Genomic DNA, 57,671 nt, shown 5'->3' with positions numbered 1-57,671 from the left:
GTCAGGCGCCGGTCGCCAACGCCGCGCCGGTATGGTCGCCGCCGCAATCGCGGACGCCCCCCAGCATCGGCGGCGACGATTTCTTCTCGGCCAAAGTCGAGGAAGAGCCGCAGCTGCCGCGCCCGGCAGGGCTGCCCGATCCGTTCGAACAGCCTGTGCGCGGGGCTTACGATCGCGCCGCGAACCAGCGCAGCTCGCCCGCCTTCGACGACCCGTTCAGCCTCGATCCGGTGGCGACGCCGGCCTCGAGCGAAGAGCCTGACGCCGCCCAAGCGGACCCCTTCGGCTTCGGCGAGATGCCATCGCGCAACGATATGCCCGAGCCCGCGCCGAAACCGTCCGGCTTCGACGATTTCAGCTTCGGACCAGCCGCGACGCCCGCTTCCGGCAGCAGCGCCGACGCAACCGGTCGCGACGGGCGGCCCGCCGAGAAGCCGAAGGCCGCCCGTCCATGGGAGATACCGGCGCAGGCGGCCGACCCCTCAGCGCCACCACCTCGCCCTGTTCCGGTGCCCAAGCCATCACGTCCGGCGCAACCGGCGTCCAGCGAGATAGCGTTGCGCGCCGCGTTCCTGCGCGGCATGGGCGTCGAGGAGGCCGATTTTCCCGGGCGCGATGCGATTGCCGAAATGGAAAAGTTCGGGCGGGAATACCGGCTGATGCTCGATGGCCTGATGCAGCTCCTGCGCAAGCGCGCCGAAGAGAAGGGAAGCGCGCGTGTCGCCCAGACCATGGTCGGGGCCTCCGAGGTCAACCCGCTCAAATTCCTGCCGACGGTCGAGGATGTCATCGTCACCATCATCGCGGAACGCAGCCCCGGCTTTCTCTCCGGCGAGGCGGCGATCGGCGACGCGGTCAAGGACCTCGCGCAGCATCACGTGCGCGCCTGGCGCGGCGTGCAGGCGGCGCTGCGGCGCATGATCGACCGTTTCGATCCGGCCGCGATCGAAGAAGAGCTCAAGTCCAATTCCGCGATCGGCAATCTGCTCGCCGGCGGGCGCAATGCCAAGCTGTGGGAACTTTACCAGAAACGCCATCGCGACATCGCCCAGAGCGCGGAATCGAGCTTCCTGGGCGAGATCGGCGCAGACTTCAGGGATGCATATGAAGAGGAGTAGGGACATGATCGACAGACGTGAATTCATCGTCGCCATCGGCGCGACGGGGCTGCTTGCGGCTTGCCAGAGCGGCCCGCCGAAACCATCGGTCATCTCGGTCAACGTGACCGGCGGCGCCGGCATGAATCCGGGACCGGGCGGCGGCGACCGGCCGGTGACGGTACTGGTGATGCGGCTTGCCAGCACAGGCAAGTTCAACTCGGCCGACTATTTCGCGCTGCAGGGCGATGCGGGCTCGGCGCTCGGGGCCGACCTCATCGGCTCGGACGCGATCTCGGTTGCTCCGGGCAAGACGGCGGCAAAAACCATCACGGTCGAACCGAACGCCACCGCGCTCGGCTTCGTGGCGCTGATCCGCGAGCCTGGCGGACGCAACTGGCGCACGACCAAGTCGGTGTCGCCGGGCTCGAAATTCACCATCAACGTCAGCCTCGGCAAGGGCGGCATCTCCGCTTAGCAACGTGGCAACCAGGCGGCAGGGCAGTGCAGAGAGTAATGGCATGAGCGACGCAAACAGGGTGCTGTGGTCGGAGGGCCTGTTTCTCAGGACCCAGCATTTCCAGCAGCAGGACCGGTTCTTCGAGGGGATGGTGCGCGGCGCCTTGCAGGCCGGCCAGCTCCATACGTTCGGCTTCCAGCAGCTGACGCTCGACCAGTCGCTGCTCGATGCCGGCCAGGTCTCGATCGTGTCCGCCCGGGGCATCTTCCCGGACGGCACGCCCTTCTCCATCCCGGAACTGATGGACGCGCCGAAGCCGCTGCCGGTCACGGCCGACACCGGCGCCGGGCCGGTGCTGGTGGCGTTGCCGCTCGAGCCGCCCGGCGGCGTCGGATTCGATCCGGCGCATGCCGCATCGACGGGCGCGCGCTACCACGGCAAGATCGTCCCGGTGCGCGATGCCGTGCAGGGCGGCGCCGATCCCGAGGAGATCGAAATCGCCCGACCGCAAGCGGTGCTGCTGGCGCCCGGCAAATCGGTCGGCGGCTACACCGCGCTGCCGGTCGCCGACATCAAGGGCGTGCGCACCGATGGCGGCGTCTCGCTCGACCAGGCCTTCCTGCCGCCGACGCTGATCACCGGCGCCGCCCACTGGTATCGGCAATTGCTGCAGGAGGTCGTCACCGGCCTCGACCAGATCGCCGAGGCGCATGGCAAGATGGTGATGGGCGGGGCCGGGCGCAGCGTCGAGGACCTTTTGATGCTGCACTTGGCCAACGCCGCGCGGCCACGCCTTGCCCATATGCTGGCCCAGGATGTCTTCCATCCGGCCGAGCTTTATCTCGAACTTGCCGGCCTCGCCGGCGAGATGGCCACCTACGGCTCGAGCTCGCGGCGGCTCGGCGAACTGCCGGCCTACGATCACATGGCGCCCGGCCCCGCCTATATGGCGCTGGCCGACGCCTTGCGTTCGCTCATCCTCAGCCTGCGCTACATCGAGCCGAAATCGCGCGCGCTGCCGGTCATGCGGCACGCGACCAATGTCTGGAAGGTGCGCATCGACAACCCGAAGCTTTTGGTCGCCAGCCGCATCGTCATCCGCGTCGGCTCCGAGCTTTCGGAAGACGCGCTGCGCAAGATCTTCGTCAACCAGGCGACGGTCGGATCCGCCGACCAGTTCGAAGGCCTATGGAAGTCTCGCCTGCCTGGCATTCCGCTGAAACCGCTTCATTCGCAGCCGCGCGAGATCCCTTATGACGGCGACCGGCTGTGCCTGGAGCTCGACCAGAAGAGCGAGCATTGGGCCTCGCTGCTCGACGCCCCCGGCTTCGTCATCGGCGTTTCCGGTGTGCTGCCGAGCGAGCCGCAGGTCGACTGCTATTCGGTGAACAGGTGAGGCCATGAGCCGGGATGATCCTTTCGGACTGTCGGAGGATCGGGAGCGCACCCGCATCCGGCTGACCGGCGCGGCGCCCCGGCCGATGGCGCCGCTGGCGCCGGGAGCGCCGGTCAAACGGGCGCGCTCGCATCCCAATACGCTCATCAACATCTTCGCGCCGCTGCTCGAATTCGCGCCCGAGCTCGAAAGCGCGCTGGCGCCTGAGAATCCGGAAGTCATGCGCACGCGCCTGCTCGACGAGTTGGTGCGGGCCCGCGATGCAGCGGTTGCGGCCGGTTCATCGCTGGAGCGCGCCGACCAGGCCGCATGGGCGGTAGCGGCGCTGCTCGACGATCTCGCGCTCAACACGCCATGGGGCGGCGCCAGCGCCTGGCCGCGCCAGCCGCTTGTGGTCATGCTGCGCGGCGACGTCGATGCCGGCACCCAGTTCTTCACGCGGCTCGACGAGCTGGAGCGGCATCCCAACCGCGACCGGGAAATGCTGGAGCTGCAATATTGCTGCCTCGCGCTCGGCTTCCGCGGCAAGTATCGCGTGCCCGGCCGCGCCGGCGACCGTTCGCTCAACGCCGTGCGCGTGGCGGCGGCGCGCTTCCTGCGCAACGCGGACGCGGAAGACGCGCCGCTGTCGCCGAACTGGAAAGGCGTGATCGCCTCCGACGAGCCGCAGCGCTTCATCGTTCCGATCTGGGTGATGGCGCTTGCGGCGATCGTCGTCGCCGCGGCTGCCTATATCGGCCTGTCGATGGGCCTGAGCAGCCAGGCGGTCGAACTCTCGGCGCTGGTGCGCACGCTGCCGCCGGCCTCGCGCGGCGACGTCACCCGCGCCGCGCCACAGCAAGATGCGCCCGAACCGCCCCAGCCCGTCGATTTCGCGCTGCTGCCCGAATTCAAGGCCGAAGCGCCGGACAACCTCAAGGGGGCGCTGAGCGGCACGGAGAGCGTCTCGCTGGCCAAGCTGATCGTCCAGTCCTCCAATCCGGAGCTGTTCCAGTCTTCGCGGCCGACGCTGACGGAAGGGTACGAGCCGCTGATCGCAGCGATCGCCAAGGTGATCCTGGACAACAAGGAGCTGATCGGGAAAATCACCGTCGTCGGCCATACCGACAATGTGCGCCTGCAAAAGTCCAACCCGTTTGCCAGCAACCAGCGGCTGTCGGAAGCGCGCGCCGAAACCATAGCCAAGCTTCTGGTGCAGGCCGGCGTGCCGCAAGAAAGCATCTCTTCCGAGGGCCGCGCCGAAACCGATCCGGTGGCCGACAACTCGACGCGCGAAGGCCGTGCGCTCAACCGGCGCGTCGAGGTTTTGGTCGAGAAGAGGCTCTGAGATGTTCATCCTGCGCTTCCTCTGGGCCGTCATCACCTCGCGATTCCTATGGACGCTGATCGGCATCGCGCTGCTTTCGCTGTTGATCTGGGTGTTCGGCCCGATCGTGCAGGTCGGCCCTTACGCGCCGTTCGAATCCGACAATGTGCGCATTGCCATTATCGCCGGGCTGATCATCCTGTGGCTGATCTGGCTGATCGTCGCGCAACGCCGCGCAATCCGCGCCAACCGCATGTTCGTCGCCGAGATCGCGGCGCCGGTGGCCGAAAAGCAGCTCACGCCCGGCGAGGAGAGCGTCGCGGCCGTCGGCGCCAAGTTCGGCGAGGTGATGGCCGAGCTCAAGCGGCGCAAGCTCGGCGGCAGAAAATTCCTGCGCGAGATGCCCTGGTATGTGATCGTCGGGCCGCCGGCGACGGGCAAGACCACTGCCTTGCGCCAGTCCGGCCTCAATTTCCCGATCGACCTCACCGACGATCTGCAGGGCGTCGGCGGGACGCGCAATTGCGACTGGTTCTTCTCGGAGAACGCGGTGCTGATCGACACGGCGGGCCGCTACGTCCAGCAGGAAAGCCAGCCGGACGTCGACGCGACGGAATGGCTGGGCTTCCTCGATCTCCTGAAGAAGCATCGGGGCCGGCGTGCGCTCAACGGCGTCATCGTCGCGCTGTCGATCGACGCGCTGTCGGAGGGCGACGAGGCGATCAAGGCGCATGGCAGAAAAATCCGCCGCCGGCTGGCGGAACTCAACGACCGGCTGGAGATCCGCCTGCCCGTCTACCTGATGCTGACCAAGGCCGACCTGATCAAGGGCTTCGAAGCCTTTTTCGGCGGCTTGTCGACAACGGCGCGCGAGCAGGTGTGGGGAACCACTTTTCCGCTCGACGCACGTGTCAACGCCGGCACGATCCAGACGGAACTCGCCAGGCTGGCCTCCGAGCTGGAGCGGCGGCTGGTGCCGCGGCTCGAGGACGAGGACAAGCTCGGCCAGCGCGCCGAGATCTTCCGTTTCCCGGCGCAACTCGCGAGCCTCTCCGAGCCGATCCAGGTGCTGGTCGAGGCGATGTTCGGCGAAAGCCGCTACGAGGAGGCCGCCTGGCTGCGCGGCCTCTATCTGACCTCGGCGACCCAGGAAGGCGCGCCGATCGACCGGCTGACCGCCGCCCTTTCCTCATCCTTCGGACTGCCGCCGCGCCGCGCCATGCCGGCGGCGCGCGTCGAGAAACGCAGCTTCTTCCTCAGGAATCTGCTCACCGAAGTGATTTTCAAGGAAGCCGGCCTCGGCACGTTCGATCCGCTGGCGCAGCGCCGCCGCGCCTGGATCTGGCGCGGAGCCGCCGCCGCCTGCGCGCTCGCCGCCTTGCTCGCCGGCGGACTGTTCACCTGGTCCTATCTCGACAACCGCAATGCGATCACCGAGCAGGCCGGCCAGTTCGAGGCGCTGCAGCAGCCCCTGACCGACGTCGACGCGATGCCGGCCGCGGTCGAGCAGCCGACCATGGACGGCGCGCTGGCGGCAATGGACGCAGTGGCGACGGCCCGCACCGCACCGCCGGACGCGATCCACAACCTGCTCGGCCCGACGGCTTCGGCCGAGCTGGTGCGCGCGCAGACCGATACCTACGACCATGCGCTGCGCAACGTGCTGGAGCCGCATATGGTCGCGCTGCTGGAGGCCACGATGTGGCGGCAGATCCGCGACCCGGACTTCATGCTCGGCGCGCTGAAGACCTACCGGATGATGACAGGGCTGTCGCAGATGGACACCGACTTCGTCCAGAACTGGTGGGTGAACAGCCTGCCGCAATTCGCGCCGGCCGCACCCTTCCCGACCGCGGACGCCGAAGAACACCAGCTTGCCGCCATCCGCCGGATGGCGGTCGACGACAGCTACATCGCGCCGGACAAGGAACTGGTCGCCGAGGCGCTGAAGACGGTGTGCACGATCTCGCTGCCGGAGCGCGCCTACAAGCAGCTTCTGGCCGATCCTGAGGTGGCAGCCGTCAAGGAATGGGTGCCGGCCAATTTCGCCGGGCCGAATGGCGCCAAGGTGTTCGCGCGCCGTTCCGACAAGACACTGCGCGTCGGCGTTCCCGGTCCCTACACCTATGCCGGCTTCCACGACGCGATCCTCGACCGGGTCGAGGATGTCGCGGGACAGGCGGCGCTCGACCGCGCCGTGTTTGCCGGCGGCTGCTCGGAGAATTCGGAGACGTCTGTCTCGGCGCTGTCGGAAGACATCCTGAAGCTCTATTACGATGACTATATCGCGCAGTGGGACTCGTTCCTGCGCGACATGCGGCTGGCGCCGCTGACCGACCTCAACGTCGCGAGCGAGAACCTCAAGGATCTTTCCAGCGCCGACTCCGCGCTGAAGCGCCTGCTGACCGCGGTGGTGCAGGAGACCGACCTGACCCGTTCGGACGATGCGGGGGCCGACGACAAGAGCGGCGGCGCCGCCAAGACCGGCTCGAAGCTCTTGAGCAAGCTCGGAAAACTGGGCAAGGTGGTGAAGACCGGCGCGAAATTGCTGCCCCGCGCGGGCTCGGCCGACCAGGTCGACATGACCGGCAGCCTGGTGGCCGAGCATTTCAAGCCGCTCAAGGGCACGATCGCCCAGGTCGACGGCCAACCGCCGGCGCTCGACGCCGCCGTCGTGGCGCTGACGGCGCTGTCCAACGTGCTGCAGACCGTGACCGCCAATCCCGACCCGCAGGACGCCATCAAGAAGCAGGGCGGCCTCGCCGAACTGACAGGCGCGGTTGCGAGACAAGCGCAGGTCCTTCCCTCGCCGATCAACGACTGGCTGGGGGGGATTGCCGGCGACACCAGCGGCCTGTCGCAGAAGGCCGTCACCAACGAGCTCAACGCCATCTGGCGGGCGGACATCCTGCCCTTCTGCCAGGCCGCGCTCAACAACCGCTATCCGTTCAGTCCGGAGAGCGCGGTCGACGTCAATGTGCGCGACTTCCAGCGCCTGTTCGGGCCGACCGGGCTGATCGACGCCTTCACCAACGACCACCTGATCAACTACGTCGACACCGCCAGCGAGCCATGGAAATGGCGCGCCGATTTCGGCCTGGACCCGGCGGCGCTGGCGGCCTTCGAACAGGCGCGCCACATCCGCGACGATCTCTTCCCCGGCGGCACCGGCCCTGTGATGAATTTTACGCTGGAGCCGAAGGACCTGTCGCCCAACGTGGCGCGGGTAACGCTCAACCTCGATGGCCAGAACCTTGTCTACTACAACAACGCGACGAGGCCGCAGCCGATGACATGGCCCGGCAAGGACGGCACCGGCGTGATCTCGCTGGCCTTCCAGCCGGTCGACGGCTCGCCTGAGATAATGCTCAACGAGACCGGCAGCTGGGCGTGGCTGAGAATGCTGCGCGGCGGCCGCTTCAACGCGACCAAGCTCACCGACGTCTACAGCCTGCGGCTCGGCACCAAGGGAATGTGGGCCGATTTCGAGCTCAAGGCGGCCAGCGTCGAAAACCCCTACACGCTCGAAATGTTCAAGAAGTTCACATGTCCGCCACAGATCTGATCCTGCCCGGCTTCTACGCCAAGATGCCCGCCGCCGGCGATTTCGTCACGCGGCGGCTGCCGGGCGATTTCGTGCGCGTGTGGGACCGCTGGCTGGCGCAGCACATCGTGCCGCTGTTCGGGCTCGAGGCCTGGCCGACCAGCACAGCCTTGCGCTTCCTCAGTGGCCCTGGTGCCTTCGGCGGCTCGGCGGGCATCGTGCTGCAAAGCGCAGACCGGGTCGGCCGGCAATTTCCATTGAGCGTCGTCGCAAGGCTCCCGGAGGCGCCCCTTAAGCTGGCCTATGCGGACGCATGGTTCGAAAGCATCGAGACCCCCGCCCTGGCCGCGCAGCAGGGCGAGCTGGCGCCCGACGAGCTCGACGCGGCGCTGGCCGCCCTGGCGGTTCCAATTGTCGGCGGCGAAGGCGATGTCATCGAGGGCCTCGTGGCGTGGACGGCGCACTCGGATATTTTCGACGTCGATCCGCAGGCGCCGCAATCGACGCTGGAGCAGATCTTCGCCGCGAGTTGGGAGACCAGCTGATGTTCGTCAGCCAGAACACCACGCCGTTTCTTGCGGAGACTTTTCCCTATCAGGACAAGCACTGCGCGAAGTTCTGCATCGCGGTCGTGCGCGCGACATACGACGTCGACGAACATGGCAACTGCACGCCGAGCCGGCAGCAGTCACCTTTCGTCTACGCCGATACCCACTACGGCAATCCGGAGCTCACCTCCATCCGTGTCGAAACCGACTTCGCTCCCGTCAAGCCCAAATGCGAGGTCCTGCTCGATGCAGTGGCGATGGCACCGCGTGGGCGGCAGGCCGAATCGGTCGAAGTGCGCCTGGTTGGTCCGGGATTGGACAAGCGCGCGGTGGTTACAGGCCAACGGCGCTGGTTCAGAGGAGGGCTGGGCATCCAGGCCTCGCGGCCGACGCCGTTTGTTTCGATGCCCTTGGCATGGCACCTCGCCTTCGGCGGCACCGACCGAACTGATCCTGATCTGGCGAAGCACCGCGGCGACGCCGTCAACCCGATCGGCAGCGGCTACCTTGTCGGCCAGAGTGACATTGATGGGACCCCGCTACCGTGTGTCGAGCACCCGCAATCGCGAATGCGCATCTGGAACGACCGGCCGCGCCCGATCGGCTTCGGCCCGGTACCACGCTTTGCCAAGGAACGCGCGCGGTACGCCGGCACCTACGATAAACACTGGATGGAGAACGTGCTGCCCTTCCTGCCGCAGGATTTCGACGACCGCTACTTTCAGGCGGCGCCGGAGGACCAGTGGCTCGACAAGCTTAGCCCGGGAATGATGTTCGGCTGCGTGAACATGAACGACTCGGGCCGGTTCAAGGTCAGTGTGCCGATGCTCGGGGTGCCCGTTAGATTCATGTATGACGATCACACAGAGCACAAGGTCGTGAACCCCGATACGCTCAATCTGATCCCGCATGAAGGCAAGATCGTGCTGGTCGGGCGCGCGGCAGTGAAGCTGCCGCGCAAATTCGTGCGGCTGCAGCAGGTCCAGGTGGGGCCGCCGCGCAAAGAGCTTGCGGCCAAGCCGCACTATGCCGGCCTTGGCGAGGCGATCGCTGCGCTCTCTAAGCTGCGAGGCCGACGCCGATGACTGTCGTCAGCTGCGTCAGCCTCGTTTCGCCGGTCGGCTACAGCGCCGCCGCGACCTGCGCGGCGCTGCGGGCCGGCATCGCGGCGTTCGAAGAACTCGACTATCGCGACCGCATGGCGATACCGATCCGCGGTGCGCGCGTCGACGCCATCGCGCCATCCAGGCGCGGGCTTGAGCGGCTGCGCATGCTTGCGCGTCTGGTGCTAGAACACATCGAACCCGACATCGGAGCGGCGCTGCCCTGGGCGCAGATGCCGCTGATCCTTTGCACCCGCGAGAAGGAAACGCCCGGCGCGCGGCTGAACGGCATGTTCGCGGACCTGCGTTTTCCCGATGGCTCGGCGGTGAACGAGCGGCGCACGGCGCATATCGCTGCCGGCCAGCCTGCCGCCTTCGCGGCGCTGATGCAGGCGCGCAAGATGCTCGACGAAGGCGCTCCGGCATGCCTTGTCCTCGCGATCGACAGCCTCATCGACGCCCGCACGCTGGCTTGGCTCGACCGCCATATGCGGCTGAAGACGAGCGTGACGACGGACGGGCTGATCCCCGGCGAGGCCGCATGCCTGGCGGTCGTCAGCCACCGTCCGCTGACGCCGCGCCATGTCGCGATTCGCGGTCTGGGGCTTGGCGAGGAGACGGCAACGGCGATCAGCGAGGAGCCTTTCCGTGCCAACGGACTGGCGGGAGCCTTGAAGACAGCGCTCGCCTCGGCGCGCACCGAAATGCACGAAGTGGCCTTCCGCCTCAGTGACGTGGCGGGTGAATCCTATGCCTTCGAGGAACTCGTCATCGCGCAGATGCGCAACATGCGCCAGTCGCGGCCGGAACAACCGGTGTGGCACGCCGCCGACTGCATCGGCGACACCGGGGCGGCCGCGGGACTGATCCAGCTTGCATGGGCGGAGCAGGCTTTCAGCCGTAACTACGCGCCTGGCGCGTTGGCAGCGCTGCATGGCAGCTCAATGGCCTTCGGCGGGCGCGCCGCCGCGATCGTCTCAGCTTGAGGAGGGCGAGATGACCAAGAACGTCTTCGCCGGAATGTGGGAGATCGCCGCCGAGAACGGCATGAACAAGTCTATTGCCCGGTTTCCCGACGTGTGCATGTCGCCACCTTCGCCGCCGGCTGGCCCGATTCCGATCCCTTACCCGGATACCTCGTTTTCCAACAATTTGAAGTCTGGCTCCAGCACCGTGAAGATCGGCGGCGAAGGCGCCGCCCTGGCGCAAAAATCCTACTACCAGGAATCCGTGCTCGGCGACGAGGCTGCTACTCGTACCTTTGGCGCCAACGTCGTCACGCATCAGATCACCGGCAAAACGTACTTCCAAGCCTGGTGCATGGACGTCAAGTTCGAAGACAAGAATGTCTGCCGGCATTTCGATATCACGACCAGCAATCATGCTTCGGCGGCGACCACGACCGCACCGCTTGTGTCGTTGGAAATGCAGAACCTCGCCGATTCGCAATATGCCATTGACGTCGGTGTTTGCCCTTGCTGCGGCGATGCGTTGCATGAGTGGCAGCGCGATCCGGACAGCACTGAAACGCCCAAGAAGCCTTACAAGGCAGTCACATCGACGGAATTCTGGCAATCACGCGTCGATCGGCTGCCGGCAGGCGCAAACAAGACCAACATGGAGGCGAAATTCAAGGATTTCGTGATGGCGAAAAGCGCGGCACGCGCGAACAGTCGCGCCGGAGGGGCTGGCTGCAACAACGTCCATCCCAGTGAGACGAGTGGTTGCGCCATCCATTTCGAGATACCGCCAGGTAAACGACATCCAGACCCGGACAATCCTGGCGATGTTCTGACGACATCAGGGCTGTGCGCAAAGGATTTTGGGCATGCCAAGAAGATGCGCATCGATGCAGTTTGGTCAGCGAAAACCGGAACTCCGGCAGTGGCCGGCACGTCGCGAAATCATATTACACCGAAACAGGCTGGCGGATGCAACGACCCGAACAATGTGGTCCCGGCAAACATGATGGGTGGCCCCGAATGCCAAGAGATCGAGGATCTGCAGAGCGATCTTGAGGTCGGAACCAACAGTCTGGTCTGAGAGCGAGGATTGGCGTTTGACACAAGAGAGTTTCGCTTCCGATCAGCCGTTCCGGCCGTTGGCTCTCGGATTCTTCATTGAAAAAAACAACGAGCTGACTGACGCCAAGCCGATCGTGCAGGGTTCCGACTGGCAGCGGATTTATGCCATAAATCTGCTCTGCCGACAGGGTGATTTCTCCAAGACGCACCACGTCGCTCCAATTCTCATGCGCAATACTGAAAGCTTGATCTGGTCGGCGGGCGTCAACATCATCGCGTCTGCTGGCAGATGGGAAGATGTGCAGAAAGCGCTGAGTGTCTTTCAGGAACGCATCGATACACCGTGGGTTCGGTACAATATATCGCTATTGCTCGGGCTGTCCTGCGACCTGCGTGCGGTCGACCCGCTGCTAAAGATATACGGACGCTGCACAGACCCCGAGGAGGATGGGGATCAGACGCTGCGTGAGCTTTCCTATTTGCTGGAAGCCGCAAACAAGGAGATCTTCGGCGGCGGCGGCGCCGAAATCGAGCATCAGCGTATCGTGAATCTTGCTGTGCCTCTGCGAGATGCGCTCTCTCGTTCGGTTCAAGGGACCAAAATATTCGAAAGCGAGACGTTCGATGTCGTAAGACTCGCAACGCGGATGTTGGCGCAGGCGGAAGATGGAAATTTGCAGAGCGAACGGTTTTATCGTGTCAGACTTATATTTGAAGCGAATACGGGCGTGAATTGTTCTTCGTTCTTTGATGAATTAGGGCGCCCAGACCGTCTAGCCGTCATAGCCACTCTTGAGGAATTTTTCGACGGTAATCCACGAGGAAAGTATCAGCCCGGTCAGCGCTACTTCTTTGGCCATCCGCTTCTACCCTAGGATCATGCCACGCGGTTTTGGGCCCGCCAGGATTCCACCCGATCCGGAACAGCGATGCCCACCAACTCATCGTCGAAAAACTCTGCAAACGCCGGTCCCAAATCCGTCGGATCGACGGTGAACATCTTCGTCTCGGCGCGCGCTTCCGGAAACAGCTCCAGAAATGCCGCGCAAGCCGCGACGGCGACATTGGGTTCTTTCATTCGCTCGATCAGCCACGGCAGGATCGCACGATCACCCAGCATACCTATACCCCGCACGGCAAGCGGTGCGGTGGCGGCCGATTTCATCAACCCGCCCATCCAGGTACGCACGTCCTTGTCAGGACCAGCCTTGATGGCGCCGCGCAAGGCAGTCAGCGCGTCGGGTCCGCCGGCGACAGCCGCCTTGCGCAACTCGGCTCGCGCCAGATCGCCGGAGCCCAGTTCCGTCAGCGCCCATCCAGCCCAAAGCCGCACGATTCCGTGCCCGGACTCCAGTGCCGACGCCATCTCCCGCGCGAGATCGGCTCGCTTCAGCCGGCCGGCCAGACGTAAGGCGAATGCACGCGTCGTCGCATCGGGATCGTTGACTAAGCGATCGAGCAATTTACTGGGGTCGACGCCGTGCTCAAGGCAGGCGCCCACCGCGAGATAGCGCTTGAATGCGTCCGGCGCGACCAGCCAATCGCGAACGAGGTGCGCTATTTTCGCCGGCTTGTGCCAGCCCATGGCGCCGATCAGACCGCGGCGCTCGTCCACGTCTTTTGCCGCCGCCACGCCCTCCTCCATGCGGGAAGGGTCGCCCTGCTCGATCGCCATCCAGCCAATGACGAAGAACTCGCCTTTGTCCGGAAAGTCCTTGAGCTGTCGTTCGGCTGCCGGCCATGCGGCCGCGCCGGCGATCCGCAGACCATCCAGATTGATCTCGATGCGTTCACCGATCTCGCCGATCACCGTCTCGTCCGGCGGATCCTTCTGGCCCCAGCTGTCCCGCTGTGCCCATAGAAACGCGGCCTGCTCGACGTGCTGGCGCACAGCCTCCACCGCGACGCGTCGCGCCGAGACGAAGAGCTGTTCGCCTGCCGACACCATCAGTTGAGATTGATCGAGCCGCCGCGAATGCGCTGCGCGCCGCTGGCGTGACTGGTGATGTGAGCGCCACGAATGGTGATGCGGCCGTCCGCCTCCATCAGGATAGTCGCCTTGCCGCATCTCAGTTCCAGGCGTTCCTCGGCGGTGATCCGCACATGCTGCCCGTCACGGATAACTTGCGGAGCCGTCTTGGCGCGGTTGGGTTCGATGATCCGGCCGACGATCAAAGGCCTGCGAGGGTCACCCTCCTGGAACAGCAAGGCCACCTCACAGCCGATCATATCGGAAGACAATTCGCACAGGCTGCGAGCGGACAACGCCGTCTTCTCCGGATTGCCGGGAAAAACAACCAGCGGGGACTCCTCTCCGAACCCCAGGAACGCGCCGATCACCACGCCGTCGATTTTGGCCCTGACCTTGCTCATCGCCACCCTCAATTCTCGTTGATCGTCGAGCCTTTGATGATCACGTCGCTCAAGGCCTTGATGTTGATCTTGCCCGAGCCCTTGACGGTAATATCCTTGCCCTCGATGATGATCGTCCCATCCTTTTTCATCACGATCTGCGCGCTGCCCGTTTTCAGGGTGATGCTCTCCTTGGCGTCGAGCGTGAAATTCTTGCCGACCTCGATAACGCCGCTCTCGCCGACGTCGATCTTGCTGCCCTTGGCTATTTTGAGCATATGCCCGCCACCAATGTCGGTGGCATCATTGGATGCGATGTTGGTGGAGCGAGAGGCGCCGACATCGGTCGCCTGTGACGCGGCGATCGCAATGGTCTGTCCGGCTCCGATGCTGATATCTTGCCCCGCGCCGATGGTCCACGAGTCGCCGGCGCCAATGCTATGGCTTTGGCTGATCCCCACACTCACCGACCGCGTCGCCCCAATCGTATTCGTCTGCGAGGCGCCGACCGTTCGCGCTTCCGCAGCCCCGACCGTGTCGACGCGCGCGATACCCACCGTGACCGTCTGATTGAGGCCCACCGTCTGCGAATGGTTGGCGTCGATGTTCTCCGTCGAGTTGGCGACGACATGGATGGTCTCGTTCGCCTGGACGGTCAGCGAGCGATTCTTGCCCACCGTCTCGGTGTCGTTCGAGCCGATGTTGGTGGTTTGGTCGACGCCGATCTTGACGGTCTTGTTGTTGCCGACGTCCTCGTCGAGGTTGTGGCCGACGGAATGCTTGGCGTCGTGGTCGATGCGATCGGACTGGTCGTGCTGGACCGTCTTGTTGCGGTCGTGCTTGATCAGCAGATGATGGTCCTTCTGCGCCTGGAAGTTGACCAGCTCGGAGCCCGCCTTGTCCTCGAACATCAGCTCGTTGTAACCGCCGCCGCCTTTCGAGGAATTCGACTTCCAGCCCGATTGAGTGGCGTTGCCCGGCAGGCCATAGGGCGGCATCTGCGACGCGTTGTAGACGCGGCCGGTGATGATCGGCAGATCCGGATCGCCTTCGATGAAATCGACGATGACCTCCTGGCCGATGCGAGGGATCTGGATGAAGCCCCAACCGCTGCCGGCCCAGGTTTGCGAGACGCGCACGAAGCATGAGGAGTTCTGGTCCTTCTTGCCGAGCCGGTCCCAGTGGAACTGCACCTTCACGCGCGCATATTTGTCGGTGAAGATTTCCTCGCCCGAAGGCCCAACGACGGTCGCCGTTTGCGGCCCGCGCATGATCGGCCGCGGCGTGATGCGCGGCGGACGGTAGGGCAATTTGGTCGGCGCCACGCCGAGCACCACCTTGAAATTCTCGTTGTGAGCCTCGTTCTGGGTCCGGTAGCCCGGGTCGAACAGCCGGTATTCGGCGCTGACCACCAGATAGTCCTGGTTCTGGTCGTCGCGCGGAAAACTCTCCAGCGTGAACTTGCAGCCGGAAAAAAGGCCGCGCACGGTACCCACCGCCGTGCTGTGCTGATGCACTGCCTGAAGTTCCTCGCGGCGGATTCCGGCGATCTTGTCGCCCCGCCCGACATCGAGATGCGCGCCGGGCTGACGATAGTTTTCGCCCGAGGCCTCCTTGTGAGCGAAGGGCTGGGCGGATTTCGCCATCAGATCGGCGCCGGGCTTCTCGAAATCATAGTCCGTATGGGCGTAGGCGCCCGGCCGCACCGCGCTGCCAGGAATCCATTCCGTGATGTATTCGACGTCGCGCCGCGAGGCGTGGCCCTCGAAATTGTAGAGCACCTTCTCGTAACCAGGCGCCGGCTTCAGCTTGCTCATCGCATCGCAGAGGATAAGCGTGTGCTTGCCCTCGTCATGCTCGAAGAAATAGAAGATGCCTTCGTGCTCGAGCAGCCGCTGCACGAAATCGAGATCGCTCTCGTCGTACTGAACGCAATATTCGCGCGCGGGATAGGAGCCCTGCAGCCGCTTCTCGAATTTGGCGATGCCGTATTTCGAGAATATCTTCTCGACGATCTCCACCGCCGTCATGTTCTGGAAGATACGGCAGTCGGTGGTGTTGCCGAGGAACCAGGGCCAAGGCCTGACGGTTGCCTCATAGAAGGCCAGCCGGTCCTCGATGCGGGTCAGCTTGAAATCCGACACGAGGCCGCTGAACCAGCGCTTCGGATCGGATTCGCCCTCGACCGAAACGACGCCGCCCAGCATCTTCAGCGGATCGACGTCACGATTCTTCGAGACGAAGCCGACCGTATAGGCGAAACAACGGCTGATCTCGTCGCGGCCGACGAGATGGGTGAAGGTCAGATCGGCGCCAGCCGGCGTCTGTACAACCGTGGCACGTTCGTTCGGCATGGGTCGTGCCCCTCCTCGACGCGGCCGCCAGTGTGATGGTTTGAACCCCCCGCTCTATTAACTGCATCACGTTCGGGAGCGTTCGAATTCACCGCACCGTAGGGCTGCAAGCCTAGCACATGTTTGGGGGAGGCCAAATAACAGCGATGGCTAAAGCTTGGCCATGCGCCGGTGTGAAACGTTCCTCTCCCGCTCGGCTTGCAAGCTGCTAGAATGCCGGAGCAATTCCGGGAAGGCTCCTGGCGGCTTTCCGCCTGGAATTGCGCGAAAGATAAGCATTTGTTGACCAAGTTCGGCGACGCTTCCGGATGTTCATCTGTCTCCAGATCAGCAATGTCGACAGGTTGCCGGCCGGCACCGCCGCCAGCTACGCCACCCGCGACCGCAGCTTCGAGATCGGCCGCGAGAATTGCGACTGGACGCTGTCCGATCCGGATAAGTTCATCTCGGGCCGGCATTGCGAGGTCCGCTACCAGGCGGGTTCGTTCTGGCTCTACGACCTGTCGCGCAACGGCACTTTCGTCAACGGTTCCAGCCAGCGCATGAGCGGGCCGCACCGGCTGGCCCAGGGCGACCGGCTGCTGATCGGCCGTTATGTCGTCGGTGTTTCGATCGAAGACGAACGGGCCGCGACCGGACATCCTCAGACAAGGACCGGATCGACGCAACGTGAGCTGCCATCCTCGACCGGCCGCCCCCTGGATCTCGGCCATGAGCCTTTCTTCAATCCGGCGGAGCAGCGCCCGGCCGGGGCGGCGCCCGTCTCGACATCCTCGGCGCTGCAGCCCGGCCCGGCGGTTCAGGCCAACCGACCCGCGGAGGCGGACGCGATATTGCGGGAGATCGCCAAGGCGGCGGGCATCGCGCCGGAGTTGCTGCAGGCGCGTGATCCGCATGACATCGCGGCCGAGATCGGCGCGGTGCTGAGGACCACGGTCGAGCAACTGTCCCTGCTGCTCAAGGCGCGCGCGGCGGCAAAGGTACTCGCCAAGAGCTCGAACCGGACGATGATAGGCGCCGAAGACAACAACCCGTTGAAGTTCGTGCCGGGCACCGACGACATATTGGAGATCATGTTCGCCAAGCGCAGGGCCGGCTATCTCGACGCCAGGCATAGTGTCGAAGACGCGTTCCGCGACCTGAAGGCGCACGAAATCGCGACCTACGCCGCCATGCAGGCCGCGCTGTCGCGGTTACTTGACGACCTGTCGCCGGAGGCGATCGCCAGGAAAATTCCGCCGGCGTCCTTCTCGTCCAGGAAAAGCCAGGCCTGGGATGCGCTTGTCGCGACATGGCGGACGATGGAAGACAAGCACGAGAACGGCATGCTGGATGTCTTCCTCGCCTATTTCGCCGAAGCCTACGCCAAGGCCGACAAGCAGAAATAGCCTGGATCGGCACGGACCGCGCCGGCTGTATGTGACGCTTCTCATAGAAGAAGCCGCCTCTTCGATCATCTTGCTTTCCGATTTCAATCGGCGGCCCCGTTTCAATTGAATGCGCGGGCGATTAGAATGGGCAGGGATGCTTGCCTGGCGGGCAACGCGGCGTGGCTTGGGGCGTGTGCAGCAATGTCATGTTTCGGCGAGATGAGCCTTTCCATGCGGCCCGCTCAGCCAGAAGCGCGCTTTGCCTGGCAAGGACCTGCTCGCTGCAATTCGACGGCCGGTTGTCGCCGATGAGCTCGAAGGATGATCCCTCCAGGCCGCTGGACAAAACCGTCATCCGCGCGCCGCGGCCGAAGCAACGACCGCTCGCGGCTGCCGAGAGTTCCGGTCCGGAAGGCGTTCGGCCCGCTCCGTCGCCTTCCCGCGAATCGACGGTGTTCGATCCCGGCGGCGGCCGGCAGATGCCCACCGGCTGGTCGTCCGGAACGGTGCTCTTTCAGGGACCTACCCCGGGAGCAGAGGCCAATGCGGCGCCGGGGGTGCAGCAGGATGCCCTGCTCGACGCCGCCGGCGGCGTGAGATACGCCGCGGCTAATCCGATCCTTGCCGCCGCGGCGCCGCTGCTGATGCTTCTCGGCCAATTGCGGCTGATGCCGGTCGAACGGCAAGCGGCGCCCTTGGCGGAGCATATAGCCCAAGCGATCGACACCTTCGAGCTTGCAATCGCGAAAGCCGGCGTAGCCGAGGAAGACGCGCGAATCGCAAAATTCGCCCTTTGTGGAACCGCCGACGACCTTGTCGGCAATCTGCCATGGCCGAGCAAGGACAGCTGGCTTCAGCACAGCCTTGTGGCGCAGTTCTTCCAGACCCAGACGACGGGCGCCGGCTTCTACGAAGCGTTGAACAACGTCCTCGCCAAGCCGGAAGCGCATTACAACCTGCTCGAACTGATGCATGCATGCCTTTCGCTGGGCTTCGAGGGCCAGTATCGCGGGCTTGCGGGCGAGCGAAACACGCTCGAGCGTGTCCGGCGCGACGTCTACGACACGCTGCGTTACTTCAAGCCGCGCGCCGCCGACGACGTCTCGCCCCGCTGGCAGGGCATGGCTGCGGCATTGCCGAAGCCAAGGGCGCGGCTGCCGCTCTGGGCGCTCGCGGCCGCCGCGGCGACGCTGGTGACGGCGGCCTTCTTCGGACTGCGGGTGCTGATCACCGATGAAGGCGATGCAACCGCCGGCGAGTTGCTGGCGCTCAACCCCTCGACGCCCGTCACCATAGAGCGCGCCAGCGTGGCGGCGCCCACTGAGCCGGCGCAGGCCAGCCCACCGCCCGCAATTCCCGATACGACGCAGCTCGACCGCATCCGCGCGGCGCTTTCCAAGGAGATCGCCGGCGGCGGACTGAGCGTCGGCGAGAAGGGCGAGTTCATCGTCGTCGAGATCAACAACCAGCTTCTGTTTGCGCCCGGCCAGGCGGAGCTGAAGCCGCAATTCCAGCCGATCGCGGCCGACATCGCCACGGCGCTCGACGCCGAACCCGGGCCGATCAAGATCGTCGGCCACACCGACAATGTGAAGCCAAAGAAGTCGAGCGCGTTCAAATCGAATTTCGATCTTTCCGTCGCCCGGGCGAAGGCCGTCCAGGCGATGGTGGCCACGCAATTGAAAGACCCGTCGCGGCTCAGTGCCGACGGCAAGGGCGAGGACGAGCCGATCGCCGACAATGGCACGGCGGACGGCCGCGCCAAGAACCGCCGCGTCGCCATGATGATCCCGAAACAGGAGACCTTGCAGACCGGCGCGGCGGAGAACGGTAACTGATGCGCTGGACGCTGCGGATCTTCAGCCTGCTTGCGCTTGCCGGTTTCTCGGCGGCGGTCTGGTATGCCGGGCCGCTGATCCGCTTCGCCGACATACGCCCGCTTGCGCCCGCGTGGCTCAGGGCCACGCTCATCGGCATCACCATCGTGGCGCTCGCGCTGTTCTACGGGGTCCGCTTCTGGCGGCGGCGCAAGGCGCAAAAGGCGCTCGAAACGGCGATCGTGCGCAGCGACGAGCGCAACGACGATTCCCAGGTGCTCGAAGCGCGCATGAGCGAAGCGATCGCGACGCTGAAGCGGACGAGCGGCAAGCGCAATTTCCTCTATGACATTCCCTGGTACATCGTCATCGGCCCGCCCGGCGCCGGCAAGACGACGGCGCTGGTCAATTCCGGACTGAAGTTTCCGCTTGCCGGTTCCGGCAGCGCGCAGCCGGTGGCCGGCGTCGGCGGCACGCGGTCCTGCGACTGGTGGTTCACCGACGAGGCGGTGCTGATCGACACGGCCGGCCGCTATACGACGCAGGAGTCGGACCGCGAGCGCGACAAGGCAAGCTGGCTCGCCTTCCTGGGATTGCTCAAGAAACACCGCACCAGGCAACCGATCAACGGCGTGATCCTCGCCATCAGCCTTGCCGACCTGATCGGCTTCGACGACCGGCAGCTCGACGCGCATGTCACCGAGATCCGAAGCCGCCTGCGCGAACTGCACGAGACGCTGAAGATCCAATTCCCGGTCTATCTGCTCTTTACCAAGGCCGATCTCATCTGCGGCTTCATGGATTATTTCGGCGATTTCGACGAGGCGCGCAGGCGCAAGGTGTGGGGCGCGACATTCCAGACGGCCGACCGCACCAGGAACATGGCCGGCGAGGCGCCCGCAGCCTTCGACGAACTGGCGAAGCGGCTCGCCGAAGAGGTCGCCGACCGCCTGCAGGAAGAGGCCGACCCGGTGGCGCGGATCACGCTGTTCGGCTTCCCGGCGCAGTTCGGCGCGCTGAAGGCCCGGATAACGCAGTTCGTCGGCAGCCTGTTCGACACCTCGCGCAGCCAGGTCAATGTCAGCCTGCGCGGGCTCTATTTCTCCTCGGGCACCCAGGAAGGGACGCCTTTCGACCAGGTGCTGGGCGCGATCGGCCGCAGTTTCGGCAGTGCTTCGCAAGCGCATCTCTCCGGCGCCGGCAAGAGCTTCTTCCTGCATGATCTGCTGGCCAAAGTGATCTTCCCCGAATCGGGCTGGGTCTCGTTCGACAGGGCCTCCGAGCGGCGCGCCAGGCTCGCGAGGTTCGGCGGCCTCGCCGCGATCGCGCTGGCGGCTTTGGCGGCGCTCGGCGTGCTGGGCCTCAGCTTCTTCGCCAACAAGCAGCTGATCGCCTCCACAAGGCAGGCCATGGCGCATTATCGCGACAGCGCCGATACGCTGCTGAAGAGCACGACGGTGACCGACGTCGACCTCGAAAACGTCATCGGTCCGCTCGACCAGTTGCGCAACCTGCCGGCCGGCTTCGAAAACGGCGACCAGGCAAAGCCGATCGAGGAGATGTTCGGGCTCAGCCAGCGCGAGAGGCTGTTGTCGGCCTCCAAGACTGCCTACCGGCAAGCGCTGGAGCGAACCTTCCGCTCGCGGCTGCTGGTGCAGGCGGAGCGGACGATCCAAGCCAGGATGGCCGACCCCGTCGCGCTCTATGAGCCTTTAAAGATCTACCTGATGCTGGGCGGCAAGGCGCCGAAGGTCGACGACGAACTGGTTGTCTCGTGGATGAAGCAGGATTGGGAACAGAACCGCTACCCCGGCGAGAACAACCGCGAGGGCCGCGCGCAGCTCGAAAAGCACCTGCGCGCCATGCTTGCGCTCGACGACGCCTATGATCCGGTCTTCGAGCTCAACCAGCCGCTGGTGGAAGCCGCGCAGCGCTCGCTCGGGCGCATGAGTCTCGCCGACCGCGCCTGGGCGCAGATCAAGTCGGCGGTCTACGCCGCAAGGCTCAAGGACTTCTCCATCGCCGCGAGAGCCGGTCCGGAAGCGCAGTTGCTGTTCGAGCGCACGGACGGCAGCGAGCTTGCCGATCTTCAGGTCACCGGCCTCTATACGCGCGGCGGGTTCAATCGCTTCTTCCTGCCGCAGCTGTCGCGCATCGCGCAGATGCTCGTGGACGATCAATGGGTGCTTGGCGGCGGCGGCGAACAGGGCGGCATCGACCAGGACCTGCCCAAGCTCGGCCCCGAGCTCATCGACCGCTACGGCAAGGAATTCGCCGCCGCCTGGAACGGCGTGCTCGACCAGCTGAAGCTCAAGGCGATGCTGAAGGACAAGCCGCAATATCTGGCGCTCTCCGCCGTCGCCGCGCCGGACTCGCCTCTCGACCAGCTCTTCACCGCGATCGCCGATGAAACCGCATTGACGAAGGACAGCGCCGCCGAGGGCGATACCGGCGCGGCGCAGCAGGACCCCGCCAGCATGGCCAAGGGCCTCGCCCGCATCGGCCTGCAGATCGCTGGCGGCAAGTCGCAAAGCCGCGCGGGCGCTAGCTCGGCTGTTGCGCAGAATGCCGGCGCGAGCGTCGAGGCGCAGTTCCGCTCGTTCCAGGCGCTGGTCGGCGGGGCCGCCGGACGCCGGCCGCTCGATGCGCTGACGCAGAACTTCCACGACATCTTCCAGAGCCTGAAGCTCGCGGCCGATGTCCCCACACAGACCGAGCGCGTCAACGCCAACCTGCAACTGCAGATCTCGACATTGCGCGCCAATGTCTCGCGCCTGCCGAAACCGCTGGCGCGCATGGTCAACGCGGCGGCGGACGAGTTCGAAGGCAATGTCGCCGAGGCCTCCATCGCCAACCTCAACCAGGATCTCGACCAGACGGTGACGCGCGCCTGCGAGGAGGCGGTCAATGGCCGCTATCCCTTCACCCGCGACGGCACAGACGAGATCTCGATGGCGGATTTCACCAAGCTGTTCGCGCCGGGCGGGCTGATGGACCGTTTCTTCGCGCAGAATCTTGCGCCGCTGATCGACATGACCGGCCAGGAATGGACCTGGAAACAGGACGCCCGTTCCAGCCGCGACCTGGCCAAGTCAACCTTGAAAGCGTTCCAATCGGCCGCGGAAATCCGTAGCGCCTTCTTCCCTTCCGGCGGCTCGGTGCCTTCGGTCTCGATCACTATCACGCCCACGTCGGTGAACAGCGAAGTCGACAGCGCTGTGCTCAATGTCGACGGGCAGACGGTCCGGAGCGCCCAGGCCGGCAACGCGCCGAGCATCGTGACATGGCCGAGCGGCGCCGCTTCCGGATCGGCGAGCCTCAGCCTCGTGCCGGAAATGCCCGGTCGCGAATCCGCGCTCAAATTCGAAGGGCCGTGGGCGTTGAAGCGGCTTTTCGACAAGGCGACCATCACCGGCGACGGCGCCAACACGGAAGCCCGCTTCGTGATCGGCGGACGCGATGTCGCCTACACGATCCAAACCGGCTCGGGCGCCGATCCTCTGCTGCTGCCGGCCTTGTCCGGCTTCAGCTGTCCAAAGGCGTTCTGACATGGCTGGAGCGAGCCTTCATTTCGGTACTCTAATGTATACGCTTGTGGCAGAGTGGCCTGGGCACGCGGCCCGTGGCTGGTCACAGAGGACGCTCGCGAAGCGCTTGGTGGCAAATTGAGCACTGTCGCCCTCCCCATCGAAAGCTTCGGCGTGAGCCACAAGGGCTGCGTGCGCGATCACAACGAGGACAATTACCTCATCGAACCGCAGACCGGGCTCTGGGTGGTGGCCGACGGCATGGGCGGGCATGAGGCCGGCGAAGTCGCCTCGGCCAGCATCGTCGACCATCTGGCAACGATCGGCATTGCGAGCTCCGCGCCGGACCTTCGCGCCCGCTTCGAGGACCGGCTCAGCCGCGCCAATGCCGAGATCCGCGACATATCGCGATCGCGCGGCATCACCATCGGCTCCACTTTCGCGGCCCTGCTTGCCATGGATGGACGTTTCGCCTGCCTGTGGGCCGGCGACAGCCGCATCTATCTCGTGCGCAACGGCTCGATCTTCCAGGTTTCGAAGGATCACACCGAGGTGCAGGAATTGCTCGACCGCGGCATGATCAGCGCGGAGGAAGCGCGCACCTGGCCGCGCCGCAACGTGATCACGCATGCGGTCGGCGTCAGCGACGAGCTCGAGATCGATTTCCAGCAGGGCGAGCTGATGGCGGGCGATGTTTTCGTCCTGGGCACCGACGGACTGACCGCGCATGTCAGCGACGCTGAAATCGAGGCCGCGGTCAAATCCGCCACGCCGCGGGCGGCCTGCCAGATCCTGCTGGACATGGTGCTGAGGCGCGGCGGAACCGACAATGTGACCATTGTACTCGTGAAGATCGGCGGCGGGCGTGACGGCGCGCTCCATCCGGATCGGTCCGCAGTGGAGGGCCTGGCCAGATGAGCGACGACGACAAGACGCGGATTTCGACGAACGTCATCTATGCCGGGGTGGGCACGCAGCTCAGCGGCATTTACGAGCTCGACGAGAAGATCGCCTCCGGCGGCATGGGCGAAGTCTATCGCGGCCACAACATCCAGACCGGCGACCATGTGGCGATCAAGATCGTGCTGCCAGAATTCGCGCGCGACCAGACGATCCTCTCGCTGTTCCGCAAGGAGGCGTCGATCCTCAATCATCTGTCGCATGACGCAGTGGTGCGCTACCACGTCTTCACCATCGATACGGGGATTGGCCGTCCCTATCTCGCGATGGAGTTCGTCGACGGCGAGTCGCTGTTCGACATCATGCGGCGCGGACCGATGCAGGGTGACGATGTGCGCCGGCTTTGCCATCGCCTCGCCTCCGGCTTGAGCGCCGTGCATCAGGCGGGCGCCGTGCACCGCGACCTGTCGCCGGACAACATCATCCTGCCCGGCGGCCGGGTGGAGCGCGCCAAGATCATCGATTTCGGCATCGCGCGCTCGGCGACAGTCGGCGGCGAAACGCTGATCGGCGGAAAATTCGCCGGCAAATACAACTATGTTTCGCCCGAGCAGCTCGGCCTCTATGGCGGCGATGTCAGCGAGCAATCCGATATCTACAGCCTTGGGCTGGTGCTGGCCGCGGCACTGCGCGGAAAGCCGCTCGACATGAGCGGGTCCCAATACGAGGTCATCGAGAAGCGCCGGACCGTGCCGGACCTGTCGGATATCGATCCCGATTTCCACGACCTGATCTCGGCCATGCTGCAGCCGGATCCGCGCGACCGGCCGGCCAGCATGAGCGAGATCGCCCGGGCGACGCGCGGCGAGGATCTCGAGGCGACATTGCCGCCGCCGGTGTCGTTTGGCGCACGCGAACGCCCCGGTTTGCCGCGCGCCGGCTGGACGGCGCCCCCGGACTCCAAACCCCAGCCGCCGACGCCTCCCGGCGAGCCGCGCTTCGTCGAGCATGTGCGCCCTGCATACCTGTCGGAGCAACGGCCCGCACCGGCTGCCGCACCGGCCAGCACGTCCGCGCCGGCCGCGCCCAAACAGGCTTCGCGGATGCCGGCCATCGCCGGCGGCGTCGCGGCGCTCGCGGTGCTGGTGGGGGGCGGCCTTTATTTCGGCGGGGTGCTTGCACCTCCGCCGGTGACGGAGACATCCACGGCGCTGACGCCGAAACCGGTCGCGGAAGCCGCCAAACCAGCGGCCGAAGCGCAGCAGCCGGAAGCGCCGAAACCCCAGCCGCAGGCGCCGGCCGCGCCTCAGACGGAACCACCGAAACCTGACAGCGCGAAGCCATCTGCACAACCCGATGCGGAGGCCAAGACGCCCGTCGAGCAGGAGACACCGCCAGCCACCCAGCCGGAGAGCGAGGCAAAGACGCCTCAGGTCGAGACCAAACCCGTGCAGCCCTTGGCACAGCAGTCGCCAACGCCTGCGCCGGCTCCCGCACCAACGGCCGCCGAAAGCCAGAAGCCGGCGCAGGAGGCGAACCCGCCGGCAGCCAAGCCCAGCGTAAAAGACCTCGTTGACATGCTTTCCAAGCTGCCCAAGCCGAACGCTTCCCCGCCCCCCGCTCCGGAGAGTCCGGCGCCGGCGCAGCCAACCACGTCGCCGGCGGAGCCGAAGGCACAGACCTCGACAGCCAGCCAGCCTGAAGCGCCGACCACGCCAACCCAGCCGGCGCAGCAACCGCAGCCGCCAGCGACCAAGCAGCCGGATACTGACGTTGCCATCAATGTGCCAAAGCCGGCGCTTCCGTCACTGGAAGAGAACACGGTCAAGTGGAACGACCAGCGCTCCTGGGTTCGCGATTTCAGCGGCGGCAGCTGTTTTTACGCGAACGTGACATCGGGACCCGGCGCTTCCCCCGCGATCGAGGGATACGGGACGGCGGTCCAACCCTTCGAACAATTGCTCAGCGATTTCCAGACGAGGTTCCATATCGAGCCGGACATCAGCGTGCGCCTCATCACGCTCTCCCAGTGCGGAGTGCCCACTTTCCTTCGCTTCCTCGACCGGAGCTCGGCCGCGAAGCCACAGCTTATCCTGGACCGGACATCGGTCCCGGACGGCTCGCCGATCAGCGGCGCGCTCTATACGGGCGGCGGGCTCGTCTCGAACATCATGCTGATCGACCACAAGGGCGTGGCGTTCAACCTCGACGACCGCATGGTGCCGCAAGCCGACAAGGTGACCTTCAACATCCCGATCGGCCTCGCCGCCGCGGACAAGGCAGCCGGCAAGGCGGTGCCACAGATCATGCTGGTGATCACCGGGCCCAAGGACATCCAGGCCGCCATGTTCTCCAGGCCGACGCCGGCCTCGGAGCTTTTGCCCAGGATCCTTGAGGAGATCGAGGCCGACGGATCGCAGTTCTCCGCCACGGCCACCTATTTCCGGCTTGGCGGATAGCATGAACGCCGATGGACCTTCGCACCTTGCGTTCTTTGTACCAGCCCCCGCCACGCAAGCAGCGTAGCCGGCTCCGATTGCCGTTCCCGGGCCGCATAACGCTTGCCGCGCTTGGCGCGGCGCTGTTCTCAATCCTTTCGCCCGGCAAGGCGCACGCCGAATTCACCGTCTGCAACCAGACGCTCGACGTCGTCAATCTCGCCGTCGGACAGAAGGTCGACAATGCCGACCAGACGGACGGCTGGTGGACGATCGGCGCCAACCAGTGCGTCAACGTCATCCGCGAGGAGCTGACCAACCGCTATATCTATCTCTACGCGACGGACGTCTTCGGCCACGCGATCCTCAACGGCTCGACCGAGATGTGCATCGACCGGCGGCGCTTCTCGATCCGTGGCATCGACGCGTGCTGGCAGCGCGGCCATATCGCGGCGCGCTTCGTCGAGGTCGACACGCTCGAGCAGGTGCGCTGGACCTATTTCCTGACCGGAAACAGCCCGTGACGCACTCGATCGACACGAGCTTCAGACAGAAGAAGCAGGCGCGCCTGGCCGCGCAACGGCGCAAGCTTTGGCGGCGGGCCCTTGCCGGCCTTGCCACGCTCGCAGTCGTCGCCTTAGCCACCGGCTTCTATCTGACCAGGGACTACTGGTCGTTCGGCGATGAGGACGAAGAGCTGCATCCCGTCGAGGACATGGAAGACGTGCCGCCCGACGCCTCGGTCTATGTGCCGGCGATCATCGATCTCGCCGGCGATCCGATGTGGATCACGCTGGCGCCCGATGCCGACACCGAGACAAAGGGCAAGACCGTAGCGCGTCCAGCCGAGCTCGACAGTTCCGGGGCTTCGCCGCAGATCGAAATCCTGTCCGACGTGATGCTGAGCGCCAGCGAAAAGTTCATGACGACGATCCCGTCGACGCAGGAGGATTTCGCCTTCTTCCAGGCACAGCGGCAGGCAGCTCCCAAGCCTTCGGCAACGGTGCCCGATGGTCAGCAACCGGCACCATCCGCTCCGGCAATGGCACCGGACGATCAGCAAGGCGATCTGGAGAACGACCTTCAGGCGGCGCCGGACGAGAGCGACGCCGGTACAGCGCCTAAAGCCGATGCCGACGACCCCGAGGCCGGCTGGGGCGAGACCATCGACCAGGGCGAAGCTGCCCTTCCCGCTTTCACGAAAACCGCGATCGAGAACAACACGACCGTTGCGACCGTCGCCAGCGAATACCAGCGCTTCGAGGCGACCGAGGACACCTTCGTGAAGATCCTCAACGACCGCAGCCTGGACAGCGTGGCGCTCGACGCGCATTTCTCCGCCGACGACGCGAAGCTTGCGGGCGAAGCGCTGAAGACGCTGTTCAACCGCGACGGGCTGGAGTCCGGCTTTGTCGTGGCCATGCGCGGGTTCCGGCCGAACCGCGAGACGACGACCATGTCGCTGATGCAGGCCTCCATCTATGCCAAGAACGTCTATGTCGGCACGCTGACCCGCAATGCGGCCGGGGCCTTCGTGTCGGGTGTCGATCCCTGGGTGCGCGAGGACCTCTTCAACTATTCCGGCGCCTCCGACCAGGGCGGGCCCAAGCGGCAGTACCGCCTGCTCGACGCGATCTACTCGACCGCGGCGCGCAACAAGGTGCCGACCAGCGTCATCGGCGAGGCGATCATGTATCTGTCGCGGGGACAGGATCTCGACGCCTTCGCCAGCGAGGACCAGCGCCTGGTGCTGATCTATTCGCAGACGCCGCGCGGCCAGGGCGAGATTTCGGGACGGGTGCTCTATGTCGGCGTCCAGGGCACGGACAAGAGCCTCGACTGTTTCGTCTTCCAGCAGAGCGACGGCCAGTATGCCTGCGTGACCGGCGACGACCAGGTCCGCTCGCTGACCGTCACCAACGGCATGGTCACGCCGGTCGCCGGGGTGATGACCTCGACCTTCGGCCCGCGCAAGCACCCGATCCTGGGCACAGTTCGAATCCACAAGGGCGTCGACTGGGCGGCGCCGGTCGGCACTCCGATCATGGCCGCCTTCGACGGCGAGATCTCGTTCCAGGGCGATGGCGGCAGCTATGGCAATCTGGTGAAGATCACGCATGCCAACGGCCGTGAGACGCGCTACGCGCATATGCAGAAATTCGCCATCGCCAGCGCCGTCGGCACCAAGGTGAAGGCCGGCGACGTCATCGGCTATATCGGCACTACGGGGCTTTCGACCGGCCCGCATTTGCATTTCGAGCTCTACCAGAACGGCGAGGCGATCGATCCGCTGGGCACTGTCACCTCGGTCGCTACAGCCGTGTCCGTCAGTTCCGGCGGCTCCGGCGATGCCGCGGTCGAGACGCTGACCGACCGGATCGTGCATGTCGAAAGCGGCGGCAGCGCGCGCGCCAAGAACCCGCTTTCTTCGGCAACCGGCGCCGGCCAGTTCATCTCCAAGACGTGGATCCGAATGATGAACACCTATCGGTCCGACCTCGCCCGCTCGCTTTCGACCGCCGATCTGCTTGCGCTTCGCTACGACGCCACGCTGTCGCGTGAAATGGTGCGCAACCTCGCGCGCGAAGGGGAAGCCTATCTGCGCGCCCGCGGCCACCAGATCACCGCCGGACGCCTCTATCTTTGCCATTTCCTCGGCATGGAAGGCGCGCATCAGGTGCTGGCGGCGCCGGGTTCCTCACAACTGACCGCCGTGCTCGGATCAGCCGTCATCCAGGCCAACCCGTTCCTGACCGGCAAGAGCGCCAGCTACGTCATCGATTGGGCGGAGCGGAAGATGGGGCAGAAAGCGCCGCGCGTGGTCACCGACCAGGGCCAGCCGACGACAACCACGACCGAAGTCCGGCAGACCTCCCCGGAATTCGAGAAGTACAAGCAGGCGATCGCCGCGCTGATAGGTTCGATCCAGGATACGCTCGAGCCCGGCTAGTTCTCCGTTCACCAAGCAACAACGTTTTTCGACGCGGGGACTATATTTGACGAACCTGGGCATGGACGGAAACCGCGCTGCCTGCCTGAATTGCGCCGCACCGTCCACAAAACCTCCATTAGGATTCACTCATGTTATGGTGATCCGTAGAGCAACAAATATCGTTAACGGTTCGGGTAAGTGGCGAGGCCCGCATCTGAGGCTGGAACATTTCAGAGAATTCGACGTTGCCCGCCATGGTCAAAAAGCAATCCAACGACAACGGTTCATACTTCGAATTCGACGTCATGCGCGAAGCGTTCAAGCGCTGGGTCGACGAGGATAAGGTTCCTGAAGATCAATGGCGGCCGCGCGCAACGAAGCTGGTCCGTATCGTGACCGGAGACGATTATGTCGACCCCAACATAGTCGAATGGATCATGCATAAAAAACCCCAGCGCTGAAGGCGCTAGGGCTTTTGGGCATGTACGCTGTACCAGCATGACCAAATATCAGGTTGCGCTAATATCGTAAACGAGTGGTAAATCGCTGCGTGGTCCAATGCCGCGAAGGCCTCGGCTGTGCAAGACCGCGTTGATATTGCGGTGGGCGGCGCACTCAAGAACCGATCGAGGATGAGAGCTAGCGGCAGCGCTCGCATCGGCAGTTCGCTATGAGCTGACTGGCCTGGGCCGGCCGCCTATTGCGTCCTGATCCGCATCTCCACCCTACGGTTGACCGGATCGTATGGATTGGCGACGCGCGGATGCGACTTGCCCACGCCGATCGGCTCGAGCCGGGTAGATTGAACGCCGTTCGCCGCCAGGAAGGCCGCCACCGATTGCGCCCTTCGCTGCGACAGGTCCTGGTTGTAGCGATCCGTACCGGTCGCGTCGGTATGGCCCTCGACGACGAAGCTGAACGTGCTCAGCCGGTTGTCCTTCAGCGCCTTGGCGAACTCGTCCAGTTCCGTGCGCGCGGTCTGGTCGAGCTGGGCCGAATCCAGGGCGAAATTGATCATCATGTCGAGGCCGGCCTTTTGAGGCGGCGCCTCGTTCTTCTCGGCCTTGCTCTTGCATTCTTCCTCGGTGCCGACGCAGATACCGCGTGACGCGCCAAGACTACCCTGGCCGGCGAAGAATTTTACGATGTCTTCCGATTTCTGAAGCGGATCGGCGTAAACGTGCGTTGAAAAAAGCACGGCCGCCAATGCCAAGGCTGAGCTGCCCCACCGCATGACCGTCACTCCTGTTTGAGCGGGTTTCGCTGGTGCGCACCATATCAAACCTTGAAGCGATTGTCTGTGACCAAGCGCACGTTGCCAGTTGCCGCCACCTGCTAAAAGCTAAGGCTTGACCGGCTCTCGGCTAAAGGCTTGAGTGCTTGTCAGCTGGCTCTCGGGGTGTGGCAGCCATGGCCAACGAACTCGGATACAGAACCGCAAGGGATCTGTTTCTTGCCTGTCCCGCGATCGCCCGGGACATGAAATCGCCTGCCGCCAATCAACCCCCGCTGGAATTCTGCCGCGCCCTGCTCGCCGGACGCGTGCCGGAGGAAGCCGTCACGTTCTGCGCGTATCTGCTGCCCGATCGCGCCGCGGTCTGGTGGGGGCATGAATGCCTGAGCCATCTCTCAGAACTCCTTGCTGATAGGGACCTCGAATTGCTGGCGCTCGTCAACGATTGGGTCGGCGAGCCCGGCAATCCCCGCCATCGAGCGGCGCTAGGCGATGCCGTCGAGCCGTCGCCAACGACGCCGGCTGCATGGATCGCGCTGTCGGCGGCATGGCGTGACCCGGCCTTCGATATGCTATCGACCGGATTTCCCGCCGCCCACGCCGTCAACGCCGGGATCCTGGCGGGGCTGGCGCGCGTCTCGACGGCGGACCGCTTTGGCGTGCTTTCCGCCTTCGTCGACATGGGCATCCAGATGGTGGAGATGGAGGCGCAACGACAATCGGTCGACGCGCATTAGAGGTTTTCCGGCTCACTGGCAGCCGCCTTGCGCCCACCTGGCCAAAGCGACCTTGAAGCGGGTGCCAAGCGGATGTTGCAGGCGCAGGACGGAGACGTCGTTGGCGGCGAAATTCTTCGCCTGCTCGCAGAGGCGGGTCTCGTTCCACTCGTGGCAGCCGTCGCAGTGCTTGCCTTGCCAGACCGACTTGTCGAGGCCTTCGACCGGACTGAAAAGCGGCTCCCCCTTGATCAACTGGGCTATGCTCTTGCCGTCGATCGCCGGGTCGCCGAACTTGACCGGGCGATCGAAAAGGATCGGGCCGTCCGTCGCCAGCTTCGGGATCTTTGCGCGCAGCGCATTGAGCGCAAGCTGATCGGCCTGGCCGGGTGCCGCGCCGGTGTTGCGCGTCTCGGAGCCCGCTTCGGCCTGCGGCCCGTTTGCCTCGCCGACGATCAGCGGCGCATTGAGATCGACCCTGTGCAGGACGACCTCGGTGGTCAGCGAGACGTTGATCCAGGGACGCTGCTTGCCGGCTGTGGCCTTGAAGACGTCGCTGGTCACCCTGTTCATCGCTTCGGTGATGGAGACGTTGGATTCGCCGACATGCTGGAGCAGCGCCGTGGTGAAGGGCGAGTGGTCGCCCGACCCGTCATAGGCAAGCTGGTTCGGGCTGGCGGCGAAGGCGACCAGCGTGCCGGCGCCGCCATTCTCGATCGGGATTTCGGCAAGGCCGCTGCTTGCGCCTTTGATGCCGGCAGTCTTTGCCAGCACCTCGGCGAGCGGGTTGTCCCGGCATGCGTCCAGGAAAACCAGCCTTATGCTGGTCTCGCGCGACATCTGGCGCAGGATGAAATCGACCGAGACGGCCTCGAAATCGAGCGAGGTCTCATCCTCGAGCGCGGCATCGACGGGAAGCAGATAATTCTTGCCGGAGACCTGCAGGCCATGGCCGGCATAGAAGAAAAGCGCGATGTCGGCGCCGCGCACCTGCTTGGCAAACTGCCCGACCGTAGCCTGTGTCTGCTGCTTGGTGAGGTCGAAGCCGGAGACCACCTCGAAGCCGAGGTCCTTGAGCCGATCGGCCATGGCCTGCGCATCCCGCGCCGGATTGAGGAGCGGCGCTGCGTGCTGGTACTGCGAGTTGCCGAGCACCAGCGCCACACGCCGCTCGGCGTTCGCGGCCGTCAACGTCAGGAGCAAGGCAAGCGCCACAAGTCCGGCGGCGCGAAACATGCCACCGCAAAAGGCGATCGGGGCGGAACTCACCGCCACCTCAATTGGCGAGCTTGCTTGCGGAGAATTCGATCCGCCGGTTGAGCGCCTTGTTCTTGGGCGTGTCGTTGGCGGCGACAGGCTTGTCCTCGCCATAGCCGGCCGAGCTGATCTGGTTGCGCGGGACGCCATCGGCAAGCAGCGCGTCGGCGACCGCCTGGGCGCGCCGTTCGGAGAGCGCCTTGTTCGCCTCGGGCGATCCGTCGGAATCGGTGTAGCCGGACACCCCGACCTTGAGGGCCGGGCATTTGCCGACGACACCTTCCACCTCAGCCAGCAGCGGGCGGCTCTTCGCGTCGAGCCTTGCGCTCGCCTGACGGAAATAGATGGCGCCGGTGCGCGAGAGCACGGCAAACCGGTTCAGGCACTCCTCGTCGCTGAAATTGACTTTCGCGGCATCGGTGGCGACGGGGCCGACCTCGGCGGCGCCGGCCGCGACGGTCTGCACGGCGGCCGGCTTGCCGCCGTCGGCGGTGAAGACGAAATCGAACGACACCGAAGCGGTCGGCACGATGTTGGTCACGTTGGCGGCCTGCTGCAATTTGTCGATGTTGGGCAAGAGCCCGAAATCCTCGACATGGACGGCGACGGGCGCCTCCGAAGCGACGGAAACCTGGGTATCGCCGATCATGGTGACGACGACGCTCGCCTCGAGATCCTTGTCGACGCCATGCAGGCTGAGGCGGAACGGCAAGGTCGTCTTCACCCGGCGCTTGGTCGGCAGGTCGGCGAACGCCGCCGGATCCACTTTCGCCGTCACCTCGGCCGTCGGATAGGTGAAGGTCTCGAAAAACAGGAAGCGCATGCGGACATTGCGCAGGTCGACGCCCGTGTCGACGGAATTGAGGTCGAAGCTGATCTTCGCATCGCCGGCGGAACTCAGCGTGCCGGTGATGTTCCTGATCTTGTTGGTCTCGACGATCGTGTTCTTCTTGACCGACTGGTAGGTGAGCACCGAGGCGGACGGATCGAGCGTCCAGTTGGGCGCGGCGCTCGCAGCCTGCGATCCGAAGACCAGCAGCGCGGCAACGATCAAGCCAAAAGCCGCGGCCTTGGCTCGCATTTTTCGCCAGAATGCGACGACTTCGAACATGGAACGCCCCGCCAGGACAACCCGATCTCGATACCGGCACGTAGCGGGAGCATAGAGCACTTGCCCTTGCTTGGCGAGCGGTTACGGCGGGCAGCGAAAACCGCCATCGAAATCTCATCACCAGCCACCGCCGCCGCCGCCACCACCATAGATAGGTGCGATGACCGGCACAGTTTCGTTCTTTGCCGGTTTGACAATCTTCTTGGCGGTCACTTTCTTCTGCTTGACTACCTTCGGGGTCGTCGTCACGCGAACGTGCTTGGTACGATGTTTCGTTGTCGGCGCCGGCTCGACGCTGGGCGCCATGGTCGTGCACCCTGCAACCGCAAAGGATAGGAATGTTGCGATGACCGCCTGCTTCAATGCCCTGCCCACCATTGCCTCCCTTGTTGATCAGAACAGGTCCCGACGCGGATTGGCTTGCTCCCAGACGGCTCTAGCCGTCTTGATCAGTTGGTCGTCGACCGAGCCGCCGGCAGGGATTTTCGATTTGAGTTCCGAGCGCAGTTGCTTGAGGGCCGCAGCTTTTGGCTTTGCGCCAAACTGCGCCAGCGTCGACCGAGCGCTCGGCAGTTCGTCGCGAAGATCGAGTCCTACCGCGAACGCCAGATAGCGGACGGCGACCGCCTGATCGGATTTTTCGCCTTTCTGCATTTCGATAGCGGCGCGATCATATGCCGCCGAGTAGTCCCCACGGTCCGTCGCCAGTTCGAACAGCCTCTGCGCCTCGGCAGGATTCCGGTCCACACCATCACCGTCCCGGTACATACGCGCGAGGCTACCGGGTGCGTAAGGTTGGCCAAGATCCATCGCCATATTGAAAAGCGCCTGGGCCTGTTTGGTATCCTTCTCGACGCCGCGTCCGCTAAGATAATTGCGGCCGAGAATGTTCATCGAATACATGTCCTGGCGCTCGACGCCCGCCTTGAGGAAGGCTACGGCGCGAGCCGGGTCGGCGGGCACGCCATTGCGGCCTTCGGTGAAGATCGCGGCGAGATCGTTCATGGCATAGGTGTGGCCCATGGCTGCTGCCTTCAGCAGCAAGTCCAAGCCCTTGCCGGTATCGCGCTCAACGCCGAGACCGTTGAAAAGAGCACGGCCCCAGGCCGTCATGCCATAGGGATCACCCTTGTCGGACGCCTTGGCATAGAAGCCATTGGCTTTCTTGGGATCCACGGCCGTCCCTATGCCGGACGAGGCGATATAGCCAAGCTCGAACACCGCGCGGACATGTCCCTTGTCGGCGGCCTCCTCGATCGCCTTCTTGGCTTCCTCAACCTTGCCAACGGCGAGCAGCGCGCGCCCGAGCTCGTAGTGGAAGCGCGCGACATCGGGATAGGTCTTCACCGCCGCCTGGCATGCCTCCACCGCTCCGACGCCGATCTCGTTCGGCAACAGCCCGGGAACGACGCCCTGCAGGTCCAAAGGCTCGCCTGCCCGCGTGTCGCAAGGATCGACGCTCGGCGACAGCTTCATCGTCGCCGGCTTTGACGGTGTGTTGTCGGCTATGATGTCGAAGCCGACGATCAACGGTTTTGCGGCGCCTATCTGCGGTTCGTAGCGCAGTTTATCGACTTCATCGGCCATCAGGCTCGATTGCGGCGACAAGGTGCGATCCGGCAGGGACAGCGTTCCGGTTGCCGGATAGCTCGCGAGCTTCAGGCTGACGCCGGGATCCTTGGTCGGGACATCCAGTTTCAGCGGCACAGGGCCGACGCCGACGGGTATCTTGACGTCGCGGTTGTCGATCGCTTCGGCGGCGCCCGCGATGTGGATGCCCCGCTCCACCACCTCCTGCTTCTGCTCGGACTCCAGCGAGGCCACAAGCTGCTTGCCCGCGGCGCCCTCGCCGTTCTTGACCCGGAACACCAGGATGCCCTGCGATCCGCCGCCCCATTCGTCATGCGTCGCATAGGCCAGCATATCGACCTGATCCTCGGCGTCGGCGCCCTTCGGCACATCCATCTGAAGCCGCGGCAGATCCTTGCCCTCTATCGGCTCGCCCGTCGCGACCGGCTTGCCGTCCAGGATCAAGAGCCCCAGCGCCGGCGACCTTTCGATGCTGATGCTGACCGCGCCGCCGTCGACATCGACGGGCACCGGCAGGTCGAGCGCGACCGGTCCGACCCCCGACGGCACGGTCTTTTCCAGCACCGGCGGCAAAGCCGGCCGGTTGGCGCGGCGCATCAGCACCACCTCGTCGATCAGCGAGGAGTTCTCCCACGGAACCTGCGCGCCCTTGGTGGCCTCGACCACGTCGCGGCGGACGGCAGCCATCACCGAGCGTATCTCCTGGTTCGGCGCCAGAGCGCGACGGGAGAAGGCGGATGAAAACGGACTGAGGTCGCCGGAGCCGTCATAGGCGACCGCGCCGGGCTCGGTGGCGAAGGCAATCAGCGTGTTCAGCGAACTTTTCACCTGCGCAAGGCCGGTGCCTCCGGCCGCGATCAACTGGTCGCGCAGCCAGTAATCCTTGCGCGGGAAGGGGTTGTTGCGGCAGGCATCGAGGATGATCACCTGGATCTTCGATTTGGCGCGCAATTGCTGCAGGACATCGTCGAGCTTGACTGCCTGGACCTCGATGTCGGCCGCATCCTTGAGCGACGCATCGACCGGGATCAGGAAATTCTCGCCGCCAATCTGAAAGCCGTGTCCCGAATAGTAGACGACCGCCAGATCGGCGCCGTCCGCCGCCGCGAGATAATTGCGGAACTCCTTCTCGAATTGGAGCTTGGTCAGATCCTTGGCGACGAACACATCGAAGCCGGCCAGCCGGAACGTGTTCGACACGTCTTCCGCATCCTTGTCGGGATTCTTGAGGGCCGGGATTTCGCGGTATTCGGAATTGCCGATGACAAGCGCAATCCTTCGATCGGCATGCGCCGGCACCGCCGTGAAGCCCACGAGGATCAAGGCTGCAATCAGCGCGCAGCGTCGCAGCATGGCAAAATCCTTAACCGCTATGACCTGTCGGCCACAAGAACGCAGCTTGCGGCATCGCGGTCTGTTAAAGACTTCACAATCTGCCAAAACGGCAAGGAATGCGCCTGCGAGGCAGATCGCGCATCCAATAAACTGCTAAAATAGCTCAGAGGCCCGGGCGCCGCAATGACCTGGGCAGATGCGATCCCCGCAAGGACGCCCGGTCTCAGCCGGGCATCCTCGGGCTCAACGCCTGTGCGGCGTTTACTTCTCGGCGTAAGTCGGCTTGCCGTCCGCGCCCTTCTTCCATTCGTAGATGACATAGTCGGGGCGCGTGATATCGCCCTTCTCGTCATAGCCGATGTCGCCGATCGCCGTCTTCCACGGGCCGCCTGCCTTGATGGCCGCGGCGACCTTTTGCGCGTCGTCGGCCGAGCCGGTCTTGTCGATCGCGGCGGCGACGATCTGGACCGCCGCGTAGGAGTAGAGCGTGTAGGCTTCCGGCTCGAAACCCGAGGCACGGAACTTTTCGACGATGTCCTTGGCCGCGGGGTTTTTCCGCGGGTCCGGCGAGAAGGTGTTCAAGGTGCCGATAACCGAATCGCCTGCGATCGAGGCAAGCTCGTTCGAGACCATTCCGTCGCCCGAGAACAGCGTCGCCTTCAGACCCTGGTCCGCCGACTGGCGCATGATCAGGCCCGCCTCGGTGTGGAGACCGCCGAAATAGATCAGCGTGACGCCGGCCGCCTTCATCTTGGCGATGAGCGCGGAGAAATCCTTGTCGCCGACATTGATGCCTTCATACATCACCTCGGTGAGGCCGTCGGCGTTCAGATCCTTCTTGGCGACATCGACGAGGCCCTGGCCGTAAGGCGTCTTGTCGTGGACGATGGCGATCTTGGCGTCCTTGAAATTCGCGGCGATATAGTCGCCCGCGACCTTGCCCTGCTGGTCGTCGCGGCCGCAGGTGCGGAAGGCGTTCCAAAGGCCGCGCTCGGTATATTGCGGATTGGTCGATGCCGGCGATACCTCGAGCACGCCGTTCTCGGCATAGACTTCCGAGGCGGGGATCGACACGCCCGAGTTGAAGTGGCCGACCACATATTTCACGCCGTCCGCGACGAATTTGTTGGCGACCGAAATGCCCTGCTTCGGATCGGAGACATCGTCGCCGATCTCGATCTTGATTTTCTGGCCGAGCACGCCGCCGGCCGCGTTGATGTCGGCGGCCGCCTGTTCGGCGCCTTTCTGGAACTGCGCGCCGAAAGCCGCGTTCGGACCGGTGATCGGCCCGGCGACGCCGATGACGATGTCCGCCCAGGCGTTGCCCGCGAAGGCGACAAGCGCGGCCGCTGCCACCGCCGACAAAAGATATTTTTTCATATGAGGCTCCCATTTTCGTGGTGGGCACTGGTTGCGGCTTCGATGCGATGCCCACGTCCGACGCATCGAGCTGACTTGAATTGGGCGGGCCGGTTTTTGCCGTCGGGCAAGGTCAGGCCCAGGCGAGCGGGTCAGGACATGAGGCCGGAGCAGGCCCCCTCACCAGAGATGTCTTGCCTTCAATCCGCACCAAAATGCCCCGTCTTCAGGGCATATTGGCTGCAAGCGAAGTGGCATACGATGACCGTAAGACCCAGATTTTGTGATCGATTTTGCAATGTTTCGGGAATGCGTCGCTCGCCTGCTAATTCGCGGATGCATTGTCGCGCGGATCGGCGTCGGACGAGGCCTCGCGGCGGAACAAGGCCGGGCTCTTGCCGGTCCATTTGTGGAACGCGCGGTGGAACGCGCTCGGCTCGGAAAAGCCGATGTCGGCGGCGAGATCGGCGACGCTGCGGCTGCCATTGAGCAGGGCCTCCATCGCCAGGGCCCTGCGCATCTCGTCCTTGATCGAGCGATAGTTCTGGCCCTCGGACTGAAGCCTGCGACGCAAGGTCGGCGCCTGCATGCGCATGCCGGCGGCAAGCCGCTCGAAGCTCGGCCACGCCGCCGGCGCGGTGGCGTGCAGGCGTCCGCGTATGGCCGCCGAGAGCCCCTCGTCATGGCGGTAGCGCACCAGAATGTTGGCCGGCGCCCTGCGCAGGAATTCGCGCAGCGCGCAGGCGTCGCGGATGACCGGCAGCTTCAGGAATTCGGCGTCGAAGACGAGGCGGCTTTCGGGCTGGTCGAAGCGCACCGGCGCGCCGAAGAACAGCCGGTAGTCGCTCCCCGTCGGCGGGATGCTGCATTTGAAATCCACCCAGCGGATCGGGAGACGCCGACCCACCAACCAGCAGTTCACGCCGTGGACGATGATCCAGAAGGTACGATAGGCGAAGGCCGAGCGCAGCGGCCCGCAATCGCTCAGCCTGATTTCGGCGAGCCCGGTGCCGACGGTCAGCTCGCCATGCGGATCGTCGAGCACGGCGCGCAGGAAGCGCAGGCCCCTGCGCAAGGCATGCTCGAGCGTCTCGGTGGTGAGCAGCGCCTGGCAAAGCAGCGCGAAACTGCCGGCCCGCATCGGCCGGGCGCCTTCGCCGAAGAACTCGTCATCCATCTCCTGCGCGACGGCATGCCAGAGCGCGCCATATTGTTCGGCCGAGATCGGCTCGGAAATCACTGGCGGCAGCCCGACGCGAGCCAGCAGAGGCTCCACCTCGACATTGTGGCGGCGAAGGCATTCGAGCGTGTCGTCCAGGAAACAGGGGGCGATCATCCGGCGCTGCATTGCGTAGGGCTCCGTCCTCCTTCTGCCTGCGTTCGACCTGGCTAGCGCTCGCCCCGATCAAATGTGGCGGCGCCGACACCCTGCTGGCGCAGCGCGGTCCTGGCGATCTTTTCCGTCGGCGTTCGCGGAAGCGGCGTGTCGGTGATCTCGATGTAACGCGGCACCATGTGGCGCGGCGCCATTGCCCTGAAATGCGCCAGCAGGTCGGCCGCCTCCAGCGTGGAGCCAGGCCGCCGCTGGGCCACGACCATGATGTCTTCCTCGGTGAACTCCGACGGGATGCCGAATGCGGCGCTTTCGACAATGTCGGGGTGCTTTTCGGCGACGGTCTCGACCTCGTAGGCGGAGATGTTCTCGCCGCGCCGCCGGATCGCCTCGTTCAGCCGGTGCTTGAAATAGAGCCAGCCATCCTCGTCCAGGCAGCCGGCGTCGCCGGAGTGATACCAGAGGTTCCGGAGCGTCTGGACCGTCTTGGCGTCCGCCCGGTAATAGCCGGAAAACATGCTCCAGTTCTTGCGCGGGCGCGATACGATCTCGCCGACGGACCCATGCGGCAGGGGCCGGTCCCGCTCATCGACGATCGCCACCTCCCAATCGGGGTGCGGGCGGCCGCAGGAACCCGCTTTCGTATTCCCCACCGTGTCGAGGGTGACGAAACCTGTCTCCGTCTGCCCATAGCCGGTGACGAGCCGCATGCCGAAGCGCCGCTCGAACGCTTCCTTGTCCGGCACCATGGGAATGCACTGGCATATGCGCACCGGGTTGGCGCCGTCGCCATCGGACGGCGGCTGGCGCGACAGGATGACCGCCATGGCGCCGAGCAGGTTCGTCGCCGAGGCGCCGCTTTCGCGCACCTGGTCCCAGAACCGCGACGCGCTGAAACCGTCGACCAATGTCGTGGGGGTGCCGTAGATCAGCGGCAGGTAGACGCCGAACATCTGCGCGTCGGTGTGGAACAGCGGCAATGCCGAGAAATAGCTGTCGCCGGCCGTGTAGCCGAGATTGAGAGCCATGGCCGCGGCCCAGGAATAGCAGTGATGATGGGACATCAATGCGCCCTTGGCCGGACCGGTGGTGCCCGAGGTGTAGAGGATCGCCATCGGGTCGGAATAGCGGATGTCGGCGAGGTCGAAATCCGGCTGCCCGGCCATGCATTCCTCGAAGCCGACGATGCGGCCGATCCGGATGCCGGCCGCCCGGGCTTCGCTCGGATCGACGCCGACCAGGATGAGGGTGCGCAGGTCCGGCAGGCGGTCCTGGATCCTGGCGAGCTCGTCCAGCGCGTTGGCGTCGGCGACCAGGACTTCGGCGCCGCAATTGTTCAGGTTGTGGCAAAGCAAGTCGCCCTTCAGGCCTGGATTGCTGGGCACCTCGATGGCGCCCAAGCTCGATACCGCGAACCACGCCGCGACCAGTTCGAAACAATTGGGCAACAGCATCGCCACGCGATCGGACTTGCCGATGCCGAGGCCGCGCAGGCCGCGCGCCAGCCGCCCTGAAACGATCTGCATCTCCTCGAAGCCGGCGGAGCGTCCGCAAATGTCGATGAACGGGCTGTCGCCCAGGCGCTCGGCCTGCTTGAGCAGGATTTTGGGCAGCACCCGGTTCTCCAAATCGTCGTCGTGCTGGCCGGGGATGTGGAAGGACGGGGCGAGTTCAAGCATGGTCATGGATCAAAAATTCTTTGCCCGTGCCTGCGCATCCGGGGAGAGGAAACCGCTCACCGTGGCCCTGGTCTCGAGCGCCATTGCGTCGGCAAGGGAAGAGTGGAAGCCGTTGTTGATGGCTTGCTTGATGTCCGCCACCGCGCCTTCCGGACGGTCCGCTATCGCCAAAGCGAGTTTCCTCGCCTCGTCCAGCAATTGCGCCTCGGGACAGAGTTTCCAGGCGATGCCGACCTCGAGCGCTTTCCTGGCATCGTGCTTCTCGCCCAGGATCATCAGTTCCTTGGCGACCTGCGGCCCGGTCTGCTTGGTCAACAGCGCGGTGACGCCACCGGTGACGAACAGCCCGTAGCTGACTTCGGGGAAGAACCAGCGCGCATTGTCGGCGAACAGCGTGAAGTCGCAATTCACCGCCCATTCGAGCGCGCCGCCGACGCACCAGCCATGCACCGCGGCGATCACGATCTTGCGCGACTGCATGATCTGCAAAGTGACGTTCTGGATGGCGTCTACCCAGCCCTGTGTCGTGGCCTCGGAGGTGGTCTGCGAGTCGAGATCCTTGAGATCGTCGCCGGAGCAGAAGGCGCGCCCTTCGCCATGCAGGATGACGGCACGGATCGACGGGTCCGCTTCGGCTCGCGCCAGCGCATCGGACAGGCCGTCGACGAGCTGCCTGTTCATGGCGTTCAGCCGCTCGGGACGGTTGAGCTTGACCCAGGCGATTGCGCCGTCGTGCGTGGAAATGACTGCGCCCATCTTGGCATCCCCCATCTTGGCGTCCTTCTCAAACGATCATCGGTTCGGCGTAAGCGCCCCAGACCTCGCGCAGCGCGGCGCAGATCTCGCCAAGCGTCGCCTTCGCCTTCACGGCCTCGATGGTCTTCGGCAAAAGATTGATGTCGTCGGACTTCGCCTGCTCGGCGAGTTCCTTCAGCAGTTGCTGGACATGGGCGTTGTCACGGTCCGCCCGCACCGCTTGGAGGCGGTCGATCTGCAACTGCGTGCACTCTTCGTCATAAGGATGGATGTGCACTTCGGCCGATCGGCTGGTCTCGTCGACGTGCCGGTTGACGCCGACCGAGATCTTTTCGCCGGCATCGATCTTCTGGAACGTGGCGTAAGCCGAGTCCGCGAGCTTCTGCTGGAACCAGCCTTCCTCGACCAGTTTCACGGCGCCGCCGCGCTCGTCGACTTCGTCCAGCAGCTTCCAGACTTCTGTCTCCATGTCGCGGGTGAGACGCTCGATGAAATAGGAGCCGCCAAGCGGATCGATCACGGAGGTCACGTTGATCTCGTCGCGGATGATCTGCTGGGTGCGGATGGCCAGCTTCATGGCCTCTTCGGTCGGAATGGCGAAGGCTTCGTCGAGCCCGTTGGTGTGCATGCTCTGGCAGCCGCCCAGCACGGCGCCGAGCGCCTGGATGGCCGTGCGCATGAGATTGTTGTGGTGCTCGACCTTGGTCAGGCTCATCGCCGCGGTCTGCACATGCACGCGCAGCCGCATGGACTCCGGCTTCCTGGCCTTGAAGCGCTGCGCCATGATCTTGGCGTAGACCCGCCTTGCCGCCCTGAACTTGCAGATCTGCTCGAAGAAATCCTGGTGGCTGATGAAGAAGAAGGACAGCCGGGGCGCGAAATCGTCGATGTCCATGCCGGCGCCGGTGACCTCCTCGCAATAGGCGATGGTGAAGGCCATGATGAAGGCGATCTCCTGCAGCGCGTTGCCGCCGACATCCGAGAGGTGATAGCCGCTGAGGCTGATCGGATTGATCTTCGGCGTCGCCTTGGCGCTGTACATGATGAGGTCGCGCAGCAGACGCACGGCCGGGCGGACCGGATAGATCCACTCCTTCTGCGCCACATACTCTTTCAGCGGATCCGCCTGCAGCGTGCCTGCCAGCTTGTGAAGGTCATAGCCGCGCCGTTCCGCGACGGCGACATACATGGCGTAGACCACCCAGGCCGACGGATTGATGGTGAGCGAGACCGAGATCTTTTCGAGATCTATTCCGTCGAACAGCCGATCGACATCATCGACGGTGTCGATGGCGACGCCGACGCGCCCGACTTCGCCGAAGGATCTCGGATCGTCCGAGTCCAGGCCGAGCAGCGTCGGCAGATCGAAATCGGTGGAGAGCCCGGTCTGTCCGGTCTGGATCATATATTTGTAGCGCTGGTTGGTGGCCTCGGGATTGCCGAAGCCGGCGACCTGCCGGATGGTCCAAGGCCGGCCGCGATACATCGTCGGATAGGCTCCGCGGGTGAAGGGATAGGCGCCGGGAAAACCCAACTCGTCGGCGGGAATGTCGGCGATGTCGGCGGCCGTGTAGACGCGCTTCAGCGGAATGCCGCATTCAGTCTCGTAAGCCTGCTTTTCTTCCGGCCTGCTGCCGAGCGCGGCGGCGAGTTCCTTTTCCTCCCACGCGGCCTGCTTTTCGCGGATGTCCTCGATCGCGGTTTGCGAGAACAGGTTCATGTCGCTTGCGCCTCGTTCGTCCAGCCGAGCAGAAGGCGGGCCGCGCCGGCGGGGTCCATGTCCCTGCTCACGACGGCCTGGATGTGCTCTCCGACCTCGCCGGCCCGCTCATCGAACTTGCGCTGGAAAAGATATTTGGCCGCGCCGAGGATCCGCGTCCGGCAAATGCCCCGCTGCCGCTCGGCCAGCTCGCCGCTGTCGTGCAGATGCGACCAGTGCCTGGAGATGGCGTCCTTCAGCTCGCCGATCCGCTCGCCCGAGACCGCGCTGACCGGCAGGACCGGCGGCGTCCATTTCGACCCCGTCCGTTCGGTACCGAGGGTCATCATGCTGCGCAGGGCCGAAACGGTCGCCGCCGCTTCCGGCTTGTCGGCCTTGCTGACGACATGGATATCCGCGATTTCGAGAATGCCGGCCTTGATCGCCTGTATGTCGTCGCCGAGGCCAGGCGCCGAAAGAACGACGATGCTGTGCGCCGCCGTCACGACTTCCACCTCGTCCTGGCCGACGCCGACGGTCTCGATGATGATGGGCGAGTAGCCGGCGGCATCGAGAACATCGACCGCCTGCAGCGTCGATCGGGCAAGGCCGCCCAGATGGCCGCGCGTCGCCATGCTGCGGACGAAAGCCTGCGAGGACGAGGCCGCCTCGCTCATGCGCACCCTGTCACCGAGGATCGCGCCGCCGGAGAACGGGCTGCTCGGATCGACGGCGACGACGCCGACCTTGTGCCCCTCCGACGCGAATGACCGGATGAGAGAAGACACAAGCGTGGACTTGCCGGCTCCCGGAACGCCGGTGATACCGACGACATGCGCCTTGCCGGTATGCCCGTAGATCTCCGCCAGCGCGGGCGCTGCTTCCGGATAGCCGGCCTCGGCGCGGGTGATCATGCGGGCGATGGCCGCGACGTTGCCCGCGAGGATTTCGGGCACGAGCTCGATCGAGGGCCTGTATGGCGCGCGCCTCACCGGTCTCGAGGGCGTGAAGACGGTCATACCCGGCCACGAGCGGCGATCAGGTCCCTGATCGTCGTCACGATCAGTTCGGCCCGCGCCTCCTGCGGCACGATCGCGTCGACGCCGCTGTCCCACAAAGCGGCATAATCCTGCTCTGGAATAACCCCGCCGGCGACGACGAAGATGTGGTCGGCCTTCTGCTCGCGCAGGCAGCGCCCCAATTCCCGGAACAACGGAACATGAGAGCCGGAAAGGAGGCTGACGCCGATGACGTCGACATCCTCCTGGACCGCCGCCGCCACGACCTCGTCCGGAGACTTGTAGAGGCCGGTGTAGACGACCTCCATGCCGGCATCGCGCAGGATCCGCGCGACCACCTTGGCGCCCCGATCGTGCCCGTCCAGCCCGAGCTTGGCAACAAGCACGCGGATGGTGCCGGTCGCCGCATCCTCGTCGGACGCGTCGCCCGCGGCCTGTTCGGTCATGTTCGCTTCGTTCATCGGCCCCGGTCCGTCACTCCGCGGCCATGCGGCCGCCGCTCGCGGACAGCACCGCTTCGATGGCGTCGCGGATCGTGCGCAATCCGAGGTCGAGCTCTTCCTCGGAAATCGTCAGCGGCGGAGCGATGCGGAATACGCCGCCCATGCCCGGGAGCTTGACGATGTTCATGCTCAATCCGCGCTTGAATGCTTCCGCGGCAATTTTCGCGCCGAGCTCGTGATCGGGCTCGCGGCTCTCTCCGTTCTTGACGATCTCGACCCCCAGCATCAGGCCGCGGCCGCGCACGTCGCCGACGCACTCGAAGCGCTGCTTCAGGTCGGACAGGCCGTCGAAAAGCCTTCTTCCGAGATGGCGCGCGCGCTCGACAAGGCGCTCCTCTTCCACGACATCGAGCACGGTCACGCCAACGGCGGCCGGCAGCGGATCGGACACATGGGTGGTGTAGAACAGGAAGCCCCGCTCATGCGCCGTTTCCTCGATCTCGGCCGTCGTCATGACCGCAGCCAGCGGAAGGCCGGCGCCGATGGTCTTCGACAGAGTGAGGATGTCCGGCGTGACGCCGTCGCGCTGGAAGGCGAACATGTCGCCGGTGCGGCCGACGCCGGTTTGCGCTTCATCGAGGATGAGCAACATGCCGCGTTCGCGGCATTTCTGCTTCAGCGCCGCGAGATAGCCCTGCGGCAGCTCCAGCATGCCGCCGCTCGACAGGATCGGCTCGGCGATGAAAGCCGCGAGGCTGCCGGTCGACTGGCTATCGACCAGGGCGAAGGCGTCATCGAGCTCGGCCGCCCAGTCGAGCGAGCCGTCGGCTTTCTTGAAGCGCGGGCGAAAGCTGTTCGGCGGGGGAATCGCGATCGAGCCGACCGCCGCGGGACCATAGCCCTTGCGCCCGGCGCTGTAGGTGGCGGAAGCCGCAACGCCGGTCATGCCGTGCCAGCTTTTGGAGAACGCGACGATCTCGTGCTTGCCGGTCACCAGCTTCGCCATGCGGATGGCCGCCTCGTTCGACTCCGCCCCCGTCGAAAGCAGGAGCGCCCTGTCGAGGCCGGGCGCCAGCGCGGCGAGGCGCCCGGCAAGCTCGACAACAGGGCGGGACAGCATGCCGCTGAAGAGATGCGCGACCGTTTCGACCTGGCGGCGCACCGTCGCGACGATCCTTGGATGCGCATGCCCGAGCAGCGCGCTCATCTGGCCGGAGGTGAAGTCGAGTATGGGCCGGGCATCGGCGTCGTAGACGAACGAGCCTTCGGCCCGCTCGATGATGGCCGGCTCGAAGGCGCCGCCATATCGGATGAGGTGCTTTCGCGCCGATGACCAGAAGGCATTATCCAGATTTCTTGACATCTCGCAGCCTCGCCAAAACGCAGGCCCGAAGATTAGCGTCTGGCGCTACAGCAGTAAAATTGATAGATATCGGACTCCGATATCAATGGAATTGATATGCCCGCACCCCTCGATCTCAGATTGCTGGCGACCTTCGTCCGCGCGGCGCATTCGGGAACGCTCAGCGCCACCGCCCTGCAGGTCGGGCGGACGCAATCGGCGGTGACGATGCAGATACAGCGGCTCGAGGATGCGCTCGGCGGCCAGAGCCTGTTCCATCGGAGCGGCAGCGGCGTCCGCCTCACCGGCAGCGGCGAGCGCTTCCTTGCCTATGCCGAGCGCATCCTCAAAATCCACGATGAGGCGGTTTCGGCTTTCTCCGGCAAGGGCCTGCAAGGGTCGATCATCTTCGGCAGCCCGGAAGACTATTTGAGCGCCTTCTTTCCCACGCTCTTGAGAAGCTTCGGGAGCCTTTATCCGGACATCGAGATCAAGGTGGTGTCGGCGCCGACCGTCGAGCTGCACAATCTGCTGCATGCGCGCCAGGTCGACCTGGCGCTCGTCTCCATTCCGGACGCGAGCGCCTCCAGGGAGGTCGTGCGCACGGAAGCGATGGTCTGGGTCGGCAGCAAGCCGACATTGGAGCTGCACGAGTTCGGCGAGACCGTGCCGCTAGCTCTGCCGGCATCGAACGCCATGGACCACAAGGCGGCCTGCGATGCCATGTCGCGCGCCGGACTGCGCTACAAGATATCCTATGCCAGCAACAGCCTCACCGGCCTGATCGCGGTGGCGCGGTCCGGCCTTGCGATAAGTGTGATGACGCAGAGGGCCGTCCCGTCGGATCTCTTCATCCTCAATGCGCCGCTTCCGAGATTATCCCGGCTCGGCGTTCTGGTCGCCTTCGCCGAGACCACGAGATCGCCGGCCGTCGAGGCGTTTGCCAGTCACATCCGGAGCGTCCTGCCGTCGCTTTAAAAAAATCGACCCGCCGGAGGTCCGGCCATCGATTAGGCTCTCCACAGAGGCAACCAATCCCCGCTAGATAGCGGTCGCATCGGACGAGTTATCGGGAGCAAAAATGATCTTACTGACGAGAGCTGTGGTTCAGCCCTGGAATTGCGACATGATGGGCCACATGACGACGCGGTTCTACGTCGCCTTTTTCGACGACGCCATCAACATCCTGCTCGGCCAGGCGACCGGATGGGCGCCGACGACGCCCGAATGGGCCGACAGGGGATGGGCGGACGTCCGGCACGAGATCGACTTCGTCGGAGAGGTGGCGTCCGGGGTCATCGTGGAAATCTTCGGCACGATCCGCACCGTCGGCCGCACCTCCATCCAGACGGATTACGAGATGCGCAGGCTGCATGGCGGCGAGCTCGCGGCGAAGCTCGCCGCCAAGACGGTCTTCTTCAATCTTGCGGAGCGGAAATCCACCCCGCTGACGGAACCTATGCTTGAACGCCTGAAATCCTGGATGGCTTGAGCGGCAATATCCTCGCTGTACCAGGCGCTGCCCGCAGTGTCACGAACATAGGCGGTGTTGTGCAGCTCCAGCGGCGGCCGCCGCCGAAAGCGCCAGGCCCGCCCCGCCATACTCCTCTGGGATCAGCGTCGCGAGATAGCCCGCTTCCGTCAGTGCGTTGACGAAATCCAGCGGTAGGCGCGGTCGACGTCGAGCTTGCGCCAGTATTCGCCGAAAACCGCTCGCAGACGCGGCCTCGCGGATCTCCTCATTATCGACATCCTTGAACATCAGGCGCTCCGCGCGGCACGCGCCTGGGGACGCGCGTCTGCAGCGATTTCAAACAAACCCAGCGAGCGCACCGGACGGTTGTCGGGCAGTGCAAGGATAGCGCCAATCAGTTCGTCGGCGCGGGCTTGCGAACTACCGCCAGCGACGAGCTGCGCGCGCGCTTTCTCGGAGAGCTCGGCCGCCGTCACCGGATTGCCGGGATCTCCCTTGGCGTCGTGTCGCGCGGCGGAAAGACGCCGGCCGGAAGCCGTCTCCACCACGATTTCGGCGCCCCACGATTCGGGGTACGCAGCCTCGATCTTCGGCGCCAGTTCGACGTCGACTTTCTTGCGTTCGCCGGCCATCCGCTGCCGGGCATTGGCATCGAAACTTGCCTGGTCGACACGACCGTCCGCCAGGGCGATCGCCACGGTGTGCTGCAGCGAGAATTTGGCGCTGTAGGGATCGTCGGGGGTGGGCCGGTCGCACACGTCAAGCGCGGCCCGGTAAGCTCCGACCTTCACCTTGGCGATGGCTTCGCCGGCTATCTCGCCGTGCAAGGCGATGGCGCCGTCGATCGCCGGATGGGTATGACGGCAGCAGGGCCAAGGCTTGATCGAGGTGTTGATCAGCTGCCAGGCCCGATCGGGCCCGGCCGTCACAGCCCCCGGAATTGGGTCTGGACACAGGCCCGCGTAGAACCCTTTTTCGCCCTCCAGGATGTTTTGCGCGCCCGTGAATCCTTCCCTGGCCAGGAACGATGCAAGCACGCCCGACTCCGCTGCCCGGGCAGTGTGAAGATGCTTGCTCATGGCGCCTTCGGCGAGGAACTCCCAAAGTCCCGACGACTGGGTTCCGGCGTTGCCGAGCGCCCAAACGGTGCTGTCGTCATCGAGGCCTAGGAGATCGGCCACGGCAAAGGCCGCGCCGAACGGCCCGCAGGTCGAGGTGTTGTGCCAGACCCGGTAATGCTTCTTGCCAACGGACATACCGACGCGGCAGCAGGCTTCGTATCCCGCGAGAACCGCGCGGAGGAAAGCTTCGCCGCCAAGGTCGTGATCGTGGGCCACGGCCCAGGCCGCGGGAATGACGACGCTTCCCGGATGGGTCACCGAATCCCGGTGCAGGTCGTCCATCTCCAGGATGTGGGACAAACCGCCGAGATAGAACGCCTTGCGAGCCGTATCCGCCTGCGCCGGCGGCGCGACCGCCTTGAGCATGCGGGCAGGTTCGGTCGGCAACGCGCCAAGCGCGCAGCCGAGCGTATCCAGGACAAACAGCGATGCCCATTGCAGATCGCTTTCGGTCACCGGCTTTTCGCGGATCAACCGGGTCAGGTCGCGGGTCAGGCTCATAGCATTGCATTCCCTATCCGTTGGGATCCTGCCGTGTCCAGCGGACCGAACTCCCGCCGCAAAGCCACATCATGTTCACCAAGCGAGGGCACCCTGCCCAGTGCGGGGCGCTTGCCATCGACCGTGACCGGCGGCGCAAAAAGCTCGACCGGACCAACCGCGGTCTCGACCGCAATCCTGGTCGCGCTGCGATGCGCCGCCAGATCCGCCATGGTCGATACATGGCCATATCCAATGCGCAACTGGTCCAGCAGCTCGCATAGTGCGGACTTGGTATAGGGCGCCAGGATCGCCTGCACACATGCGTCGAGCGGCTCGCGGTTCTTGATGCGCAGCACGTTGCGTTCGAATCTCGGATCCGTCGCGACCGACGGCTGGCGCAGAACGCTCTCGCAGAAGACGGCCCATTCGCGTTCGTTCTGGACGGCGATCAGGATTTCCCCGTCGCTCACGCGAAACAGCCCGTAAGGAGCGATCGAAGGGTGGGCGAGGCCGAGCCGGCTGGGCTCCTTGCCGCCGTAATGGCGCGCCAGGTACGGCACGTTCATATATTCGGCGAGGGTGTCGAACAAGGAGACCTGCAGGTGAGCCCCTTCCCCGGTCCGAGCGCGCATGATCAGGGCTTCGAGGACGGCGGCATAGGCGGCCTGTCCAGTGGCGATATCGGATATCGATATGCCGACGCGCGTCGGGCCCGACGTCGCCGATCCCGTGACGCCCGCCAGACCCGCTTCCGCCTGGATGAGCAGGTCATAGACTTTCCGATCGTGATCGGGCGTTCCCGGCGCATAGCCACCGATGTCGCACACGATCAGCCGGGGGAACCGCCGCCTGAGGTCGGCGCTGCCGATGCCCAGCCTGTCGGTGGCGCCGGGCACCAGGTTCTGGATAAACACATCGGCCGTGGCGAGCATCGCTTCGACCAGCGCCAGATCATCCGGTCGCTTCAGGTCGACGGTGCAGGACTGCTTGCCGCGGTTGGTCCAGATGAAATAGCTCGACAGGCCGTGGACGTAATCGTCATAGCCGCGCGCGAAATCGCCCTCGGGGCGCTCGAGCTTGATGACGCGCGCGCCGGCGTCGGCCAGCCGCGACGTCGCCAAGGGCGCGGCCACGGCCTGCTCCAACGAGACGACAGTTGTTCCCTCCAGCGCGCCTGGCATGGCTCGCTCCTTATCCTGCTTTTCCGATACCATCGCACCGGAAGGGTCCTCTCCGTCAAATAGCGTTTTGTAATGGGAGGTATAGCGAAACTTTTCGGGATCATGCCCTAGCCGGACAGGTCAACAGCGGCGACGTCCGGCATGTCGGCGATGGTCCACTACATGGCGTGCCCCTCGGCTGACCCGTCAGAGCCGCCCCAAGGTCAGGCGCCGCTCCACATCGCATCCGGCACCACCACCAGCTTGCCGACGAAGTCCTTGCCCATGAAGTCGCTCTGGGCGCGTTGGAAATCCGACAGTTTGTAGACGCCGCCGACCAGTGGCTTGATCTTTTTTTCCTCGATGTAGCGTACGATGCGGCGGAAATCGGCCCGCGTGCCCTGGCTCGAGCCGTGGAGCTGCAGCTGCTTCAGATACATGGTGCGCAGATCTAGCTGCACAACCGGCCCGGCGATGGCGCCAGCCGTGGTGTAGCGGCCTTCGGGCCGCAGGATACGCAGCAGGTCGTTGAAAATGGCGCCGCCGACCAGATCAGCGACCACGTCGATCGGCTGGCCGCCAGTCGCTTCGTTGACGGCGGCCGGCAGATCGGCCACGCCGCGCGTGATCACCTTCTCGGCGCCGATGTCGAGCACGGCCTGCTCCTTGCCCTTGCCGGCCACCGCGTAGGGGATGGCGCCGCGTGCCCGAGCCAGTTGCACGATGCCGGAACCGACACCGCCGGAGGCACCGGTGACCAGCACACGCTCGCCGGCTTTCAGCGCGGCGCGTTCCAGCATCTGCTCGCCAGTGAGATAGGCGCAGCAGAAGGTGGCAAGCTCGACATCGCTCAGATCAGTGTCGACGACATGCGCGTTCTCGGCCGGCAGCGCCTGGTATTCGGCATAACCGCCATCGCGGCCGTGGCCCATATAGTCGATGTCGGCCAGCGAATCGTCGTCGCGATTGTAGATCGAGAAGTCGACCATGACACGCTCGCCGATGCGGTCGGCAGGCACGCCGTCGCCGACTGCGACGATGGCGCCGACCGTGTCGGTGCCCTGGATGCGCGGGAAGGTGAGCGTGTTGCCCTGCCGGCGCCAGGTCGACACGGCAGCCGCATCCTCCTCCGTGCCGTAGGCGCCCTGGCGCACCCAGACATCGGTGTTGTTCATGCCGCAGGCGCTGACCTTGACCAGGATCTCGCCGGAGGCCGGCGCGGGCACCTTCACATCGGTGCGGTAGACAAGTTTCTCCGGGCCGCCATGGCCCGTAAGCTGCACGGCAGCCATCGTGGCGGGAACGGTTCTGGTCATGGCATTCATGTCACTTCTCAGATGTCGCTTCTCAGATGTCGCTTCTCAGATACTGGCAAACACGCTGTTCACCGCGTCAGCGGTTTTTTCAACGACGATGTCGGCCTCCTCGCGCGTCAGGCAGAGCGGCGGCGCGAAGCCGAGGATATCGCCCTGCGGCATGGCGCGGCCGATGACGCCGCTTGCCGCCAGCGCCGTGGCGATCTGCGGTCCAACCTTAAGCGCCGGATCGAAGAAGACGCGGTCGTCGCGGTCCTTCACGAACTCGATCGCGGCCAGCATGCCGTCGCCGCGGACCTCGCCGACATTCCGGTGTCCGCCGACGGCCTTGGCGAGTTCGGCGCGGAAGTAACCGCCGGTCTCGCCGGCGTTCTTCACCAGGTCCATCTCATCGATTAGTTCGAGATTGGCGACACCGGCGGCAACGCAGATCGGGTGCGCCGAATAGGTCCAGCCATGGCCGAGAGAGCCGAGCTTGTCGGAACCCTTGACCAGCACCTGCCAGACCTTGTCGGAGACGATGACGCCGGAAAGCGGCGCATAGGCCGAAGTCAGGCCCTTGGCGATGGTGATCAGGTCCGGCTTGATGCCGTAATGGTCGGAGCCGAACATGGTGCCGAGACGACCGAAGCCGGTCACCACCTCATCGGCGACGAGCAGCACGTCATATTTGTTCAGCACGGCCTGTATCTTCTCCCAATAACCGGCCGGCGGCGGCACGATGCCGCCCGTGCCTAGGATCGGCTCGCCGATGAAGGCCGCGACCGTGTCCGGACCTTCGGCGAGGATCATCTCCTCGAGCTTGTCGGCGCAATGTTGCGAGAACTGCTCCTCGCTCATCGAGCGGTCGGCGCTGCGGAAATAATAGGGCGCCTCGGTGTGCAGGATCGGCGCGCGCGGCAGGTCGAAGGCGTTGTGGAACAGCTCCAGCCCGGTCAGCGAACCGGTCATGACGCCCGAGCCATGATAGCCGCGCCAGCGCGAGATGATCTTCTTCTTCTCGGGCCGGCCCAACACATTGTTGTAGTACCAGATCAGCTTGATGTTGGTCTCATTGGCATCTGAGCCTGAGAGTCCGAAATAGACTCGGTTCATGCCCTTCGGCGCGCGGTCGATGATCATCTTGGCCAACGTGATCGAGGCTTCGGTGCCGTGCCCGACATAAGCGTGATAGTAGGCGAGGTTCTTGGCCTGCTCGGCGATAGCATCGGCGATCTTCTGGCGGCCGTAGCCGACATTGACGCAATAGAGGCCGGCGAAGGCATCGATGCTCTTCTTGCCGGTGTTGTCCCAGACGGTGACGCCTTCGCCGCCGGCCATGATGCGGGCCGGCGATTCACCGCGCGCATGCGTGCCCATATGCGTCGAGGGATGGAAGAAGTGGTCGCGGTCCCAGGCGGAGAGTTCGTTGGATTGTTCGAGCATTTTTTGACTCCTGAAATTTCTGGATGGGCTACGCCACGTCCAGGCAAAGGTACTTGAGATCGGTGAAAGCTTCGAGGCCGTGGCGCGAGCCTTCACGGCCGATGCCGGACTGCTTGACACCGCCGAACGGGATCGGCGCGCCGGTGATCTTGACACGATTGATCGCGACCATGCCGTAGTCCAGGGCGCGGCCCATGCGCGCCTGGCGACCACCGTTCTCGGTGACGACATAGGCGACCAGGCCATATTCGGTGGCATTGGCGCGGGCGATGATTTCGGCCTCATCGTCGAACGGAGTCACCGCGGCGACCGGGCCAAAGGTCTCTTCGCGCATGATCAGCGCCTCGTCCGGCACGTCGACGAGCAGCGTCGGCTGGTAGAACAGCGGCCCGGCAGCGTGGCGCTTGCCGCCGGTCAGGCAGCGCGCGCCGTGGTTAAGCGCATCGGCCACCTGCTCCTCCACTTTCTTGACGGCACGTTCGTGCATCAGAGGCCCGATATCGGCATCCGCGGATAGACCGTTGCCTATACGGAGTTGCTCGACGCGGCGGGCAAAAGCGGCGCAGAAGCGATCATAGGTCGGCCGCTGGACATAGATGCGGTTGGCGGCAAGGCAATCCTGGCCCGAGGTGGCGAACTTGGCGTCCAGCGCGATCGCCACAGCCCTGTCGATGTCGGCGTCGTCGAACACGATCAGCGGCGCATGGCCGCCGAGCTCCATCACCAGACGTTTCATAGTCGGCGCGCTCTGCGCGGCGATCAGACGGCCGACCTCGGTCGATCCGGTGAAGCTCATGGCGCGAACGCGGGCGTCGGCGCACATCGCCGCGACGATCGTGCGCGCATCACCGGTGACGACGTTGAAGACGCCTGCCGGCAGCCCGGCGCGCTCACCGAGCTCGGCCAGCGCCAAAGCCGACAGCGGCGTTTCCGAGGACGGATGCGCCACGATGGTGCAGCCGGCGGCAAGCGCTGCGGCGGCCTTACGGGTGAGCATGGCCGACGGAAAATTCCACGGCGTCACGACGCCGACCACGCCGAGCGGTTCGCGGCGCACCGACATCTCGGCATTCGGCAGATGGCTGGTTACACTTTCGGCGTTGAGGCGCTTCGCTTCCTCGGCATACCATTCGACGAAGGAGGCGGCGTAGTCGATCTCGCCGAGCGATTCCTTCAGCGGCTTGCCCTGTTCGAGCGTCATCAGCAGCGCGAGGTCGTCCTTGGCGGCGATGATCAGATCGAACCATTTCCGCAAGATCTTCGAGCGCTCCTGCGGCAGTGCCGAGCGCCAGGCCGGCAGGGCGCGGGATGCGGCGTCGATTGCCTTTGTCGTCTGATCGGCATTGAGCGCGGCCACGAAGGCGACGGTAGCGCCGGTGGCCGGATCGGTAACCTCAAAACTTGCCGCCGCTTCGCTCGCCGTCCAGTGGCCGTCAACATAGGCGAGCGCACGCAGCAGCCGGCGATCGGCAAGCCGGTCCAGCGCTTCATGGTGGTTGGTGCGGGCAAAATGCGCGGACATCGGCGTCTCCATTCGATGCCGAAGCATCGGCCGTGTCGGGCAAAGAATGGGACTGTTTCAGCGGCTGTTGGTAGAGAGATTGTCTCTATTGGCGCGCGGAAGCAGACGAACTCTCTAGCTGGTCGGCCAGCAGGCGGCGCCGAGCCGTGAAAATTGGCCGAGCCTCCTCAAAGTCGTCATCCACGGGCGAAGCAAGGAGCGAAGCGACGCGGCGTAGACCCGAGGATGACGATGGCGCTTTCATTGATCGGGCAGCAGGTCGGCCACAGGCAGCACGGTCTCGTCCTTGACCGTTTTGGTGACGATGTAGGTGAAGTAGCGGTCGATGCCGATCTCACGTTCGAGCAGGCTGTCGACCAGCCGCTGGTAGGCATCGATGTCGCGCGCCATCACCTTCAGGACATAGTCGACCCCGCCGCCCACCGACCAGCAGGCGACGATCTCCGGAACATCGCGCACGACCCGCTCGAAACGATCGAAGTCCGCCTGGCGGTGATTGGCCAGGGTCACCTCCATCAGCACCGTCGCCACCGGCGCGATAGCGCGCATGGCGATCGCGGCGTGGTAGCCGGACACGATGCCGGCCTTCTCGAGCTTGCGCAGCCGCATCCAGCACGGCGTCGGCGAGAGGCCGACCTTCTCGGCCAACGCCAGCTTGGTGATGCGCCCGTCGCGCTGGATCGCGTCGAGAATCCTGAGATCGATCGGGTCGAGTTTCGTTGCCGCCATGCGGGATTCGCCTTTCGTCGCGGACACCATGACGATGCATTATTTCGATTGTCAATTGCACTGATTTCGCTCTCTAATAAGTCATGACATTTTGGCAGCCAGATCCTGCTCTCATCCGCCGCCCGGCCTATCTCTCGCTGGCCGACCAGTTCGCGCGAGCCATCCATGACGGGCGGCTGGCCAACGGCACGCGGCTGCCGACGCACCGCCGGCTGGCGGACGATCTGAAGCTTTCGGTGCAGACCGTCAGCCGCGCCTATGAGGAACTGATCCGGCGCGGGCTGATTTCCGGCGAGGTCGGCCGTGGCAGCTTCGTGCAGACGCAGCGCAGGGAACCGGAGCCGCCCTATATTCCGGAACGGCTGGGCGAGGTCATCGACCTCTCGATCCTGAAGCCGGTCTGCGAGCCGATGCATCTTGAGAAATTGAAGCAAGCACTGGGCTGGCTGGCCGAGAACCTGCCGTCGAGCTCGGCGCTGTCGTTCCGGCCGAACATGGTTTTCCCGCGCCACCGCGCCGTCGCGGTCGAATGGCTGAAGCTCTGCGGGCTGGAGGCATCGCCACAGAATATCAGCCTCACCAACGGCGCCACCGCCGGCATGACAGTGGCGCTGATGAGCGTGGCGCCGCCCGGCTCTACGGTCGCCACGGAGGCGATCGGCCACCACACGCTGATCCCGCTTGCGCGCTATCTCGGCTTCAACCTCGAGGGCCTGCCGATCGACGGCAACGGGCTGATCCCCGAAGCGCTCGACGAGGCCTGCCGCCTGTCAGACATTCGCGCAGTCTTCGTCCAGCCATCGGTGATTAACCCGACGGCGACCTTGATGGACGCCACCCGTCGCGAGCAGATTGCGGCGGTTGCCCGCAAGCACGACATCGCCATCATCGAGAACGACGTGCTCGGCCCGCTGGTCGAAGGCCGATCGCCGGCGGTTGCCGCCTTTGCGCCGGAGCGCACGCTCTACGTCACCTCCTTCACCAAGATTACCGTGCCCGGCCTGCGCATCGGCTACCTCGCGGTGCCGGACCGCTATGTCGCAGCCGTCGCCAACCGTCATCTCGTCTCGAACTGGATGGCGACGCCGATGGTGGCCGAGATCGCGACGCGTTGGGTGAGCGACGGCACGGCGATGGAACTGGTCAACTGGCAGCGCCAGGCGTTGAAGCGGCGCCAGGAGATTGCCGCCGAAATGCTGGCAGGCGTCGACTATCGCGTCCACCGCGACGGGCTGCATCTGTGGCTCGAACTGCCGGGCGACCGCGCCGAGGAGAGCTTTGTTTCGCAGGCGCGCCTGCGCGGCGTGGCTATCGCGCCGGGCACGTCGTTCCGCATCGCCCACACGCCATGGCATCCGGCCGTACGCATCTCTCTCGGATCGACCACCGAAGGGGAACTGCGCGCGGGCCTGAGCGTTGTCGCCAAGCTGTTGCTCGGCGATCCGGAGCATCTCCTGCTCGCCATCTGATGCACAAATGGAATTCGGATTGCCCTGAAATTGCGCCGCGCTGGAAATATTGTCATGATACTATTTTCCCAATTGACATGATTTAGCACGTTTCGCATCGTTAAGGGCATAGGCTTCTCCAGACGAGGACATGGATTGCCCGCGCCCATCATCAAGGTCGATGCGATTTCCAAGAGCTTCGGCGCCTTCAAGGTGCTGGACGGCCTGTCGATGCAGGTCATGCCCGGCGAGAAGCTGGCGCTGATCGGTCCGTCCGGCTCCGGCAAGACAACGATCCTGCGCATCCTGATGACGCTGGAGAAGATCGACGGCGGTCACATCCAGGTCGACGGCGAGCAGCTCTACCACATGGAGCGCAACGGCCGGCTGCTGCCGGCCGACGAGCGGCATCTGGCCAGGATGCGCCAGAAGATCGGCATGGTCTTCCAGCTCTTCAATCTGTTTCCGCACAAATGCGTCATGGACAATGTGACCCTGGCGCCGATGCTGACCAAGGGCGTCGCGCGCGCCGCCGCCGAGAAGCGGGCGATGGAGCTGCTCGACATGGTCGGCCTCGCCGACAAGGCGAAGGCGATGCCGGCGCAGCTTTCCGGCGGCCAGAAGCAGCGCGTGGCGATCGCAAGGGCGCTGGCGCTGTCGCCCAAGATCATGCTGTTCGACGAGGTCACCTCGGCGCTCGACCCGGAGCTCGTCGAGGAAGTGCTCAACGTCATGCGCAAGCTCGCCGCCGAGACCGACATGACGATGCTGCTCGTCACCCATGAGATGGGTTTCGCCCACGACTTCGCCGACCGCGTGCTGTTCTTCGACCGCGGCAGGATCGTCGAGGAAGGCAAGCCCGATGAGATTTTCCGCCATCCCAAACAGGAAAGAACGCAGAGCTTCCTGAAGAAGATCATCGCGGCCGGACATCGTGTCTGACCGCAATGCA

46 protein-coding genes (1 of these 46 cut by a window edge) are annotated in these 57,671 nt (G+C 64.8%); 23 read left to right on the top strand and 23 right to left on the bottom strand.

Annotation, left to right across the window (positions count from 1 at the left end):
- The 10 genes in view from tagH (FJ957_RS19510) to FJ957_RS19465 are tightly spaced (at most 43 nt apart) and all read left to right on the top strand, a layout consistent with a single transcriptional unit that may run on beyond the window.
- On the top strand, window positions 1-1,118 hold the 3' portion of the coding sequence (tagH, locus tag FJ957_RS19510) for a type VI secretion system-associated FHA domain protein TagH (protein ID WP_140834173.1). The gene continues 337 nt to the left of window position 1, outside the view; 1,118 of the gene's 1,455 nt are visible here — the last part of the coding sequence; its start codon lies off the left edge, out of view; its stop codon occupies window positions 1,116-1,118.
- 4 nt (window positions 1,119-1,122) lie between these two features.
- Window positions 1,123-1,575, top strand: a complete 453-nt coding sequence (gene tssJ, locus FJ957_RS19505) for a type VI secretion system lipoprotein TssJ (protein ID WP_095765815.1) — start codon at window positions 1,123-1,125, stop codon at window positions 1,573-1,575.
- 43 nt (window positions 1,576-1,618) lie between these two features.
- Complete coding sequence (tssK, locus tag FJ957_RS19500) at window positions 1,619-2,953, top strand: type VI secretion system baseplate subunit TssK (RefSeq protein ID WP_140834171.1); 1,335 nt, start codon at window positions 1,619-1,621, stop codon at window positions 2,951-2,953.
- Window positions 2,954-2,957: 4 nt separating this feature from the next.
- On the top strand, window positions 2,958-4,280 hold the full coding sequence (tssL, locus tag FJ957_RS19495) for a type VI secretion system protein TssL, long form (protein WP_140834169.1): 1,323 nt from the start codon (window positions 2,958-2,960) through the stop codon (window positions 4,278-4,280).
- A 1-nt stretch (window position 4,281) separates the two neighbouring features.
- A complete protein-coding gene (gene tssM / locus FJ957_RS19490; RefSeq protein ID WP_140834163.1) occupies window positions 4,282-7,824 on the top strand; it encodes a type VI secretion system membrane subunit TssM in 3,543 nt (1,180 codons plus the stop codon).
- Complete coding sequence (gene tagF / locus FJ957_RS19485) at window positions 7,806-8,348, top strand: type VI secretion system-associated protein TagF (protein ID WP_181180622.1); 543 nt, start codon at window positions 7,806-7,808, stop codon at window positions 8,346-8,348. Before tssM (FJ957_RS19490) ends, tagF begins: the two co-directional genes overlap by 19 nt.
- Window positions 8,348-9,436 carry a DUF2169 domain-containing protein gene (locus FJ957_RS19480; protein ID WP_140834157.1) on the top strand — a complete coding sequence of 363 codons (1,089 nt, stop codon included), beginning with the start codon at window positions 8,348-8,350 and terminating at the stop codon, window positions 9,434-9,436. The genes tagF and FJ957_RS19480 overlap by 1 nt, the downstream gene beginning before the upstream one ends.
- Window positions 9,433-10,440, top strand: a complete 1,008-nt coding sequence (locus FJ957_RS19475; RefSeq protein ID WP_140834156.1) for a 3-oxoacyl-ACP synthase — start codon at window positions 9,433-9,435, stop codon at window positions 10,438-10,440. Before FJ957_RS19480 ends, FJ957_RS19475 begins: the two co-directional genes overlap by 4 nt.
- 10 nt (window positions 10,441-10,450) lie before the next feature.
- Entirely contained in the window at window positions 10,451-11,497 is a 1,047-nt protein-coding gene (locus FJ957_RS19470; RefSeq protein WP_181180621.1) for a PAAR-like domain-containing protein, read from the top strand.
- A 16-nt stretch (window positions 11,498-11,513) separates the two neighbouring features.
- Window positions 11,514-12,353: a hypothetical protein gene (locus FJ957_RS19465; RefSeq protein WP_140834152.1), complete on the top strand. Its 840-nt coding sequence runs from the start codon at window positions 11,514-11,516 to the stop codon at window positions 12,351-12,353.
- 2 nt (window positions 12,354-12,355) lie between these two features.
- Here FJ957_RS19465 and FJ957_RS19460 read toward each other — a convergent pair whose 3' ends face one another.
- Genes FJ957_RS19460 through tssI form a run of 3 tightly spaced genes read right to left on the bottom strand, consistent with a single transcriptional unit; the run spans window position 12,356 to window position 16,184 of the window.
- Complete coding sequence (locus FJ957_RS19460) at window positions 12,356-13,426, bottom strand: HEAT repeat domain-containing protein (protein WP_181180620.1); 1,071 nt, start codon at window positions 13,424-13,426, stop codon at window positions 12,356-12,358.
- A complete protein-coding gene (locus FJ957_RS19455) occupies window positions 13,426-13,851 on the bottom strand; it encodes a DUF6484 domain-containing protein (RefSeq protein WP_140834147.1) in 426 nt (141 codons plus the stop codon). The genes FJ957_RS19460 and FJ957_RS19455 overlap by 1 nt, the downstream gene beginning before the upstream one ends.
- Window positions 13,852-13,859: 8 nt before the next feature.
- A complete protein-coding gene (gene tssI, locus FJ957_RS19450; RefSeq protein ID WP_140834145.1) occupies window positions 13,860-16,184 on the bottom strand; it encodes a type VI secretion system tip protein TssI/VgrG in 2,325 nt (774 codons plus the stop codon).
- A 308-nt stretch (window positions 16,185-16,492) separates the two neighbouring features.
- Here tssI and tagH (FJ957_RS19445) point away from each other — a divergent pair, with 308 nt between their 5' ends.
- The 8 genes from tagH (FJ957_RS19445) to FJ957_RS19410 all read left to right on the top strand — a co-directional run bounded on the left by tagH (FJ957_RS19445) (window position 16,493) and on the right by FJ957_RS19410 (window position 29,629).
- Window positions 16,493-17,572, top strand: a complete 1,080-nt coding sequence (tagH, locus tag FJ957_RS19445) for a type VI secretion system-associated FHA domain protein TagH (RefSeq protein WP_140834143.1) — start codon at window positions 16,493-16,495, stop codon at window positions 17,570-17,572.
- A 290-nt stretch (window positions 17,573-17,862) separates the two neighbouring features.
- Window positions 17,863-19,392 carry a type VI secretion system protein TssL, long form gene (gene tssL / locus FJ957_RS19440; RefSeq protein WP_140834141.1) on the top strand — a complete coding sequence of 510 codons (1,530 nt, stop codon included), beginning with the start codon at window positions 17,863-17,865 and terminating at the stop codon, window positions 19,390-19,392.
- Window positions 19,392-22,919, top strand: a complete 3,528-nt coding sequence (tssM, locus tag FJ957_RS19435) for a type VI secretion system membrane subunit TssM (protein WP_181180619.1) — start codon at window positions 19,392-19,394, stop codon at window positions 22,917-22,919. Before tssL (FJ957_RS19440) ends, tssM (FJ957_RS19435) begins: the two co-directional genes overlap by 1 nt.
- Window positions 22,920-23,036: 117 nt before the next feature.
- The gene (locus FJ957_RS19430; protein WP_140834137.1) at window positions 23,037-23,816 is read left to right on the top strand and encodes a PP2C family serine/threonine-protein phosphatase; all 780 of its coding nucleotides are present in this window, start codon (window positions 23,037-23,039) and stop codon (window positions 23,814-23,816) included.
- Complete coding sequence (locus FJ957_RS19425) at window positions 23,813-26,257, top strand: serine/threonine protein kinase (RefSeq protein WP_140834135.1); 2,445 nt, start codon at window positions 23,813-23,815, stop codon at window positions 26,255-26,257. Before FJ957_RS19430 ends, FJ957_RS19425 begins: the two co-directional genes overlap by 4 nt.
- A gap of 11 nt (window positions 26,258-26,268) precedes the next feature.
- Window positions 26,269-26,760, top strand: coding sequence for a DUF1036 domain-containing protein (locus tag FJ957_RS19420; protein WP_140834133.1), 492 nt, complete (start codon window positions 26,269-26,271; stop codon window positions 26,758-26,760).
- Window positions 26,757-29,186, top strand: coding sequence for a M23 family metallopeptidase (locus FJ957_RS19415; RefSeq protein ID WP_140834131.1), 2,430 nt, complete (start codon window positions 26,757-26,759; stop codon window positions 29,184-29,186). Before FJ957_RS19420 ends, FJ957_RS19415 begins: the two co-directional genes overlap by 4 nt.
- 227 nt (window positions 29,187-29,413) lie before the next feature.
- Window positions 29,414-29,629, top strand: a complete 216-nt coding sequence (locus FJ957_RS19410) for a hypothetical protein (RefSeq protein WP_140834129.1) — start codon at window positions 29,414-29,416, stop codon at window positions 29,627-29,629.
- Window positions 29,630-29,865: 236 nt separating this feature from the next.
- Here the strand turns inward: FJ957_RS19410 and FJ957_RS19405 are convergent, their stop codons facing one another.
- Entirely contained in the window at window positions 29,866-30,402 is a 537-nt protein-coding gene (locus FJ957_RS19405) for an OmpA family protein (RefSeq protein ID WP_181180618.1), read from the bottom strand.
- Window positions 30,403-30,578: 176 nt separating this feature from the next.
- Between FJ957_RS19405 and FJ957_RS19400 the strand changes: the two genes are divergently transcribed.
- Window positions 30,579-31,139, top strand: a complete 561-nt coding sequence (locus FJ957_RS19400; RefSeq protein WP_246685888.1) for a hypothetical protein — start codon at window positions 30,579-30,581, stop codon at window positions 31,137-31,139.
- 12 nt (window positions 31,140-31,151) lie between these two features.
- Here the strand turns inward: FJ957_RS19400 and FJ957_RS19395 are convergent, their stop codons facing one another.
- The 12 genes from FJ957_RS19395 to FJ957_RS19340 all read right to left on the bottom strand — a co-directional run bounded on the left by FJ957_RS19395 (window position 31,152) and on the right by FJ957_RS19340 (window position 46,062).
- Complete coding sequence (locus FJ957_RS19395; RefSeq protein ID WP_246685887.1) at window positions 31,152-32,387, bottom strand: caspase domain-containing protein; 1,236 nt, start codon at window positions 32,385-32,387, stop codon at window positions 31,152-31,154.
- Between the two features lie 7 nt (window positions 32,388-32,394).
- Entirely contained in the window at window positions 32,395-33,486 is a 1,092-nt protein-coding gene (locus FJ957_RS19390; RefSeq protein ID WP_140834125.1) for an OmpA family protein, read from the bottom strand.
- Between the two features lie 117 nt (window positions 33,487-33,603).
- Window positions 33,604-33,792, bottom strand: a complete 189-nt coding sequence (locus FJ957_RS19385) for a hypothetical protein (RefSeq protein ID WP_140834124.1) — start codon at window positions 33,790-33,792, stop codon at window positions 33,604-33,606.
- 87 nt (window positions 33,793-33,879) lie between these two features.
- Window positions 33,880-36,429, bottom strand: coding sequence for a caspase family protein (locus FJ957_RS19380; RefSeq protein WP_140834122.1), 2,550 nt, complete (start codon window positions 36,427-36,429; stop codon window positions 33,880-33,882).
- A gap of 243 nt (window positions 36,430-36,672) precedes the next feature.
- A complete protein-coding gene (locus FJ957_RS19375) occupies window positions 36,673-37,791 on the bottom strand; it encodes a branched-chain amino acid ABC transporter substrate-binding protein (RefSeq protein WP_140834120.1) in 1,119 nt (372 codons plus the stop codon).
- A 304-nt stretch (window positions 37,792-38,095) separates the two neighbouring features.
- The gene (locus tag FJ957_RS19370; protein WP_140834118.1) at window positions 38,096-39,118 is read right to left on the bottom strand and encodes an AraC family transcriptional regulator; all 1,023 of its coding nucleotides are present in this window, start codon (window positions 39,116-39,118) and stop codon (window positions 38,096-38,098) included.
- A 41-nt stretch (window positions 39,119-39,159) separates the two neighbouring features.
- Complete coding sequence (locus tag FJ957_RS19365; RefSeq protein WP_140834116.1) at window positions 39,160-40,788, bottom strand: AMP-binding protein; 1,629 nt, start codon at window positions 40,786-40,788, stop codon at window positions 39,160-39,162.
- 3 nt (window positions 40,789-40,791) lie between these two features.
- The gene (locus tag FJ957_RS19360) at window positions 40,792-41,538 is read right to left on the bottom strand and encodes an enoyl-CoA hydratase/isomerase family protein (protein ID WP_140834114.1); all 747 of its coding nucleotides are present in this window, start codon (window positions 41,536-41,538) and stop codon (window positions 40,792-40,794) included.
- A gap of 28 nt (window positions 41,539-41,566) precedes the next feature.
- Complete coding sequence (locus FJ957_RS19355) at window positions 41,567-43,258, bottom strand: methylmalonyl-CoA mutase family protein (protein WP_140834112.1); 1,692 nt, start codon at window positions 43,256-43,258, stop codon at window positions 41,567-41,569.
- Window positions 43,255-44,229 carry a methylmalonyl Co-A mutase-associated GTPase MeaB gene (gene meaB / locus FJ957_RS19350; protein WP_246685886.1) on the bottom strand — a complete coding sequence of 325 codons (975 nt, stop codon included), beginning with the start codon at window positions 44,227-44,229 and terminating at the stop codon, window positions 43,255-43,257. Before meaB ends, FJ957_RS19355 begins: the two co-directional genes overlap by 4 nt.
- A 23-nt stretch (window positions 44,230-44,252) precedes the next feature.
- Window positions 44,253-44,702 (bottom strand): cobalamin B12-binding domain-containing protein, encoded by a 450-nt coding sequence (locus FJ957_RS19345; protein WP_181180629.1) that lies wholly within the window; start codon window positions 44,700-44,702, stop codon window positions 44,253-44,255.
- Window positions 44,703-44,730: 28 nt separating this feature from the next.
- Entirely contained in the window at window positions 44,731-46,062 is a 1,332-nt protein-coding gene (locus tag FJ957_RS19340) for an aspartate aminotransferase family protein (protein WP_140834106.1), read from the bottom strand.
- 96 nt (window positions 46,063-46,158) lie between these two features.
- On the opposite strand from FJ957_RS19340, the gene FJ957_RS19335 reads away from it, so the two are divergent.
- Together FJ957_RS19335 and FJ957_RS19330 are read left to right on the top strand one after the other, a co-directional pair.
- Complete coding sequence (locus FJ957_RS19335; RefSeq protein WP_140834104.1) at window positions 46,159-47,019, top strand: LysR family transcriptional regulator; 861 nt, start codon at window positions 46,159-46,161, stop codon at window positions 47,017-47,019.
- A 103-nt stretch (window positions 47,020-47,122) separates the two neighbouring features.
- Window positions 47,123-47,533: a thioesterase family protein gene (locus tag FJ957_RS19330; RefSeq protein WP_140834102.1), complete on the top strand. Its 411-nt coding sequence runs from the start codon at window positions 47,123-47,125 to the stop codon at window positions 47,531-47,533.
- Window positions 47,534-47,572: 39 nt separating this feature from the next.
- On the opposite strand, the gene FJ957_RS19325 is transcribed toward FJ957_RS19330, so the two are convergent.
- The 7 genes from FJ957_RS19325 to FJ957_RS19295 all read right to left on the bottom strand — a co-directional run bounded on the left by FJ957_RS19325 (window position 47,573) and on the right by FJ957_RS19295 (window position 55,271).
- Window positions 47,573-47,803: an acyl-CoA dehydrogenase family protein gene (locus FJ957_RS19325; protein ID WP_140834100.1), complete on the bottom strand. Its 231-nt coding sequence runs from the start codon at window positions 47,801-47,803 to the stop codon at window positions 47,573-47,575.
- A complete protein-coding gene (locus FJ957_RS19320) occupies window positions 47,803-49,137 on the bottom strand; it encodes an MmgE/PrpD family protein (protein ID WP_140834098.1) in 1,335 nt (444 codons plus the stop codon). The genes FJ957_RS19325 and FJ957_RS19320 overlap by 1 nt, the downstream gene beginning before the upstream one ends.
- Window positions 49,134-50,300 carry a CaiB/BaiF CoA-transferase family protein gene (locus FJ957_RS19315; protein WP_140834096.1) on the bottom strand — a complete coding sequence of 389 codons (1,167 nt, stop codon included), beginning with the start codon at window positions 50,298-50,300 and terminating at the stop codon, window positions 49,134-49,136. The genes FJ957_RS19320 and FJ957_RS19315 overlap by 4 nt, the downstream gene beginning before the upstream one ends.
- A gap of 203 nt (window positions 50,301-50,503) precedes the next feature.
- A complete protein-coding gene (locus FJ957_RS19310; protein ID WP_140834094.1) occupies window positions 50,504-51,604 on the bottom strand; it encodes an alcohol dehydrogenase family protein in 1,101 nt (366 codons plus the stop codon).
- Between the two features lie 36 nt (window positions 51,605-51,640).
- Complete coding sequence (locus FJ957_RS19305; protein ID WP_140834093.1) at window positions 51,641-53,020, bottom strand: aspartate aminotransferase family protein; 1,380 nt, start codon at window positions 53,018-53,020, stop codon at window positions 51,641-51,643.
- A gap of 28 nt (window positions 53,021-53,048) precedes the next feature.
- A complete protein-coding gene (locus FJ957_RS19300; RefSeq protein WP_140834091.1) occupies window positions 53,049-54,542 on the bottom strand; it encodes an NAD-dependent succinate-semialdehyde dehydrogenase in 1,494 nt (497 codons plus the stop codon).
- Window positions 54,543-54,782: 240 nt separating this feature from the next.
- Window positions 54,783-55,271, bottom strand: coding sequence for an Lrp/AsnC family transcriptional regulator (locus FJ957_RS19295; protein ID WP_140643242.1), 489 nt, complete (start codon window positions 55,269-55,271; stop codon window positions 54,783-54,785).
- A gap of 83 nt (window positions 55,272-55,354) precedes the next feature.
- On the opposite strand from FJ957_RS19295, the gene FJ957_RS19290 reads away from it, so the two are divergent.
- Both FJ957_RS19290 and ehuA read left to right on the top strand, forming a co-directional pair.
- Complete coding sequence (locus tag FJ957_RS19290; RefSeq protein ID WP_140834089.1) at window positions 55,355-56,740, top strand: PLP-dependent aminotransferase family protein; 1,386 nt, start codon at window positions 55,355-55,357, stop codon at window positions 56,738-56,740.
- Between the two features lie 135 nt (window positions 56,741-56,875).
- Window positions 56,876-57,661 (top strand): ectoine/hydroxyectoine ABC transporter ATP-binding protein EhuA, encoded by a 786-nt coding sequence (gene ehuA, locus FJ957_RS19285; protein ID WP_140834087.1) that lies wholly within the window; start codon window positions 56,876-56,878, stop codon window positions 57,659-57,661.
- Window positions 57,662-57,671: the final 10 nt, after the last annotated feature.

The organism is Mesorhizobium sp. B2-4-6 (assembly GCF_006442775.1).
Classification (GTDB): domain Bacteria; phylum Pseudomonadota; class Alphaproteobacteria; order Rhizobiales; family Rhizobiaceae; genus Mesorhizobium.
This window is presented reverse-complemented; position numbering and strand designations above follow the sequence as displayed.

What these genes read in the sequence shown, in the direction of transcription:
- tssK (WP_140834171.1), top strand. Translation starts at nt 1,619, where the DNA reads ATGAGCGACGCAAACAGGGTGCTGTGGTCGGAGGGCCTGTTTCTCAGG.
- FJ957_RS19325 (WP_140834100.1), bottom strand. Translation starts at nt 47,803, where the DNA reads ATGTTCAAGGATGTCGATAATGAGGAGATCCGCGAGGCCGCGTCTGCG.
- FJ957_RS19370 (WP_140834118.1), bottom strand. Translation starts at nt 39,118, where the DNA reads ATGCAGCGCCGGATGATCGCCCCCTGTTTCCTGGACGACACGCTCGAA.
- FJ957_RS19425 (WP_140834135.1), top strand. Translation starts at nt 23,813, where the DNA reads ATGAGCGACGACGACAAGACGCGGATTTCGACGAACGTCATCTATGCC.
- FJ957_RS19380 (WP_140834122.1), bottom strand. Translation starts at nt 36,429, where the DNA reads ATGCTGCGACGCTGCGCGCTGATTGCAGCCTTGATCCTCGTGGGCTTC.
- FJ957_RS19340 (WP_140834106.1), bottom strand. Translation starts at nt 46,062, where the DNA reads ATGTCAAGAAATCTGGATAATGCCTTCTGGTCATCGGCGCGAAAGCAC.
- FJ957_RS19295 (WP_140643242.1), bottom strand. Translation starts at nt 55,271, where the DNA reads ATGGCGGCAACGAAACTCGACCCGATCGATCTCAGGATTCTCGACGCG.
- FJ957_RS19455 (WP_140834147.1), bottom strand. Translation starts at nt 13,851, where the DNA reads ATGAGCAAGGTCAGGGCCAAAATCGACGGCGTGGTGATCGGCGCGTTC.
- FJ957_RS19385 (WP_140834124.1), bottom strand. Translation starts at nt 33,792, where the DNA reads ATGGCGCCCAGCGTCGAGCCGGCGCCGACAACGAAACATCGTACCAAG.
- tssJ (WP_095765815.1), top strand. Translation starts at nt 1,123, where the DNA reads ATGATCGACAGACGTGAATTCATCGTCGCCATCGGCGCGACGGGGCTG.
- tssL (WP_140834141.1), top strand. Translation starts at nt 17,863, where the DNA reads ATGAGCTCGAAGGATGATCCCTCCAGGCCGCTGGACAAAACCGTCATC.
- tssM (WP_181180619.1), top strand. Translation starts at nt 19,392, where the DNA reads ATGCGCTGGACGCTGCGGATCTTCAGCCTGCTTGCGCTTGCCGGTTTC.
- FJ957_RS19335 (WP_140834104.1), top strand. Translation starts at nt 46,159, where the DNA reads ATGCCCGCACCCCTCGATCTCAGATTGCTGGCGACCTTCGTCCGCGCG.
- FJ957_RS19390 (WP_140834125.1), bottom strand. Translation starts at nt 33,486, where the DNA reads ATGTTCGAAGTCGTCGCATTCTGGCGAAAAATGCGAGCCAAGGCCGCG.
- FJ957_RS19405 (WP_181180618.1), bottom strand. Translation starts at nt 30,402, where the DNA reads ATGCGGTGGGGCAGCTCAGCCTTGGCATTGGCGGCCGTGCTTTTTTCA.
- FJ957_RS19365 (WP_140834116.1), bottom strand. Translation starts at nt 40,788, where the DNA reads ATGACCATGCTTGAACTCGCCCCGTCCTTCCACATCCCCGGCCAGCAC.
- tssL (WP_140834169.1), top strand. Translation starts at nt 2,958, where the DNA reads ATGAGCCGGGATGATCCTTTCGGACTGTCGGAGGATCGGGAGCGCACC.
- FJ957_RS19420 (WP_140834133.1), top strand. Translation starts at nt 26,269, where the DNA reads ATGGACCTTCGCACCTTGCGTTCTTTGTACCAGCCCCCGCCACGCAAG.
- FJ957_RS19460 (WP_181180620.1), bottom strand. Translation starts at nt 13,426, where the DNA reads ATGGTGTCGGCAGGCGAACAGCTCTTCGTCTCGGCGCGACGCGTCGCG.
- FJ957_RS19290 (WP_140834089.1), top strand. Translation starts at nt 55,355, where the DNA reads ATGACATTTTGGCAGCCAGATCCTGCTCTCATCCGCCGCCCGGCCTAT.
- FJ957_RS19345 (WP_181180629.1), bottom strand. Translation starts at nt 44,702, where the DNA reads ATGACCGAACAGGCCGCGGGCGACGCGTCCGACGAGGATGCGGCGACC.
- FJ957_RS19315 (WP_140834096.1), bottom strand. Translation starts at nt 50,300, where the DNA reads ATGCCAGGCGCGCTGGAGGGAACAACTGTCGTCTCGTTGGAGCAGGCC.
- FJ957_RS19475 (WP_140834156.1), top strand. Translation starts at nt 9,433, where the DNA reads ATGACTGTCGTCAGCTGCGTCAGCCTCGTTTCGCCGGTCGGCTACAGC.
- FJ957_RS19470 (WP_181180621.1), top strand. Translation starts at nt 10,451, where the DNA reads ATGACCAAGAACGTCTTCGCCGGAATGTGGGAGATCGCCGCCGAGAAC.
- FJ957_RS19375 (WP_140834120.1), bottom strand. Translation starts at nt 37,791, where the DNA reads ATGAAAAAATATCTTTTGTCGGCGGTGGCAGCGGCCGCGCTTGTCGCC.
- FJ957_RS19310 (WP_140834094.1), bottom strand. Translation starts at nt 51,604, where the DNA reads ATGAATGCCATGACCAGAACCGTTCCCGCCACGATGGCTGCCGTGCAG.
- FJ957_RS19320 (WP_140834098.1), bottom strand. Translation starts at nt 49,137, where the DNA reads ATGAGCCTGACCCGCGACCTGACCCGGTTGATCCGCGAAAAGCCGGTG.
- tagH (WP_140834143.1), top strand. Translation starts at nt 16,493, where the DNA reads ATGTTCATCTGTCTCCAGATCAGCAATGTCGACAGGTTGCCGGCCGGC.
- FJ957_RS19330 (WP_140834102.1), top strand. Translation starts at nt 47,123, where the DNA reads ATGATCTTACTGACGAGAGCTGTGGTTCAGCCCTGGAATTGCGACATG.
- FJ957_RS19355 (WP_140834112.1), bottom strand. Translation starts at nt 43,258, where the DNA reads ATGAACCTGTTCTCGCAAACCGCGATCGAGGACATCCGCGAAAAGCAG.
- FJ957_RS19305 (WP_140834093.1), bottom strand. Translation starts at nt 53,020, where the DNA reads ATGCTCGAACAATCCAACGAACTCTCCGCCTGGGACCGCGACCACTTC.
- tssI (WP_140834145.1), bottom strand. Translation starts at nt 16,184, where the DNA reads ATGCCGAACGAACGTGCCACGGTTGTACAGACGCCGGCTGGCGCCGAT.
- tagF (WP_181180622.1), top strand. Translation starts at nt 7,806, where the DNA reads ATGTCCGCCACAGATCTGATCCTGCCCGGCTTCTACGCCAAGATGCCC.
- tssM (WP_140834163.1), top strand. Translation starts at nt 4,282, where the DNA reads ATGTTCATCCTGCGCTTCCTCTGGGCCGTCATCACCTCGCGATTCCTA.
- FJ957_RS19480 (WP_140834157.1), top strand. Translation starts at nt 8,348, where the DNA reads ATGTTCGTCAGCCAGAACACCACGCCGTTTCTTGCGGAGACTTTTCCC.
- FJ957_RS19300 (WP_140834091.1), bottom strand. Translation starts at nt 54,542, where the DNA reads ATGTCCGCGCATTTTGCCCGCACCAACCACCATGAAGCGCTGGACCGG.
- FJ957_RS19360 (WP_140834114.1), bottom strand. Translation starts at nt 41,538, where the DNA reads ATGGGCGCAGTCATTTCCACGCACGACGGCGCAATCGCCTGGGTCAAG.
- FJ957_RS19400 (WP_246685888.1), top strand. Translation starts at nt 30,579, where the DNA reads ATGGCCAACGAACTCGGATACAGAACCGCAAGGGATCTGTTTCTTGCC.